Below are 56389 nucleotides of genomic sequence, written 5' to 3' on the forward strand. Positions count from 1 at the left end.
TCGCGAAGATCATTGGAAAGAGGTCGGGTCATCAGATGCTGGCCTCCACTCCAGCCAGCATCTTGAATCACAAAACCGACAAATCGGGAATCCCCTTCGATTCCATCAAGTCGTGAACCGCTCTAGAGTGCCGGCTTGTCACGCCGGAGGTCGCGGGCTCGAGCCCCACTCGCACCATTTCCCTCGACGCCTTCCGATTCCCGCCTGTAGATCAGGCGGACGACGAGGCCGATGTATCCAAGCTGAAGAATAGCCATTGCAAGAACAGCCCAACCGAGGGCCTTCCAGACGGAGCCCGTTGCCATGTCGGCCCAGATCGCAACGATGAACGACGTTGCGAACATGCCCACCAGAAATTGCGGAAAATACATAATGGCCCAGCACCCAATGTTTCGGCGATTCAGGCGGCTTTCAAATCGGCAGCTGAAGAGCCCACCGCTTCATTTTGAGAAGCGGCGGGCCCCAATCGCCCCCCGGCTCGCCAGGAGCGATGGATGCCCCCGGCATTGCTGACAGTGCAATTGCGGTGCCAGACCTATTGACCCATTACGGGCCACCTGTGTCGATGACGCAAGACGGGCTTGCCGAATTACATTACCTGTTGCTAATGTGCCACCTTGGTCGGAAGGGACCAAAGTGGAGAGGTTGTCGGCAGGCATGTTGGCCGCGATGCTGGTAGCGTCGGCAGGGCGATGTTGGTCCGAGGACAGCCATAAGCCGATCTCCGAAGAAGCGTTGAGAACGGTCAGCGCCGAGATGTATTCCGACATTCTGGCCCAGGAATGCCTGCATGGACGACGCTACCCGCAAAGCCGGATCGAGAACGGTTTCAAAAGGCACTTCGAGGAAATGAGGCTGCAGCTGGTCGCGAGTGGATATACCATCGTGCCCAAATCGAACGAGAACAGCGCACTCTGGACACGTTCGCAGATGGCGTTTGACACGAAGCGGCGGCTTGGCCTCCAGCGCCAACTCGGCTGCCTTGGCGCATACTGGCTAGACGACAATCGGGACTGGTGAGGCCGTGCAAGAACTGCGGCCTCAACCCCTTGCCAGCAGCGCCTCGACCTCCTGCAACGTCGGCATGGACGGCGCCGTGCCGGGCCGGGTCACCGAAATGCCGGCGACGGCGCAAGCAAAGCGGACCGCTTGCAACGGTTCCACGCCTTTGGCGAGGGCTGCGGCCAGCCCGCCATTGAAGGCATCGCCTGCACCGGTGGTTTCGACCACCGGGCCGGCACTGACCACGGGAACATGGTCGGAACGGTTCGCCGTATGCAGCAGCGCGCCTTTTTCGCCGAGCGTGATGATGACCGAGCCGACGCCCTTCCCAAGCAGGCTGTCGGCGGCGCGGCGGGCGTCGTCGATGGAGGCAACCTTGATGCCGGTCAGTTCCTCGGCCTCGGTCTCGTTGGGCGTGACATAGTCGCAAAGCGTGTAGATGCGGTCTGGCAGCTTTGCCGCCGGCGCCGGGTTGAGGATGGTGGTCACCCCTGCCCCGCGTGCGATCTCGAGGGCGCGCAGTGCAGCGTCGATCGGCTGTTCGACCTGGGTGACGAAGACGCCGGCGCTGCCAATCAGGCCCGCATTGGCTTCGATGTCGGTGGGCGAGATGAGCATGGCCGCACCTGGGCTGACGATGATGGCGTTGTTGCCGGTGGTCTCCTCGATGAAGATATAGGCGGCACCGGTATAGCTCTGCGGCGTGTCGATGACGGCTGATTTCACGCCGGCATCTTTCCAGGTCGCTTTGGCCATGTCGGCGAAAGCATCGACGCCGAGCCGCGTCAGAAAGGTGATGTCGGCGCCAAGCTTGCCGGCCGCTACAGCCTGGTTCGAGCCTTTGCCGCCCGGCCCCAGCTTGAAGGAATTACCAAGGATTGTCTCGCCCATGCGCGGCTGGCGATCGGCGCGATAGGCGGTGTCGGCGACAAAGACGCCCAATATGACGACAGGCTTGCCGGACGCCATCGGGCTACTCCGCATCCGGCGGCACGACGCCCTTGCGGAAGGCAAAGCAGCCATAGAAGCGACGCTCGCCGGTCTGGATGACGCAATAGGCCTTCTTGGCGCGTTCGTAGAAGGCGTAGCGCTCGACAGAAATCATCGGCCAGGCCTTGCCTTCGGCCGCATCAATCTGTTTCTGCACCTCTTTTTGCACCGGAGGGATCTCGGCTGGCTTGCCGACGATCTCCATGCGCGCGGCAGAGTCGTCCACAAAGGTGTCCAGCGGATAGAGCGACAGCACCGCCTTGACCACGTCGGCGGCCGGCGCATCGATGCGCAGCAGTCTGCCGAGCACGGTCTGGCGCGCCACCGAATCGGCGGGGAAATTGGTGTCGGCGATGATCAGATCGTCGCCGTGGCCCATGGCCCTGAGCGCCTGGAGCACATCGGCGTTCAGCAACGGGTTGATCCCTTTGAGCATGGCAGTCCTCGTCAAGCAGGTTTGGTCAAAAGTCGGTTGGAAAATCAGAGCCGGTTGCCGGTCTCGGCGTCGAAGAGATGGACCTGGTCGAGGCGCGGCTTGAGATTGAGCATGTCGCCCGGCTTGAAGTCGTGGCGCTCGCGAAACAGCGCCACCATCTCGCCGTCACCGAAGCGCAGGAACACCAGCGTTTCGGAGCCGGTCGGCTCCACCACCGAGATCTTCGCCGGCACCCCGTCGGGATGTATTTCGAGATGCTCGGGCCGCACGCCATAGACGACGGCCTGGCCCTCCTTGGCGGCGCTGCCGGCAGCGATCGGGAACAGCGTGCCCGCTATCTCGACCTTGTCGCCCTTCCGCACCACGCCCTTGAGCAGGTTCATCGACGGCGAGCCGATGAAGCCGGCGACAAACAGATTGGCCGGCCGGTCGAACAATTCCAGCGGCGCGCCGACCTGCTCGATGCGGCCATCACGCATGACGACGATCTTGTCAGCCATGGTCATGGCCTCGATCTGGTCGTGGGTGACGTAGATGGTGGTGGTCTTCAGCCGCTGGTGCAGTTCCTTGATCTCGGTGCGCATCTGCACGCGCAACTTGGCGTCTAGATTGGACAGCGGCTCGTCGAACAGGAACACTTGCGGGTTGCGCACGATGGCGCGGCCCATGGCGACGCGCTGGCGCTGGCCGCCGGAGAGCTGGCGCGGATAGCGCTTCAGGTAGGGATTGAGGTCGAGGATGTCGGCGGCGCGCTTGACCCGCTCGGCGACCACGGCCGGGTCGGTGCCGCGCAGCTTCAGCGCGAAGGCCATGTTCTGCTCCACCGTCTTGTGCGGATAGAGCGCATAGTTCTGGAACACCATGGCGATGTCGCGCTTGGCCGGCGGCAGATTGTTGACGATGCGCTCACCGATGGCGATGGTGCCGCCCGAAACTGTTTCCAGCCCCGCCACCATTCTGAGCAGCGTGGACTTGCCGCAGCCCGACGGACCGACCAGAACCACAAACTGGCCATCGGCGATATCGACGCTGACATCGTGCAGGACCTTGACGGTTCCGAACGCCTTGGCCACATTGCTGATCGTGACTTGAGCCATCGTCCCCCCTTTCCTCGCGGTGAAGCTAGCCATTGCCAACGGCAAGGGCAAGTCAGTATCTTATAGATAAAAAGGCATTCGTGTTGACAAGGTAATCGATTACGCGAATAGTGGCGAGTGCCAGTCCGACAGTCGGATTTTTTGCCGAAAATCGGAGCTTCAGGCGACGCAGGGTGGGGTCCCACGTCCCCGTATGATAAAGGAGAACCGCCGACGTTTCGGCGTCCGAGGATTGGCATTTCAATTCACGACTGTGTTCTGGGAGGAATAAATGAGAGTCGGTCTGTACGAAAAACTCGTCCGCGCGGGTGCAACCCGGCGTGACATTCTCAAAGGCGCGGCCTCGATGGCCGCAATCGCCGCAGCATCGGGCGCCGGGCTCGGCGCCTTCACGCGCCCGGCTGCCGCCGCCAGCGAGTTGCGCTCCAAAATCCTGCAGATCCCCGGCGTCGGCAAGGGCCAGCCGACGGATTCCGACTTCCAGAAGGTCGGCGAACTCTGCCTCGAAGCCACCAAGGCCAACGTCAAGGAAGGCGAATTCGCCGGCGTCGAGCTCTCCTTCATGGGCCTCAACAACCAGAACCTGCACAATGTGCTTTTCCGCGGTTTCCTGAAGCCGTGGGAGGCTTATACGGGCGCCAAGATCAACTGGATCGATCTTGCACAGGCGGACTACAATCCGCGCCTGCAACAGGCCATCGCAACGAACACAATCGACTTTGATATCGTCGAGATGGGCGCTCCCTTCGAAGGCGACGTATGCGGCAAGGGCCTGACCTCCGAGATGCCCGACTGGGTCAGGAAGCAGATCGATATGGACGATCTGGTGGCCTATCTGAAGCCGCCGGTCGGCACCTGGAACGGCAAGCAATATCGCGTGACGGTCGACGGAGACGCGCACAACTTCAACTACCGCACCGACGTGTTCTCCGACTCTGATCTTGCAGCGGCCTGGAAAGCCGATACCGGCGACAAGGCGGGCCTGACGGAATGGGGCGTGCCGAAGACCTGGCAGCAGGTGCAGGCAGTGACCAAGTTCCTCAAGGGCAAGCAGATGAAGGGCCAGGACGTGTATGGCTACCTCGACGCGCCCAAGGCCTGGGGCGGTTTCGGCTTCTATTTCCTCGGCAGCCGCGCCAGTGCCTATGCCAAGCACCCTGATGACAAGGCCTGGCTGTTCGACGCCGACACGATGAAGCCGCGCGTCAATAACCCTGCCTGGGTGCGGGCAATCCAGGACGTGATCGACGCGCTGCCTTCCGAACCGCAAGATCAAATCAACGCCGACCCGAACCAGACCTGTTTCTCCCAATTCCTGGGTGGCACTGGTTCGATGCTGGCTTGGTGGGGAGATGCTGGCTCGAATGCGAAGACTAACGACTCCTCGGTCGTCGGGGACGTCACAGGCTTCTCGATCCTGCCAGGCTCTGACGATGTCTATAATTCGAAGACAGGCGCCTGGGACAAGCTCGCCAGCGGCCCGAACTATGCGCCGAACTGCGCCTATCTCGGCTGGGGCGTCTATGTCATGGCCCGCGTCGATAGCGACGAGAAGAAGAAAAAGGCAGCCTGGTCGGCAGCAGCCCATCTCGGCGGCAAGGACCTGTCGCTTTGGTGCGCAGCGTATCCCTCGGGCTTCCAGCCTTACCGCAACAGCCATTTCGATATTCCGGAGTGGGTGGCGGCCGGCTACGACGAGGCGTTCATCACCTCGTATCTCAAGTCGGAAGCCGACAGCTACAACCACCCGAACGCGGCGATCGAGCCGCGCATCCCCGGCATCTTCCAGTACTATTCCGCTGCCGAGGACATTCTGGCCAACACATTCGCCGGCAAGATGAAGGCCCAGGAAGGCGCCGACGCCATTGCCGCGGCCTGGGAGAAGCTGACCGACCAGATCGGCCGCGAAAACCAGGTCAAGCTCTACAAGGCCTCGCTCGGCATGTAGGCTTATCCTATGGTGACAACAGGTTCGGCGGTGCAAGCCGCCGGACCTGACCGGCTCGGGCCGGTCGCAAGTTTAGTTTTTAGACGGACGGGGACGCGTGGCTGACCAGACCACCAATGCATGGCCGGCAAACACCGGTCCAGCCGATCTGATCTCGCCAGGCCGCAAGCGGGCGGGTTTTGCCCTGATGGCCGCCGCCACGCTTGGCCTTCTGGCGGTGATCGCGCTGGAGATCCTCTACAAGAGTGAAGTCACCACGCTTGGTTTCGAGACCTGGCGCCCCATCGTCTACGCCTATGTGTTGTGGGGCGTGGCGCTCGGCGTCGGCCAGGTGCTGACGCGCGGCGAGGACGGCCAGCGCGCGCTGTTCCTGCTCCCGGCGCTGCTGTTCACCATCGCCATGGTGATCTTCCCGACGCTGTTCGGCTTCTACATCGCGCTGACCGACTGGAACCTCTCGTCCTTCTCCGGGCGAAAATTCAACGGTCTCGACAATTTCTGGCAGATGCTGGCCGATCCCTACTACCGCAACGCGCTGTTCAACATGGTGCTCTATGTGCTCGCCGTGCTGGTCGAGTATGTCATTGCCTTCGGCCTGGCACTGCTGCTCAACGCGCAGATCCGGGCGCGCAAATTCTTCCGTGTCGTCTTCCTGTTGCCGCTGATGCTGTCGCCGGTCGCAGTGTCGTGGATGATCGGCAAATCGCTGATGGAGTATCGCTTCGGGCCGGCGGCGACGCTGGCGCGCCATCTCGGCTGGGAAAACCCCGCCTTCTTCTCCAACCCGATCACCGCCCGCATCTCGATCATGGTGCTCGACGCCTGGACCTTCATCCCGTTCATGATGATCATGCTGCTTGCCGGCCTGCAGGCGATGTCGCGCGACGTGCTGGAGGCGGCGCGCGTCGATGGCGCCACGACCTGGCAGACTTTCTGGCAGGTCACCTTCCCGCTGATGCTGCCGGTGTCGGTGACGGCGATGATCCTGCGCATCATCTTCAAGCTGAAGCTTGCCGACATCATCATCACCGTCACCTCGGGTGGGCCCGGTGGCGCCACGGATTCGGTGTCGAGCTTCATCTACCGCGAATATCGCGACCGTTCGAATGTCGGCTACGGCACCATGCTGGCGATGGCCTATCTCGTCATCATCGTCGTGTTCGTGACCTGGCTGTTGAAATTCGCCAACCGCTTCGTGCGCAACGTGAACTGACGGGGGAGCATGAGCGTCCAGACCACCGATTATGTCGCTTCGGAAATCCGCTCGCCGGTGGGCTTCCTGGCCAATCGCGTGTTCATCTATGGCGCGCTGGCGTTCTGGGCCTTCATCTGCCTGTTTCCGATCTACTGGACGATCTCGACCTCGTTCAAGACGGCCGTGGACGTCACCCAGGGCCATCTCATCCCGTTCGTCGACTTCCAGCCGGACTGGAAGGGCTGGCGCTCGCTCGGCCTGTCACCGGATTCGATCTTCCAGACCTCGACGGTGCGCGAGGAATTCTTCAAGCGCTTCATGAATTCGGTCATCACCTCGGTCGGCGCGTCGAGCCTCGCCATCGTCATCGGCAGTCTCGCCGCCTATGGGCTGACCCGGTATCGCTATCAGTTCGCCTGGTTCAAGAACGAGGACATTTCTTTCTTCTTCCTGTCGCAGCTGATCCTGCCGCCGGTGGTGCTCGCCCTGCCCTTCCTGGTGCTCTACCGCGAGGTCGGCCTGCTCGACACCCGCATCGGCCTGATCCTGCTCTACACGCTGATGGTGCTGCCGATCGTCATCTGGATCATGCGCGACCAGTTCAACTCAATCCCCGTCGAGCTGGAGGAAGCAGCCCTGGTCGATGGCCTGTCGATCTGGGGCGCCTTCCTGCGCATCGTCATGCCGATCGCGCTGCCGGGCATGGTCGCCGCCTTCATCCTGGCAATGGTGCTGTGCTGGAACGAGTATTTCTTCGCGGCGCTGCTGACCTCGACCGACGCCAAGACCATTCCGGTGATGGTGGCGAGCCAGACCGGCTCGCAAGGCATCAACTGGTGGTCAATGGCGGCGCTTGCTACGGCGGCAATCGCGCCGCTGGCGGTGATCGGGATTGCTCTGGAGCGGTATTTGATCATGGGCATGACGGCTGGGGCGGTGAAGTAGGGCGCCGTTTCCTTCTCCCCTTGTGGGAGAAGGTGGATCGGCGCGCAGCGCCGAGACGGATGAGGGGTGCTCCAGCGGAGTGAGACGTTGGCGTTCCCTGGAACACCCCTCATCCGACCGAGCTTCGCTCGGCCACCTTCTCCCACAAGGGGAGAAGGGAAGAACCCCCTAACGCCCCAATATCGCCCGTAGGTGATCGAGGATCATCGCAACGCCCCTCTGCCCCAGCTCCGCCGAGGCCTCCTTGGCGCTCGCCGTATACCACCCGGTATTCTCGCCAAAACGGCCGGCATCGACCGCTTCCGGGCACAGCGCCAGCATCAGCGAGGTCTCGCCGATGCCGGCGTGGTCGAACGGGTACTTGCCGTTCATGGCGGCCGACATCAGCGGATGTACCTGCACCCAGTTGAAGAAATTTTCGCCCGCGGCGTGCCCAGCATAATAGTCGGCCATCTCGTTTGAGCCCCACCAGCCCTCGCCGCGCTGCTTTTCAAGGAAGCGGAAGATCGCCTGGCGGCCGGCGGTCTTGAAGGCGAGATCGGTCGGCATCCCGGCGACAAAATTCTCGGTCTGGTGGTGGATGATGGCGTGGATGTTGCGAAAGCCGATGCGCAGCAGGCTGTAGAACAGCTCTTCGCCGAACGGCGCCAGCTGATTGCCGCCGACTTGCACCGAGCCGCTGCCTTCGGGTGCCGCCACCGCATAGCTGGCCGCCCCGTAGTAAAAAGCCGGGAGGATGACGATGTCGGCCTGCTTTTCGTAGAGCTCCAGCGTCTTGATGACAGCCAGCGTGTCCATGCCGACGGCCATGTGTTCGCCGTGATATTCGAGCACGCCGAGCGGCAGCACGACCGGCCAGTTCTCGGCGATTGCCTTGCGGATCTGGTGCGGCAGCATCAATTCGTAGCGCATCGCGCCTACTCCATGTTGGTGTGGCGAGCGCGCATGGCCTCGGACGACTGGCCGGTAAGCCCCTTGAGCTTCAGCACCATCACCTCGAACAGCAGGAACAGCGCGCCTTCGAAGACCGAGCCCATCGGCAATACCGACGTCATTTGCGGCCCCTGGTCACGCGCCATGGTCTGCGCCGGGATAAGCAAGGTGAAGTCGGCAAGCGCGGTCGCACTGCCCGCAGCCTCGGCGGTGAGCAGCAGCACCGTCGCGCCGGCGTGGCGGGCAACCTGCATCAAGGTGAGCACGGTCGTGGTCTCGCCCGGGCCGGAACTGGCCAGGAACACGTCACCCGGGCCAAGGGGTGGCGTGTTCATGTCGCCGACCACCGACACCTCAACCCCGAGGTGATAGAGCCGCATAGCGAAACCCTTGATCTGCAAGGCCTCGCGGCCGCAGCCATAGACGACGATCTTCTGCGCGCGGGCCAGCGTTTCGCAAGCGGTGTCGATGCCGGCTTCGTCGACGCGCGCCAGCACGGCGCCCAGCTCTTGCAGGGCGGTGGCAAACATATCCGAGCCGGTATTCGTCATCAGGGTCTCATCCGCCAGGGGTTTGGCCAGGGAATTCCGGTTGCGCTTTTGCGGGGAAAGGCTTGTTTTTATTCATGCTATCACCGCGAAAATGCGTGTCCAACCACTGCCGCGGCTTTTGCTGTGCCAGCGGCGTGATAGTGTCATGTCAGACAAATCAATCCAGGAAATCTTAAGCGACATGAAGACACGGCATTTCGACCGCATCGGCAATGGCGGCATCGACTTCACCGAGCTTGGCTTCGGCAGTGCGCCGCTTGGCAACCTCTACCGCGCCGTCCCCGACGAGGATGCCAATGCGACGCTGGAGGCGGCCTGGGCGACCGGCTGCCGCTACTACGACACCGCTCCGCTCTATGGCTTAGGTCTGGCCGAAACGCGGCTCAATGCCTTCCTGCGCGGCAGGAAGCGCGATGACTATGTGCTGTCGAGCAAGGTCGGCCGGCTGCTACGCGCCTGCCCGCCGGAGGAACGCACCGGCATCGGCAAATTCTTCGACACGCCGACGCGCCGCGAAGTCTACGACTACAGCTATGACGGTGTCATGCGCTCTTTCGAGGCGTCGCTGGAACGGCTGGGCGTCGACCGCATCGACATCCTTTTCGTCCATGACCTCGACATCTTCACCCACGGCAGCAAGGAAGCGTCAGACCGGCGCATCGAGGAATTCATGGCCTCAGGCTATAACGGACTGCTGGCGCTGCGTGACCAGGGCGTGATCAAGGCGTTCGGCGGCGGCATCAACGAATGGGAGGTCTGCCAGACGCTGGCCGAGCGCGGCGATTTCGACCTGTTCCTGCTGGCCGGCCGCTACACGTTGCTCGAGCAGGAGGCGCTTCAATCCTTCCTGCCGCTCTGTGAGCAGCGCGGCATCAGCATCGTGCTCGGCGGGCCCTACAATTCCGGCATACTCGCGACCGGGCCGAAGCCAGGCGCCTATTACAATTACTCCGAGGCGCCACAGGACGTCATGGATCGCGTCGGGCGCATCGAGGCGGTCTGCAAGCGCCATGGCATCAGGCTGATCGAGGCGGCGCTGCAATTTCCGCTGCTGCACCCGTCCGTGGTGTCGGTCATCCCCGGCGGCCAGCGGCCAGGCGAAGTCGAAAGCAACCGCGCCCTGCTCGACGCCAAGCTGCCGGCCGCCCTTTGGGCCGATCTCAAGCAGGAAGGTCTTATGCGCGCGGATGCGCCGGTGGGCTGACGGCCTGCCAGCTCCCCTTATCGTGAGGGAAAAGAAAAGCCGGGCGAACCCGGCTTTTCAACATTCTCTGAAAAGAAAAAATGGTCTTAGTTGACCGCGTCCTTGAGGCCCTTGCCGGCCGAGAACTTCGGCACGGTACGCGCCGGAATCTTCACTTCCGCGCCAGTCTGCGGGTTGCGGCCAGTCGACGCCGCACGCTTGGAGACGGTGAAATTTCCGAAGCCGACGAGCCGTACATCGCCGCCCTTCTTCAGTTCGCCAGTGATGACGGAGAACACCGCATCGACCGCCGACTGTGCGTCACCCTTCGAAATGCTCGCGGATTCGGCGACAGCGGAAACCAGTTCGTTCTTGTTCATAAAAATTCCCTTCCATGAGAAAAACCGGAAATCTTCGACTCATCCGGCAGGAAACGGACTTTAGAAAGAAGCGCTCCCGCAACCAAGTCGAAAAGCGGGAAAAAAGTTGGAAAAAGCCCGGAAAAGGTGGGTTTTTCACATGAAAAAGCCGGGCGCAAGGCCCGGCTCTCTCTTTGTGCACTGCAACTTTAGCTAAAACTAACGCATGGCCCCGAAAACCGCAGTCGGTTTTCGGAAAGGACCATGCGCCAGTCTAGAGTGCTAGAGCGTCCTTTGCGCGTCCAAGTGGACGCGCGGCGCTCTAGTGTGCAAGCGACTTTCCAGCATCGTCAACGGTATCCGCCGCAGCCGGCGGATTGACCGGCTCGACCCACTCGATCGGCTCCGGCATACGCACCAGCGCATGTCTCAGAACCTCGCCGACGCGTGAGACCGGAATGATCTCCATGCCGTTCTTCACATTGTCCGGAATCTCCGCCAGATCCTTGGCGTTGTCTTCCGGGATCAGCACCTTCTTGATGCCGCCGCGCAATGCGGCGAGCAGCTTCTCCTTGAGGCCGCCGATCGGCAAGATGCGGCCACGAAGCGTTATCTCGCCAGTCATCGCCACATCGGCCCGGACCGGAATACCTGTCATGACAGACACAATGGCTGTCGCCATGGCAGCACCTGCAGATGGTCCATCCTTCGGCGTGGCGCCTTCCGGCAGGTGAACGTGAATGTCACGCTTGTCGAACAGCGGCGGCTCGATGCCGAAATCGATAGCCCGCGAGCGGACATAAGAGGCCGCAGCCGAGATCGATTCCTTCATCACGTCGCGCAGATTGCCGGTCACGGTCATGCGGCCCTTGCCGGGCATCATGACGCCTTCGACCGTCAGCAGCTCGCCGCCGACTTCCGTCCAGGCAAGACCGGTGACGACACCGACCTGATCGTCAGCCTCGACCTGACCGAAGCGGAAGCGCGGAACACCGAGGTAATCGGCGAGGTTCGCCGCCGTGATGCTCACCGTCTTCTTCTTCGTCTTCAGGATCTCGGTCACCGCCTTGCGCCCGAGCTTCATCAGCTCGCGCTCCAGGCTTCTGACGCCCGCTTCACGGGTGTAGGTCTGGATGATGCCGCGGATCGCGTCCTCGCCGACGGAGAATTCCTTCGGCTGCAGCGCGTGGTCGCGGATCACCTTGGGCATCAGGTGACGCTTGGCGATCTCGATCTTCTCGTCCTCGGTGTAGCCGGCGATACGGATGATCTCCATGCGGTCCATCAAGGGCGCAGGGATGTTCAGCGTGTTCGCCGTCGTCACGAACATCACGCTCGACAGGTCGTATTCGACCTCGAGGTAATGGTCCATGAACGTCGAGTTCTGCTCGGGATCGAGCACCTCGAGCAAGGCCGATGACGGATCGCCGCGGAAGTCCTGGCCCATCTTGTCGATCTCGTCGAGCAGGAAGAGCGGGTTGGACTTCTTGGCCTTCTTCATCGACTGGATGACCTTGCCGGGCATCGAGCCGATATAGGTGCGGCGGTGACCACGGATCTCGGCCTCGTCACGCACGCCGCCCAGCGCCATGCGGATGAACTCGCGGCCGGTGGCCTTGGCGATCGACTTGCCGAGCGAGGTCTTGCCGACGCCGGGAGGGCCGACGAGGCAAAGGATCGGCCCCTTCAGCTTCTTCTGACGGCTTTGCACGGCAAGATACTCGACGATGCGGTCCTTGACCTTGTCGAGACCGAAATGATCGGTGTCGAGCACGTTCTGTGCAAACGCCAGGTCCTGCTTGACCTTGGAGTTCTTGCCCCACGGGATCGACAGGATCCAGTCGAGATAGTTGCGCACGACGGTCGATTCAGCCGACATGGGCGACATCGTCCGCAGCTTCTTCAGTTCGGCTTCCGCCTTTTCGCGGGCTTCCTTGGAGAGCTTCGTCTTCTTGATGCGCGCCTCGATCTCGGCGGCCTCGTCGCGGCCGTCCTCGCCTTCGCCGAGCTCCTTCTGGATCGCCTTCATCTGCTCGTTGAGGTAGTATTCGCGCTGCGTCTTCTCCATCTGGCGCTTGACGCGCGAGCGGATGCGCTTCTCCACCTGCAGAACGGAGATTTCGGCTTCCATGAAGCCCATCGCCTTTTCCAGCCGTTCCTTGACGGAAAGCGTGGCCAACATCTCCTGCTTCTCGGGGATCTTGATGGCGAGGTGCGAAGCAACCGTATCGGCGAGCTTGGAATAGTCGTCGATCTGGCTGGCAGCGCCCACCACTTCGGGCGAGATCTTCTTGTTCAGCTTGACGTAGTTTTCGAAGTCAGTGACGACCGAACGGGCGAGCGCCTCGACCTCAACCTCTTCCTCTTCCGGCTCGACCAGCGCGGCAGCGCGGGCTTCGTGGAAGTCCGGACGGTCGGTGAACGAGACGATTTTGGCACGCGAAGCGCCTTCGACCAGCACCTTGACGGTGCCGTCGGGCAGCTTCAGCAATTGCAGCACATTGGCGAGCGTGCCGATGTCGAAGATCGCATCGGGCTCGGGATCGTCATCGGCGGCATTCATCTGGGTGGCAAGCAGGATCTGCTTTTCCTGACCCATAACCTCTTCCAGCGCCTTGATCGACTTTTCACGCCCGACGAAGAGCGGAACGATCATGTGCGGGAACACCACGATGTCGCGCAGTGGGAGGACTGCGAAGACGCCGTCGCTGGGAGCCTTGGATATTTTGGCCATTGTCCAACCTTTCATGTCGCGGCCGCTAATTGAGCCAACCGCGAATCTCATATTAACGACCGTGGGTCGTTCCGCCTACCTCCGTTTGTGACGGGAGTTTTACAGCACAGAATTCGGCACCACGGCCTTCCAGTGTTAGTTGGATGCACGAGGGGCAAAGATCAAGGGTTAACGCCATCGGTTCCTCGGTATCGCGGCCGGTTCGCAGGAACGCGGCTCATCCGCAACAGCAAAAGAGGCGCAACATCAAGGCAGCGTTGCGGCGGCGGCGGAAAATTCCACTTCAACGGGGGCGCTTTGCCGATCAAACACCGGGCCTTGGAAAGAGCGGATTGCTCAAGAGGTTGGCCTCGATCTTGTCCCAGCCCTTGCGTGCGGCCCAGTCGAATGCCGCGAGGCCTTTTTCCGTGCGTTCCTCGGCATCCGTAAAATCCCGGAATACCAGCGCCTTGCCGACCCGGAAATAGGAGAACCACACCCAGGGGCGGCGGCAGAACCATCGTGCCACTTCCCAATGGAACTCGTCGATTGCAGCCTGAACCAACGGCCCCACGACAACCACCTGTTCCCATCTGAAGTAGTCCTGGTAGACACGGCGCTTGTCGTCGTTATCAGGTTCGCGGCCCGCCAGAGCCTGTTTTTGGGCATAGGCGATCGCATGCCGCAATGGTCCAGGCATGCGATCAGCCAGATGCGGATGGTCAGGGTCGAGCCGCAACAAATGCAGCGTCACCCAGGTTTCCATGAACACCACGCGGTTAATGTCGCGAAATTTGTCGACAAACTTGTCGTAGGAGGCGATGCGTTCCGCACGGGGCAAGCTCGAGGTTACGTCGATCACCGCAAGCACCCTCGCCGCGGCATCGGCCAGCTTGAGGTACCAGCGCGCCCACAAGGCGCCATGCGCGGCAATGATGGTAAAGGGGAAGCTGCGGCCGCCGCTTGTGTAGAGCTCGTAGTACGATGCAGCGCGCACAGCCATATCGTCGAGCGACCCGGCCCGCGCTTCAGCCTCGGCCCTTACCCGCGCCACGTCAGACGATATGCCGTCGTCCGCAACCGGTCCGAAGTCAACGTCAACGATTGCCGAGACCATTCGCTACCCCACTGCCCGCCGAGAGCTTAGTGGCGCCGGGATAACATCTCACAAATTTGCTGATTCAAATGCGACCTAACGTTGCAGGCGCCAGCCGTTTCAATCCGCCAAAAACAAACGGCGCCCGCAGGCGCCGTTCAAAATCAAAGGGTTTTGCCGTCAAACAGCTTACGCGCTGACGTTGCCCTTCTTTTCCTTCTGCTCGGAATAGATGTAGAGCGGCCGGGCGCTGCCGGTCACCACTTCTTCCGAAATCACCACTTCACGCACGCCTTCCAGCGCCGGCAGTTCGAACATGGTGTCGAGCAGGATCGCTTCCATGATCGAGCGCAGGCCGCGGGCGCCGGTCTTGCGCTCGATGGCGCGCTTGGCGATCGCCGACAATGCATTCTCGTGGAAGGTCAGGTCGACACTCTCCATTTCGAACAGCCGCTGATACTGCTTGACCAGCGCGTTCTTCGGCTCGGTCAGGATCTGGATCAGCGCCGGCTCGTCGAGGTCTTCCAGCGTCGCCAGAACCGGCAGACGGCCGACAAACTCGGGAATGAGGCCGAACTTCAAGAGATCCTCGGGCTCGACCAGGCGGAAGACATCGCCGGTGCGGCGATCTTCGGGCGAAGCGACGATGGCGCCAAAGCCGATCGAAGTCTTGCGGCCGCGATCCGAGATGATCTTGTCCAGCCCGGCGAAGGCGCCGCCGCAGATGAACAGGATGTTGGCGGTGTCGACCTGCAGGAATTCCTGCTGCGGATGCTTCCTGCCGCCCTGCGGCGGCACGGAGGCGACCGTGCCTTCCATGATCTTCAGAAGCGCCTGCTGCACGCCCTCGCCCGACACGTCGCGGGTGATCGAGGGGTTGTCGGACTTGCGCGAAATCTTGTCGATTTCGTCAATGTAGACGATGCCGCGCTGGGCGCGTTCGACATTGTAGTCGGCCGACTGCAAGAGCTTCAGGATGATGTTTTCGACGTCCTCACCGACATAGCCGGCTTCGGTCAGCGTCGTGGCGTCGGCCATGGTGAAGGGCACATCGATGATGCGGGCCAGCGTCTGGGCCAGCAGCGTCTTGCCGCAGCCGGTCGGGCCGATCAGCAGGATGTTGGACTTCGCCAGTTCGACGTCGTTGTTCTTGCCTGCATGCGCCAGGCGCTTGTAGTGGTTGTGAACGGCCACCGACAGCACGCGCTTGGCGTAGGGCTGGCCGATGACATAGTCGTCGAGAACCTTCAGGATCTCCTGCGGGGTCGGCACGCCCTCGCGCGACTTCACCATCGAGGTCTTGTTCTCCTCGCGGATGATGTCCATGCAGAGCTCGACGCACTCGTCGCAGATGAACACCGTTGGCCCGGCGATCAGCTTGCGCACCTCGTGCTGGCTTTTGCCGCAAAACGAGCAATAAAGCGTGTTCTTGGAATCACCGCTGTTGTTGCCGACTTTGCTCATTTTCCTGTCCTTTCATCGCCGCCCGCCGATGGTCTGGCTGAAAGGGCGCATATTCTATCTATCGCGGGAATTCGCCGCCGCCAGTGTCCCGGCTCCCGCAACGCAATCCGTACGAAACACAAATCAGAAAACGTAGCAATGATTCGCGCCAACCCCGCACAAAGCTAAGCCGTCGAAAATCAACATAGCATTAACGTAGGCAATCCCATCCACCGAGGGAACAGCCAATTGTGGCCGAAATGCCGCAAATCCCAGCAAAAGCGCGTTATCCCGCCATCCAACTGCCATGCAGCCTTATGCGGCGGCGCCTTCGGCCGGTTCGCGCGACGAAATGACCTTGTCGATGAGGCCGAAATCCCTGGCTTCGTCGGCGGTCATGAAATGGTCGCGGTCGAGCGTCCGTTCTATCTCCTCGTAGCTCTTGCCGGTGTGCTTGACATAGACCTCGTTGAGACGGCGCTTCAGCTTGATGATGTCCTGGGCGTGGCGCTCGATGTCGGAGGCCTGGCCCTGGAAGCCGCCCGAAGGCTGGTGCACCATGATGCGGGCGTTCGGCGTGGCAAAGCGCATGTCCTTGTGGCCGGCGGTCAAAAGCAGCGACCCCATTGACGCCGCCTGGCCGATGCACAGCGTCGATACCGCCGGCTTGATGAACTGCATGGTGTCGTAGATCGCCATGCCCGACGTCACCACGCCACCCGGCGAGTTGATGTAGAGGTTGATCTCTTTCTTCGGGTTCTCGGCCTCGAGGAACAAAAGCTGTGCACAAACCAGCGTCGCCATGCCGTCTTCGACCGGGCCGGTGATGAAAATGATGCGCTCCTTCAGGAGGCGCGAGAAAATGTCGTAAGCCCGCTCGCCGCGATTGGTCTGCTCGACCACCATCGGAACGAGGTTCATGTAGGTTTCGACGGGGTTCTTCATGGACTATCCCTTTTTGGAGATGGGGATTCCGGCGCCGGGAACATTAGCAATCGGGCAGAATCGGTTCTGGACGGTTAGGATGTAAATAGGATGCCGGCTCACCCTAGCGCAAGGCCGCCTTCTCCTAGCCATCTGGTTAAGTCGAATCAAGGTTTCCGCGCAAGGGGAAGCCCGAGCGCGGCCAGCCGCGTTTTCGGGTGTAGCAATTCCTTAACCGCATCGCTTAACGAAATGCGGTGAAACCGCTTTCCCCAGGAGAACCATACCCTACAATTCAACGTTGAACCTGCGTTCTCGCGTTCAAACAGGGGGAATGCCATGATCAGGAAAACGGCTTCCTTGGCCATTGCCGGCCTTGCCGGCCTCGGCATGGTGTCCGAGGCGGTCGCCGGCGGCCGCGCCGTCGAATGCTATGAGCCGGTGCACAGGCCAGCGCTCTATGACACCGTGTATGAAGACGTCATGGTCAGCCCCGGCGGGCAGTTGGTCGATTACGACCCGCCGATCTACGGCACGCTCGAGCGCGTCGAGCAGATCGCGCCGCCTCGCGTCACCTATGAGGTCGTGCCGGCCAGAACCCGCACCGTTTACCGCACGGTCCAGGTCGACAATGGCGGCTATGCCTGGGAGTGGCGCGTCATCCATGGCCGCCGGGTGCTGTGCAAGGTCTGGCGCAAGGCCCGCTATGCGCGTGTCGCCGAAACGGTGGTCGTTGAACCGGAGCGCACCCGCCGGGTTGTGCTGCCGGCCGAATATGAAAGCGTCGCCCATGAAGTGCTGGTGCGACCGGAGCGGCGGCACGTCACCGAGATTGCACCGTCATACCAGAGGGTTGCGCGCCGGGTGGTGGTGCAGGAAGGCTCAACCAGCTGGCGCCGCGTGCATATTGCGAGGCACTGCCAGGACTAGAGCTCGGCACGTCGTTGAGGGCCGTGTCGGTTGGCTCAATCCATTGGCCCCTCGGTGGCCAACATACGGTCTGGCATCAGGCTAGGAAGGCGCGCTAATGGTCTGGCATGACCAAATCCTCGCCGCCCTACCTCACCTTTGACCCAGCCGCCTGCCGCTTGCGGCTCGATCCGCACGAGCCAGCATTTTTCCAGAACCCTTACGACGCCTATGCCTTCCTGCATGGCGCCTCGAACGCCTTCTTCTGGGAGGAGTTCGGCTTCTGGTGTTTTGGCGGCTTCGACGACGTCAACCGTCTGCTGCGCGACCGCCGTTTCGGCCGCCAGAACCCGGCTGGCATCCCCGACAGCCGCGGCATCGGCGAAGATCGCACGCATTTGATCGCCTTCGACGGCATCGAGACCAATTCGATGCTGGAGCTGGAGCCGCCGGTGCACACAAGGCTGCGGACACTGGTCAACCGCGCCTTCGTCTCGCGCCAGGTCGAGCGGCTGAGACCGCGCGTCGAAGCGCTGGCCAATGAGCTGATCGACCGGTTCGAACCGGCAGAAGTCGATCTATTGCGCGCCTTCGCCGCGCCCTTGCCGATCACCATCATCGCCGAAATGCTTGGCGTGCCGGTCGAAATGGGGCCGCAACTGCTCGACTGGTCGCACCAGATGGTCGCCATGTACATGCATGGTCGCACGCGCGAAACCGAGGAGATGGCCAATCGCGCCGCGCGCGATTTTTCCGACTTTTTGCGCGGCTATGTCGCCAAGCGGCGCAAGCAGCCGGGCGACGATTTGTTGTCGCTGCTGATTGCGGCGCAGGAGGACGGCCAGAAACTGTCCGAAGACGAACTGGTCTCGTCCGCCATCCTTTTGCTCAATGCCGGCCACGAGGCGACGGTGCACCAGACCGGCAACGCCGTGCGCACGCTGCTGGCGCAAGGTGGCGACCCCGGCCGCTTCTTCACCTCGCCGGAGGCGACCGCGGCCACCGTCGAGGAGTGCCTGCGCTTCGATGCACCGCTGCACATGTTCACCCGCTATGCCTATCAGGAGATCGAGGTAATTCCGGGCGTTGTCGTACAACCGGGCGAGACGATCGGCCTGCTGCTCGGCATGGCCAACCATGACCCCGTCGCCTTTGCCGAACCAGGCGCCTTCCGGCCCGGCCGGCCGGACCAGAAAAATGTCTCGTTTGGCGCCGGTATTCATTTCTGCATCGGTGCGCCGCTGGCGCGGCTTGAATTGCAGGTGTCGCTGAAAACGCTGTTCGAGCGGCAGCCGCAACTCCATCTTGCGGAGCAGCCGCGCTTCCGCGACACTTACCACTTCCATGGGCTGGAAAGGCTCGCCGTCGGTTTCTGACGATTGCGGCCGCGGGGTTGCGAGATGAGACTGTTTTCGATGCGCGCGGTCTGGTTCGCGCTGGTGGTCGCGTGCACGGGCATCGCCGGTGCGCTCGCCGAACAGCAACCGGAAAACATCCCGCAGGAAAACAGCGACGCCATCGCCCGTACCCTGGCAGGACCCCTGCTCCAACGCCAGACAGGCACCGCGGTGGCAGACGACAAGTTCTGGGCCTATGAGGTCGATTTCAATCTCGACGGGTTCTCCGAACTCTACGCATATGTCCCGGATCCAGCCTGCGACGGAGTAAAGTGCGGGATTTTCCTTTTCGTGCTGGAAGGCGACAACTACCGCGAGCTTCTCGGCGACATTCCGGGCGCAAGGCTGACGCACACGGACAGGGTCGGGCTCGGCGCCTTCAAACGCAACGGCTTCATCGACCTGCAGCTCGACGAGAAGCTGTTTGGCTGGACGGGCGATCGCTATGCTGATGTTTCGACCTTCCCTGCCACGTCGCTCGACGGTGCCGCCTTCATTGCTGCCTGCCAGAAAAGCAGATCAAACGAGCAGCCCGAAGAAGGCGAGACCGAAAGGGTCGCCGGAGAATGCCAATGCCAGTTCAACCGCTTTCAGGCGATCGGCTTCACACAGGCCGACCTCGATCAATATGCGGCCTCTCTGGGCGATAAATTCGACTATCCCAGTGGCGACAAGGAAAAGGCCTGGCAGGCCATCGCCACGAACGCAAGCGATACCGCAACCGGCTGCGATATCATCGGCGGCAAAAGCCAATGGCAGCCGGCCTACTTCAACCATGGCGACCAGACGCAAGAGAAACTCGAATTCAACGAGTTCATCAGCGCCTGCCCTACGCAGGATTTCATCCTGACCAACCGCAAGATCGGCTCGCCGGATAGGGCGCTTGGACTCTGCGGCTGCCTGGCACGCGAAATGCCGACGCAAGGGATAACGCAGGCGGGGCTCGACCTGGTGACGCGCTATTACCGCGACGAAATATCGGACAGCGATGCCGAGGCCGAAGATGCGCTGGCGATGCACGATAAGGCATCGGAAGCCTGCCTCAGTTCGTTTCCGTAGTAGTCATATTCACGCGGCGCCATCCCTGGTTCAATCCTCGTCGGGGAGTTCGAGCGTACGTCCGGCGTAGAGAATCCGCAGGATGATCACGGTATCTCCGGTGACTTCAAATGCAATGGTAGCACGACGGCGCCAGCCAACGGTGCGCAAGCCTAGAGCAATCTCGTCATGACGTGTGCCCCGCTCGGGAAATGTCTCGAAGCTCAGGCAATAGTCGACAATACGTCCGACAAAATTCAGCGCCGTATTGACGCCCGCCTTTGGTGCTAATTCGGCCAGCAACTCGGCAATGTCTTGTTGTGCCGCGGCGTGAAACCTTACCCGGTATTTCATGCACCAGTGCGCGGCTTGGCAGTGACTTTTCGAGCGTAGTCCGAAAGGTTTTTGCGCACCTCTTCTGCCGTCAGCAGCCGTTCCGGGTGCGCGCGGGCATCCTCAAGGGTCGGCACCACTTCCTCCAGCAACCAACGCTGCATAGCCGAATCCCGCGCAGCCAGGGTGCGCAGGCCATCACGGATAACTTCGCTTTCGCTGGCATATTTGCCTGAGGAAACCTTATCCTTCACCATCTGCGCGAGGTCGTGCGGCAGGGTGATGGTCAGCGGCTGGGTCGTTCGCATGGTTGCATCCTTCCGGTCCCTAACACTATAACATAGTGTATGACTAAGTCATACACTATGCCGAGATTGGATCGCTGGACCAGAGCGCTTGCACCGCGAAATCAGAGCTTGATCACATACTCCTTGCGAGTCGTTTCAAGCACCTCCCAGCTACCTCTAAAGCCGGGCCTGAGCACAAAACTGTCGCCGGCGCGCACCGTGCGCGCCTCGCCGCCATCCTCGGCCACCACCGAGACGCCGGACAGGATGTGGCAGAACTCCCATTCGTCATAGACGATGCGCCATTTGCCCGGCGTCGCTTCCCAGATCCCGGCATAGAGGCCGCCGTCACGCTCCTCGACATTCCATGTGCGGAATTTTGGATCGCCCGCAATCAGGCGGTCCGGCGCCGGTGCGCCATGTTCGGCGTCGACGCTGTCGGTCGATATGGTCAGGTAATGCGCGGACAAGAATTTCCTCCCTGACAGAGCTGGTTTGCGCCGGCTCAACCCCCACCCCGGCGCTGTGCGCCGACCCTCCCCACAAGGGGGAGGGTAAAAGATCAAACCTTGGCCAGGGCCTGTTCCAGATCGGCGACGATGTCGTTGACATCCTCGATGCCGATCGAAAGCCGGACCGTGTCCGGTCCCGCACCCGCCTTGACCTTCTGCTCGTCGGAAAGCTGGCGGTGCGTGGTCGAGGCCGGGTGGATGACCAGCGACTTGGTGTCGCCGACATTGGCGAGGTGCGAGAACAGTTCGAGCGCCTCGACGAACTTGACACCGGCCTGGTAGCCGCCCTTCAGGCCGAAGGTGAAGACAGCGCCGGCGCCGAGCGGCGAGTACTTCTTCTGCAGCGCGTTGTTCTTGTCGCTGGGCAGGCCGGGATAATTCACCCAGGCGACCTTGGGATGATTGGATAGCCAGCCGGCGACGGTGACCGCATTGTCGCAGTGGCGCTGCATCCTGAGTGGCAAGGTTTCCAGGCCGGTGAGGATCAGGAAGGCGTTGAAGGGCGAAATCGCCGGGCCGATGTCGCGCAGCCCAAGCACGCGCGCGCCGATGGCAAAGGCGAAGTTGCCGAAGGTTTCGTGCAGGACGATGCCGCCATATTCGGGGCGCGGTTCCGACAGCATCGGATATTTGCCCGATTTCGACCAGTCGAAGGTGCCGCCGTCGACAATGGCGCCGCCGATCGAATTGCCGTGGCCGCCGATGAACTTGGTCAGCGAATGGACGACGATGTCGGCGCCGTGCTCAATCGGCCGCACCAGATAGGGCGAGGCCAGCGTGTTGTCGACGATCAGCGGCAGGCCATGCTTGCGGGCGATGTCGCCGATCTTCTCGATGTCGACAAATTCGCCGCCCGGATTGGCCAGGCTCTCGATGAAGATCGCCTTTGTCTTGTCGTCGATCTGGCTCTCGAAGGTCGAGATGTCGTTGGTATCGGCCCAGCGTACCTGCCAGTCGAAATTCTTGAAAGCGTGGCCGAACTGGTTGATCGAGCCGCCGTAAAGCCTTGTCGCGGCGACGAAATTGTCGCCGGGTCGCATGAGATTGTGGAACACCAGAACCTGCGCGGCATGGCCGGAGGCGACGGCGAGTGCGGCCGTGCCGCCTTCAAGCGCCGCGATCCGCTCCTCCAGCACCGCCTGGGTCGGGTTCATGATGCGGGTGTAGATGTTGCCGAACGCCTTCAGCCCGAACAGCGAGGCGGCATGATCGGCATCGTCGAAGACGAAGGAGGTTGTCTGATAGATCGGCGTGGCGCGCGCACCCGTCGCCGGGTCTGGCTTGGCGCCGGCATGGACGGCGAGCGTGCTGAAACCGGGCGTACGGGTCATCGAAACCTCCCTTTCTGAAAACTTCTGAAATCGCCGGGCATTGTTGGCGAAGCCCGGGCGCGAAAGCAAAGAAGAAAATACCTTTCGGCGGACGATCTACGATCAACGCGCTAGGAAATCCATTTCTTCCCGGAATAATCTTGCGCCTACGGCGCTTCGGCGACATGCGTCATTTCTGGCGCACGCCGAAGCTCTGGAATCCCGAGCGCATCAGCGGCTTTTTCGACGATAGAACCCCTGAATTGACGCCGGTCCAGCCGATCTCGCCGGACAGCTTGCCGTATTCGATCTTGGGGCAGCGGTTCATCACCACCTTGATGCCGGCCGCCTCGGCGCGCGCGGCGGCCTCTTCATTGCGCACGCCAAGCTGCATCCAGACGACCTTCGGCAAGGGATCGAGCTTCAGCACCGCATCGACAATGCCGGGCACCGCTGCCGAGGCGCGAAAGATGTCGACCATGTCGACCGGCTCCGGCAGATCGGCAAGGCTGGCATACGTCATGCGGCCGAGGATTTCCTTGCCGGCCTGCCCAGGATTGATCGGGAACACCAAAAAGCCCTTGGCCAGCAGATATTTCAGCACGAAAAAGCTTGGCCTGACGTCATTGGCCGACGCGCCGACCATGGCGATGGTCTTCACCGAATTGAGGATGCCGCCGATATAGGCATTGTCGTAGGCGTCGTGGTTCATGCGGCAATTGCCTTCCTGCGGTAGTGATAGCGGTAGAGTTCCTGGGTAAACCCAAGCGAGGCGTAGAGCGCGCGGCCCGGCGCGTTGTCCGCAACGACCTGCAGGCAGGCCGCTGTGGCGCCGGCACGCCGCGCCCAGCCGATCAGGCTGCCGACCGTCTTGCGACCGAGGCCCTGCTGCCGAAACCGGCTGTCGGTCTCGACCGACTCCACCACAAGCAGCCCATCGCGGATGACGCCATAGGCCAAGGCGGCAATTTCGCTGTCGCGCTCGCAGGACACGAACGCCTTGTCGCCGACGATCAGCCCAGGCATTTCGCGAAAAACGCGGCGATCCGTGTCGTCATAAGCGCCCATGCGGAATCGCGCCGCGAACCAGTCCTCATCAGGCGTAGGCGAAACGGTGACGTGCTCGTCGCTGACATCAGCCAGCTCGTCGATCGCGCCGTAGAGATGAATGGTTCCGCCTTCGAGGTCGTAGCCTTGGCGGTCGAGGAGCGCGTCCATCTCGGCGGCGATGTCGGCAACCCGAAACAGCGGCGTCTGGCCATGGCCGGCATAGAATGCCTCGGCCGCCTCAAGCACCTTGTCAGGCGCACAGCGTCGGCCGCGCAAGGGATTGACCGAGTTGCTGCGGCGGATCCGGCCGCCGGAGCGCCTGAGCAGCCAGCCGTCGACTTCTGTCTCGACGGCTGCGGGCCAGGCTTCGCGGCAAGCCTGTTCGCTCCGCCAGTTCAGATCGTCGACGTCGTTCATCTGCACATCACTCTTCGTCTTCCCGCAGCGCCTCTTCCATAAACGCCTGCGGGTCGGTGCAGAAGTCGCGCATCATGCGAAAATGATCGGTGTCGCTGAAATCTGTGGGGTCGAGGCCGAAGCGGCTGATGCGAAACAGCCGCGCGCCGGGACAAGCCATCAGCAGCGGCGAGTGCGTGGCCATGATCACTTGCGCGGTGCCCGACTGGTCCATGCGCCGCAGCATCTTGAGCAATTCGATCTGGCGCGACGGCGACAGCGCGCTTTCGGGCTCGTCGAGGATATAGATGCCTTGCCGGCGACAGCGCTCCTCGAAAAAGCGGATGAACCCCTCGCCGTGCGACCACGACAAAAAGTCCGGCGGCGTCCCGCCGGACTCCCTTGCCGCCTCGTCGAGGTAACGGGCAACGGAATAGAAGGATTCAGCGCGGAAGAACCAACCGGCGGTAACCTTCGGCAGCCAGTGGCAACGAAAACTATTGGCCAGCCCGGCACCGCTGTTGTCGATGGCACGAGAATGGTCGACCGGCCGATAGCCCTTGCCGCCGCCGGCCTCATCGTAGCCGGCCAGAGCGCCGATGGCTTCCAGCAGCGTGGATTTTCCGGTGCCGTTTTCACCGACAATGATGGTGATCGGCGTGGTGAATTCGAGCTCGAATTCGCGGCCGCGAAACAGCGGCAGGTTCCAGGGGTATTTTTCCCAATCCTCGACCCGAGTCGGTTCGAGCAGGATGCGCTTGAGATAAGGCGCCTTCAGCCGCGTCAGTTGCTTGCGATAGGCCATTCGGACCGATCAGCCCGGCAGCGAGATGGTGCCGTCTTCCGCGATCGGAAAGGCCGGATTGTGCGCGACTTCCCAGACATGGCCATCGGCATCGGCGAAATAACCGTACCACCCGCCCCAGAAGGCGCGCCCTGCCGGCTTGACGATCCTGCCGCCGGCTTTTTCCGCCATGGCGAGCACCTCGTCGACTTCGGCGTCGGAGCGGGTGTTGTAGGCGAGGTAGACCGCCGACGGCGCCTTGGCGAAGGTGACGCCTGAATCTTCTTCGGCGCTTTCGCGCGGAAACAGACCGAGAATGACGCCGCCCATTTGGAAGAAAGCGACGCCGTCGGTGATGCCGGCATGACGCTTCAGACCCATTGCCTCGTAGAAGCGCACGGCGCGCTCGAGATCGTCGGTGGCGATGGTGATGATCGAGATGCGGGGTTCCATGGGTCGAAAAACCTATTCCTCCGACCATTCCGGCTTGCGCTTGCCGATAAAGGCGCCGATGCCTTCTTCCGCATCGCGCGCCAGCATGTTCTCGACCATGATGCGGCCGGTATAGGCGTAGGCGTCGGCCAGCCCCATCTCGGCCTGCGCGTAAAAGGCTTCCTTGCCGGTCTTGATCACCAAAGATGATTTGGAAGCAATGGTTTGCGCGTATTTGGTGACTATCTGATTCAAATATTCGCGCGGCACGACGCGGTTGACCAGGCCGAACTCCTTGGCCGTTGCCGCATCGATGGTCTCGCCGGTCAGAAGCATCTCCATGGCGTGCTTGCGCGACACGTTGCGCGACAGCGCCACCATCGGCGTCGAGCAGAACAGGCCGATATTGACGCCCGGCGTGCAGAAAGTGGCCTCATGCGAGGCAATGGCGAGGTCGCAGCTGGCGACCAGCTGCAGCCCGGCGGCGGTGGCAAGACCATCGACTTCGGCGATCACCGGGAGTGGATGGCGTACAATCTGCTGCATCAGGGCCGTGCAGGCCGAAAATGTCTGCTCGAAGAACGCCTTGCCCTTATCCGCGTCGGCACGCCGTGCGGTCAGTTCCTTGAGGTCATGGCCGGCACAGAAAACCTTTCCGGCCGCTGCCAGGACGATGACACGAACGGATTTATTCGCCTTGGCGTCCTCGAGTTCGGCACTCAGCGCCGCCATGACGGCAAGCGACAAGGCATTGGCGGGCGGGTTGGCGAGCGTCAGGCGCAGCACGCCCTTGTCCAGCCGGGCGATGACCGGCCCATCTATGGCAGCAGGTTTGATGGCAAGGATTTCGGCCATGATAGGTCTCCGCGATTCCGCTGGGCTCCGCCAGACTATCTAATATCGGATCGGGTTTCATCAACACCCATCGCTTGCGCCAGAAAGGTGAAGGTGTTGCCAGAAACGCGCCATTGCGTTCATACAGGCCCGGCATAGAACGAGAGACCGACATGCCCGCCCAGGACAATCTCAAGCCGGTACTGACGGCGACCGAAGTCAATGCGCTGATGGCCAGCGTCTACCCGCAGCTCAACGACGAATTCACTTCATACGAGGCGCTTGACGTATTCCCTGGCGGCTGCACGGTGCGGCTCAACGCCAACGAACGGCATTTGCGTCCCGGCGGCACGGTATCGGGGCCGTCATTGTTCACGCTGGCCGACATTGGCGGCTATGCCTGCGTGCTCAGCCATGCCGGGCCGGACGCGCTCTCGGTCACCACCAACCTCAACATCAATTTCATGCGCAAGGCCGAGGCCGGGCCGATCGACGGCCATTGCCGCATTCTGAAGCTGGGCAAGAGCCTGATGGTGTTCGATATCGACATCGTCGCCGGACCGGAGGGACACACGGTAGCCCATGCCACAGGCACCTATTCGATCCCGCCGAAACGAGCGGACAATGTGGTAAAATAATACCTTTTTACTAAGCCATTGTTTTTTCTATACTTTGTGCGCTAACGCGCTTTTCCTGCGCCTTGACGCGTAAAGTCCCCTCGCCTATAAGCCCTCCCGAAGCAGCGGCCCGCAAAGGCCGCCGTTTTGTTATTGGCGGCGGGCAAGCGCTTTTCGCCAATCCAAGCAACAAGAAACGCCTTCTCCATCATTTGGGGTAGGTCCAAACCGAAAGCAGAAATCCATGGCAACCTTTTCGCAGAAGCCTGCGGATGTGGTGAAGAAGTGGGTGCTGATCGACGCCGAGGGTCTCGTCGTCGGCCGTCTCGCCACTGTCATCGCCAATCATCTTCGCGGCAAACACAAGCCCACCTTCACCCCTCATGTCGACGACGGCGATAACGTCATCGTCATCAACGCCGACAAGGTGGTGTTCACCGGCAAGAAGTTCACCGACAAGGTCTATTACTGGCACACCGGTCACCCCGGCGGCATCAAGGAGCGCACCGCGCGCCAGTTGCTCGAGGGCCGTTTCCCCGAGCGTGTCGTCGAGAAGGCCGTCGAACGCATGATCCCGCGCGGGCCCCTCGGCCGTCGCCAGATGAAGAACCTCCGCGTCTATGCAGGCACGGAACATCCGCATGTCGCCCAGCAGCCCGTCACCCTCGACGTCGGCGCGCTGAACGCCAAGAACAAGAAGGTTGCATAAGATGGCTGAGCTTTCCTCGCTCGCAGAATTGGGCGCCGCTACCGGCAACACCAACACCCAGCCGGCAGCACCCGTCCATGTCCAGAAGCTCGACAAGTCGGGCCGCGCCTATGCCACCGGCAAGCGCAAGAACGCCATTGCGCGCGTCTGGGTGAAGCCGGGTTCCGGCAAGATCGTCGTCAACGACAAGGAATTCGCGACCTATTTCGCGCGTCCGGTCCTGCAGATGATCCTCAACCAGCCGATCATCGCTTCCAACCGCGCCGGCCAGTACGACATCGTCGCCACCGTCATCGGCGGCGGCCTGTCCGGCCAGGCCGGTGCCGTTCGTCACGGCATCTCCAAGGCGCTGACCTATTACGAGCCGGCACTGCGCGCCGTGCTCAAGAAGGGCGGCTTCCTGACCCGCGACAGCCGCGTCGTCGAGCGCAAGAAGTACGGCAAGGCGAAGGCTCGCCGCTCGTTCCAGTTTTCCAAGCGCTAAGAAGCGCTTGGGGCCAAGTTCTCGAAGCGCTAAGCGCTACGACATTCAAGACATCGAAAAGGCCGCCTCCGGGCGGCCTTTTTGTTTTTGCGTCTCGGCAGTCACCCCACCCGCGCCTTCGGCGCGACCTCCCCATCGAGGGGAGGTAGGAGGTCGCGGCAGTTTCGCCGCCCGAACAATCCACAATGGTCCAGCTGATACCAAGCCAATCGCCCGACTGAAGGGCGCGACGCCTACCTCCCCTCGATGGGGAGGTAGGCGCGCAGCACCGGGTGGGGTGATGGCGCCGACCTCGGTTCAAGTCTCAGAACTTGCCGGCCTTGATGAAATCGATAAACGCCCGCAGCGGCGCCGGCACCAGGCGCCGTCCCGGATAATAGAGGAACGGCCCGGGAAAGCTCTGCCACCAAGGTTCGAGCACCGGCTCAAGGGCGCCGCTCTCGAAGTGAGGGCGAAGCCAGCCCTCGAAGAGAGCGATGATGCCGCTGCCGGCAATCGCCGCATGGACGGCAAGGTCGCTCGCGCCGCCAATCCGCACAATCAGTGGCCCCGTCGTGTCGATCCGCACCACCTCGCCATCGCGCTCAAACTCCCATGGCAGCATTGCACCGCTGGCAAAGCGGCCGCGCAGGCAGGAGTGGCCAAGCAGGTCGCTAGGATGTTGCGGCCGCCCATGAAGATCCAGATAGGCAGGGCTGGCGGCAGTGGCGAAATGCTGCACGCGTGGTCCAATCGGCACCGCTATCATGTCCTGTTCCAGCCGCTCGTCGTAGCGGATGCCTGCGTCACACCCGGCCGCCAGCACGTCGACAAAATTCTCGTCGGCGATCACCTCCAGCCGGATACCGGGGTAGGCCGCGAGAAAACCCGGGACGATGTCGGGCAGGATCAGCCGCGCGGCGCTGACCGGCACGTTGAGGCGCAGCGAGCCTGCCGGCCGGTCGCGAAAGCCATTGACCACGTCGAGAGCCGCCTCCACCTCCGACAGCGCCGGGCCAAGCCGTCCGAGCAGGCTGAGGCCTGCTTCGGTCGGAACAACGCTGCGTGTCGTGCGGTTGAACAGCCTGACGCCGAGCTGCGTCTCCAGGCGGCGCACCGCCTCGCTCAAACCCGACGCGCTGCCGCCACTGGCGCGAGCCCCTTCGCGAAAACCGCCGGCACGCGCCACCGCCACGAAGGCGTTCAGATCGCCAAGGTCCATCATTGTTCGCCATTCCGCACAAGCTGTGCGGATTGTACCTTATTATCCCGAGGTTGAGCAGCGTCTATCTTCGCCTCCTCAAAGGAGATCGCCATGTCCACTGTCCAAAAGTCAGGCACATTCACCCTCGGTAGCCACACCGTGAAACGGCTCGGCTATGGCGCCATGCAGCTTGCCGGCCCCCATGTTTTCGGCCCGCCGAAGGACCATGACGCGGCCATAGCGGTGCTGCGCGAAGCGGTGGCGTCGGGGGTCAATCACATCGACACCAGCGACTACTATGGCCCGCATGTCACCAACCAGCTGATCCGCGAAGCGCTGGCCCCCTATCCGCAAGACCTCGTCATCGTCACCAAGATCGGCGCACGGCGCGGCAGCGATGGCTCATGGCTGCCTGCCTATTCGGCCAAGGAATTGGAGCAAGCCGTGCACGATAATCTGAGGAATCTCGGACTTGAGGTGCTGGATGTCGTCAATTTGCGCATCATGTTCGGGATGGGCCCGACCGAGGGCTCGATCGAAGCGCAGCTGACGGCACTCGCCGAGCTGCAACGCAAAGGGCTGGTGCGCCATATCGGGCTGAGCAACGTCACAAGCGCGCAGGTCAAGGAAGGCCGTGGGATCGCCGAGATCGTCTGCGTCCAGAACCATTACAATCTGGCGCACCGGGATGACGACGGATTGATCGACGAGTTGGCGCGCGACGCCATCGCCTACACGCCGTTCTTCCCGCTGGGCGGCTTCAGCCCACTGCAGTCGTCGACCTTGTCGGATGTGGCGGCGAGGCTTGGCACCACGCCGTTGCAGGTTGCGCTCGCCTGGCTGCTCAAGCGCTCGCCGAACATCCTGCTGATCCCGGGGACATCGTCGGTCGGGCATCTGAGGGAGAACCTGGCGGCGGCGGAGCTGGAGCTGTCGGCTGATGTGCTGAACGAATTGGATGGGGTGGCGAAGGCGGCGTGAGATTAGCTAATCTCCCCCCTCGTGGGGGAGATGGCCGGCAGGCCAGAGGGGGGCGCGAAGGATCGCTAACCTCAAAGAACTTGCGATCAACGATGACCTGAAATGTAAGTCGATTGACCTAAACAGTTGACAGGCCGGCGGGACAGCGCCCCCCTCTGCCCTGCCGGGCATCTCCCCCAGTTGGGGGGAGATTGGCAGCGTCAGCCGCCTCGCTCTAATTAATACTCGCCGTGCTTGCCGTATTCGCCGGCTCGGCCGGCTTTGCCTCATCCGCATAAGGCACGCGAAATCCATTTGCCGCCAGCCAGCCAATCGCCGCTTTCGGTTCGTCGGTCTGGATGATGGTGGCGCCGCGTTCGGCCCAAAAGCCGTAGGTCTCGGCCGGCAGGCTGGCCTGCACGGCAAGCTCGTCGCCGCGGCCGCCGGAGAGGAAGCCGCCCGGCTTGTTGACGATGGCGTAGGTGTCCGCCCAGATGTGCCAGCCGCCCCGCACCGACATCGCCCGCATGCGCGTGCTGAATAGCGGACCGCCACTCTCGGTCAGCGTCTCAGCCCCTGCCCGCCAGTTGATCAGTTCGATCACGCCGGGCGCAAACGCCTTGCCGACCTGTTCGGCAAAGGCGGCGTCATGCACCGCGTCATCGGCGATGATCGGCATGAACTGGAAGCCGCCGCCGATGGCGTCCAGCGTCGCCTTGACGGTATCGATCCGCTGCTGGTTCCAGAGGTTTTCCTTGACGATCACCTGCTCGGCCATGCCGAGATCGCGGGCGATGGCGATCATGCCGGGCAGCGCCTGGACATCGAGCTTGTTGTCGAGATTGATCAGGATGCGATCCCTGGTCGCCAGCAGCATTTCGCGCAGCGTGGAAACCGCCTCATTGGTGACGGTACCGGTGCCTTCGACCACCAGCCTGCAGCGCTTGAGTTCGGCCAGCGTGTAGTTGACCACCTCGCCCTTGCAAGTCGTGGTGCGGTCGAGCCAGCTGTCGTGCATGACGACGAATTCGCCGTCCTTCGAGCGCCGGATGTCGACCTCGACGATTTCCGCGCCTATGGCGATCGCGCCCTCGACAGCGGCAAGCGAATTCTCGGCATAGAGCGTCTTGCCGGCCTGCATGCTGCCGGCGCGGTGCGCGGCGACCATGACATGGTCGCGCCATTGGTTGGCATGTTCGAAGCGGTCGAGAATCTGCCGGGCGCGGGTTTCGCTCGCCGAGGCCTGGCCGATGAAGGCGCCAAGTGCTGCGCAAAGCAGAAGGCATATGGTCCGCATCGAGAATCGCTCCTTGCAGGATCGACCCGGGGATAGGCGACGTCAGTGACAGGCCGGTGAACGAAGCCGGCTAGTGGATTGTCGCGCCGCTGCAACAAAGTCGTGCTGAAACCATGCCGGCAGCGCGCCGGAGCGGAATTGAGAAGGCAGCCCGTAGAACGCTACGGCGTTTCGCCAAGCTGTGACTGGCATCTTGCGTGCCGGTTCTGTAGTTGTGGCAGCCCGATGAACAAAGAGGACCCGTAATGGCGAACCAGACCATCGACAACGCCTTCACCGCCCGCTCCAAGACGGGGCCATCCTTCGAGCCTACCTATGCCGGCGCGCTGTCGTTCATGCGGCGCAAATACACCAAGGATGTAAAGGGCGCGGACGCCGTCGTGTGGGGCATTCCCTTTGATGCCGCCGTCACCAACCGGCCGGGCGCGCGCTTTGGGCCGCAGGCGATCCGCCGCGCCTCGGCGATCCTCGACAACGACCCGCAATATCCGTTCTCGCGCGACCTGTTCGAGCATCTGGCCGTTGTCGACTGTGGCGATTGCCTGCTCGATTCGGGCAACCACCAGAAGACGCCCGGCACGATCGAGCGCGAGGCGGCGAAGATCCTGAAATCGGGCGCCTTCCTGTTGTCGCTCGGCGGCGACCATTTCGTCACCTGGCCACTGCTCAAGGCGCATGCCGCCATCCACGGGCCGCTGGCGCTGGTGCAGTTCGACGCCCACCAGGACACCTGGCCGGACGACGGCAAGCGCATTGACCACGGCTCCTTCGTCGGCCGCGCCGTCAATGAAGGCATCATTGATCCCGACCGGTCGATCCAGATCGGCATCCGCACTCATGCGCCCGATACGTTCGGCATCAAGATCCTCTACGGTCACGAGATCGAGGAGATGCGGGCGTCCGATATCGCCTATGCCATCGTCGACCGCACCGGCGGCAGGAAGACCTACCTCACCTTCGACATCGACTGCCTCGACCCGGCCTTCGCGCCCGGCACCGGCACGCCGGTCGCCGGCGGCCCGTCCTCGGCAAAAATCCTGTCGACGCTGCGCCAGCTCGGCCAGGTCGATATTGTCGGCGCCGACGTCGTCGAGGTTGCGCCGGCCTATGATCACGCCGATATAACGGCGATCGCCGGTTCGATGGTAGCCATGCACTATCTCGGCCTTGTGGCCGAACGAAAGGCGCGAGCGGAAGAGCTGAACAACGGCAACCATGGCGCGGCGAACCACGGCCAAGGCATATAGGTTTGAGTTAGCAGGGAATTGACGGGCACATGAAACCGAAAATCTTCATCGACGGCGAACACGGCACCACCGGCCTGCAGATCAGGGCGCTGCTGGCCGAGCGTGGTGACCTCGAGATCATCTCGATCCCGACCGAGCGCCGCAAGGAAACGGCGGCGCGCGCCGACTTCCTCAATGCCGCCGATGTCGCAATCCTGTGCCTGCCGGATGCGGCCGCCAAGGAAAGCGTGTCGCTGATTGCCAACGACACCACCAGGGTGATCGACGCCTCGACGGCGCACCGGGTCGCCGAAGGTTGGGAATATGGCTTTGCCGAACTGGACAAGGGGCAGGCGAAAACCATCGCCAACGCGAAGCGCGTCGCCAATCCCGGCTGCTGGCCGCAAGGGCCGATCGCGACGCTGCGGCCGCTGGTGGCGGCCGGCCTGCTGCCGCCGGATTTCCCGATCACGGTCAACGGCATTTCGGGCTATTCGGGCGGCGGCCGGCCGATGATCGAGGAGTATGTCGCCCAGGGCGAGGATGCCTCGGAATTCCTGCCCTATGGGCTGACCCTGCAGCACAAGCATGTGCCGGAGCTGCGCACCTATGCGAAGCTGTCGCATGATCCGATCATGCAGCCGGCGGTCGGTAATTTCGCGCAAGGCATGATTACGGTGGTGCCGCTGCAGCTCGGCGGCCTCGATTATGTGCCGGCCGGTGCTGACCTGCACGCCGCGATCGCCGACCATTTTGCGGCCATCCAAGGCGGCGTGGTCGAGGTGGCGCCCTACGCGCATATGGAGCGGATGCCGGAGATCAATCCGGAGGTCTATAACGGCACCAACCGCATGAAGGTCTACGTCTTTGCCAATGACGACAGGGCGCAGGCGCTGCTGATTGCCGTCTATGACAATCTCGGCAAGGGCGCCTCGGGTGCGGCCGTGCAGAACATGGACCTGATGCTCGGCCTTTAATTCGGTTGGAGCATGATGTTGCCCGGAAACCGCTTAACACTTTTCGGCATCATGCTCTGAATGGACGCGCCGGCATTTCCAAAGCGCTGGAAGGTCAGCGCGCCCGAACTCATTGACGAGACTTTTTCGAGCCGCATCTGGAAGGTGCAGCGCGAAGATGGTTCGTCGGCCATCGATCCGGAAAGTGCAGGCTCAGCTTCTGACTGATATCTCGTGCGGCAGCGGATAGGCGCCCTTGGTGCCGCGCCAGTGGGCGGCGGCAAATCCCAGCAGGACTAGCGCGAAAGCCTGGTGCGTCAGCGCCATGTGCAGCGGCACCTGCATCAACAGCGTGCCGATGCCGATCGAGGCCTGGAGCAGAACAAGCAGAAACAGCAGCGTCGCACGACGCGCATGCGTGGTGCCGGGCAGGCGCCAGCGGGTCGCGACCATGTGCCAGAGCGCGGCGGCGAATACCGTGTAGGCGCCGAGCCGGTGGACAAACTGCACCGTCTTCGGGTTCTCGAAGAAATTGCGCCAGGCCGGTTCGAGCAGCAGCAGGTCGCTGGGGATGACCTTGCCGTCCATCAACGGCCAGGTGTTGTAGCTGAGGCCGGCATCAAGCCCGGCGACCAGCCCGCCGAGGTAGATCTGGACCAGCGCCAGGAGCACGATGAAACCGGCGAGTCTTTGCGTCGACCGGTCGGCGGCGGGCTCGGAATGCGGCGCCAGCCCGCGAGCGACCACCATGGTTGCGGTGAAGATGAGTGCAGCCAGTGTCAGATGTGTCGCCAGCCGGTACTGGCTGACGGAGACTCGGTCGACCAGACCGGAAGCCACCATCCACCAGCCGATGGCGCCTTGCAGGCCGCCGAGCAGCAGAATGCCGAGCAACTTTGGCCCAAGGCCGCGCTCGATGCGGCGCGTCGCCCACAAGACCAGCAGCGGCAAGCCGAAGACCAAGCCGACACTGCGCGCCAGGATACGGTGGGCCCATTCCCACCAGAAGATCGACTTGAAGGCGTCGAGGCTCATGCCCTTGTTGAGCTCGGCATATTGCGGGATTTTTTGGTAGAGTTGGAATTCCTCTTGCCACTCGGCGTCGTTGAGCGGCGGAATCACACCGTGGATCGGCTTCCATTCGGTGATCGACAGGCCAGAATTGGTGAGCCTGGTGGCGCCGCCTACCAGCACCAGCGCAAACAGCACAAGAAGCACGACATAGAGCCAGCCGCGCACCAGCGCCCGGTTGTACAGGGCGCGGTCGCGATCGATGTAGGGCGCGGCAGCTGATATCGCAGCCATGGATCTGTCCCGGCAGGTTGACGTGGCGAAGTGGTGAACCATCGCAACCCGGCTGACAAGACCGGACGGCGCGGCACGCCGTCGCGCCGCAAGTCACAGGTTGCACAGGCGCCCGCTTGGGCCTAAGCGAAGGCGATCAACGAGAACGCCTCATGCCCATCCGCCTGAAAAAGCTGATCGGAACCTTCCTGCTGGTGGCGCTGGTCATCATTTATGCGCTGGTCGCGTCGATCATAGCGGTGGCGCAGCTGTCGCAATCCGGCCCGCTGGTGCATTTCCTGTTCTTCCTGTTCAGCGGCCTGTTCTGGGTGCTGCCGGCGATGGGCATCATCAAATGGCTGATCCTGGAGCCGCGGCCGAAGGGCTGAAGCGCTAGATCGTGACCACCATCTTGCCGGCATTGGCCAGCGGCGTCGTCACCCCTGACAGCATGGTGCGGATGTGGGCGACGCTCTGGTAGCGGCCATTGACCGAGATACGCGGCAGCGCGTGCAGGAAGCCGGCATGCTCGGCATGCAACACACCATGTCGGGTCGTCACCGCCGAGGCGTAGCCGGCGTCGCGGGCAAAGCCCACTTCGCGGCAGCCGACAGCGCTGGCATAGCCATAGGGGTAAGCGAGATGGCGCGGCTCTTCGCCGAGCTGCGCCTGCAGCTGGCGCCTGACGTCGCCGATCTCATGGCGCGCGTCGGCTTCGTCGAGCCGCTTCAGATTGCGATGGTTGACCGTATGGGCGCCGATCGTCACCAGCCTGTGCCCGGCCATGGCGCGTATATCGTCCCAGGTCATCAGCGTGCTTGAGCGCAAGCCATCGAGTTCGATGCCGTTCGAGCGCGCGAGATCGCGCAGTACGGCGCGCTGATCCTCCTCGCGCACCTCGAGCGTCAGGTAGGCGTGCAGGCGCGCATTGGCCTGGAGTTTCTTGCCGTGGGTCGAGCAGTCAATCGTCAATGGCCCCTTCGGTGTCGCCAGCGTCAGCCGGTCGCGCGCGTTGACGATGTCCTCGACGACGTCCCACCACAAATCCGCACTGCCGTCGATCAGACCCGGCGCGACGTATATGGTGATCGGCGCGTCGTGCTTTTCCAGCACCGGCAGCGCCTCCGTCATGTTGTCGCGATAGGCGTCGTCAGCGGTGATGCTGGCGAACTGGCCGTCCTTGCCGCCGGCCTTGATGCGTTCGATCGCCTCGTCGAGCGTGACGAAGGCGTACCCCCTCGCCTTCATATCGGCGACGAGAGCGTCGAGGAATCGCGGAGCGATGTTGAGGTGGCGGTTGACGCCGTCGGGCTTCTCCGGCGTGGCGGTGACCCGATGCAACATGAGGATGGCGCCGATGCCGCCGACAAAGGGCTTGGCCAGCGGTGCGAGGCCGGTAAAGCGGGCGATGTTAAGCGCCAGTTTCCGAACTACCTCCCCGCCGTCGATCATTCATTCACCTTTTGCGCCTAGGCTCGATCCAAGCACGGAACGCGCCGACGCGAACTCCCTGATCGCGACGAATACGCCTTAAGGATTGAGGTATGGTTGACGCCACCGCGTCATTTGACGGCAATCGACTCGCCGCAAGCAAGGCGTCCGCGCGCGCACCGGCTGCCGACCAGACCAGCCAGTCGGTGTCGATCGCCGACGCTGCCGCACTCGCTTCTTATGGCGAATTCTGCGGTTCGGCGCTGTTTGCGCCGGCGCAGAGCGCTGAATGGGTCCGCGCCTGGACGGCGCAGGCCAATCCCGATGCCGTCATCGCCACGCTGAAAATCGAGGACAGGCCGGTCTTTGCACTGGCACTAGAAATCACGCGAACTGGTCCATTCCGCGTTGCCCGCTTCATGGGTGGACGCCACGCCAACGGCAATTTCGCCACCGCCGATCCAGCATGGCTGGCAAAGACCGATGCCGGGGCGATCCGCAGGCTGGTGACGGCGATCGGCAAGGCGCGTCCCGATATCGACCTTGTAGCGCTGGAAAGGCTGCTGCCCGACCTTGATGGCGTTGCCAATCCGCTCGCGACATTCTCCAATTTTGCGAGCCCCAATCTGTCGCTTGCTGTCGATCTGGCCGGAGGTTTTGATGCCTTGCTCGCCCGCGCGAGCGGCAAGCGCAAGCGCAAAAAGCACCGTTCGCAGACGCGCAAGTTCGAGGCTGTCGGCAGTCATCGCCGCATCGAAGCACGGACCCCCGAAGACGTGAACAGGCTGCTTGACGCCTTCTTCGAGATGAAGGAATTCCGCTTCCGCAAAATGGGCATCGCCAATGTCTTTGGTGAGCCGGAGGTGCGCGCGTTCTTCCGCGCCCTGTTCGCCGGCGCGCTCACCGAAGAAAAGCCGTCCTTCGTGCTGCATGGGCTTGAGGTCGCCGGCAAGCTGCGCGCCATCACCGGCTCGAGCCGCTCGGGCAAACGGTTGATTTGCGAATTCGGAGCCATTGCCGAGGACGATCTCGGCCACACCAGCCCCGGCGATTTCCTGTTCTTCGACAACATCCAGGAAGCCTGCGAGACAGGTTTTGAAGTCTATGATTTCTCGGTCGGCGACGAGCCCTACAAGCGGCTCTGGTGCGATATCGAGAGCCAGCATTTCGAGGTGCTGGTGCCCCTGACGCTGAAGGGACACGCCCTTGCGTCGGCGCTTCGGCAAGGCGCGCGGGCGAAAGCCTTCATCAAGAATAACCCGACGGTCTGGAAGCTGACCAAGATGCTGCGCCGCAAGGCTGCGGGACAGGCAGCGCCCGCGGCTACGGAAGACGAAAACTAGCCGTCAAAACTTCAGAGCCTCGCGGAGCGCTGGACCGGCCCTGACTCGCAGGTCGAGATCAGCCTCGATGTGGTCGATATGGTGCAGCATCAGCCGGCTTGCCAAGCCGGAGTCGCCGCTCTCCACCGCGCCGACAATTTCCGTGTGCTCGCTGTGCCCGCAGGCCGACACGCCAGACCGTCCGTAAAGGGCGATGACCAGCGACGAACGCGCCACCAGTTCCTCCATGAAGCGCTGGAGAATGGCATTGCCGGCGACGGAGGCGAGCAGCAGGTGGAAATCGCCTGATGCCTTGATTTCTGAGCGCCGAGCGGTCGGTCCGCGCTCGGCGATGAAGCGGCCCTCCTCGTCGAGTTGCGCCCGGAACGCTGCGATATCGGTGGCTGTGACCCGCCCGCAAGCAGCGATCGCGATGCCCGGCTCGATCAGCCGGCGGGAGGCGAACACCTGGCGGGCTTCCTCGGGCGACGGGTTGGCAACGAAGGCGCCGCGGTTTCGCTCGATACGCACCAACCCCTCGAAGGACAGCATCTGCAGCGCCGCGCGCGCGACGGTGCGCGACACGTCAAACAGCGTGCCGACCTCGCCTTCCGAAAGCTTGGTGCCTGGCGCCAGCCGACGGTCGACGATGGCGTCGCGCAGATTGTCGCGGATCGCCTGGGCGCGATCCTGATTGGCGCTATCGGCTGCGGAATAGATCTGATCGGCAATGTTCATGGCGATGATGTTCCCGGCCTCTTCTAGCGCGACTCGTCCGCGCCGCACGAGAGGCAAAGTGGACACGAAGGCAAAAATAATTGCATACGATTCTTGTGCAGATCGCGCACAATCGCCCATAATTTGTGCAATGCACAAGCCAGCCAATCAGATAGGCAACAATCCGGTATCCTGATTTTTCAGACAATTCAATTGCTTGGCCGCTCGCCCCCGAACTGGCACGCATGATGCTTTGATTAATGCGACCAAACGAGGAACCTGGATGTCCAAAGCCGCCGAGATCGACATCGTGTCCGTTTCGAAAGTTTACGGAATGACGACCGCCGTCGAGGCCATCAGCCTGAAGATACCGGCAGGCACCTATTGCTGCCTGCTGGGTCCCTCCGGCTGCGGCAAGACCTCGACGCTGCGCATGATCGCCGGGCATGAAAGCATTTCATCGGGCGATGTCCGCCTCGGCAACACCGTCGTCACCGACCTGCCGCCGGCAAAGCGTGGCACGGCGATGATGTTCCAGTCCTATGCACTGTTCCCGCATCTCGACCTTGTCGACAATGTAGCCTTCAGCCTGAAGATGAAGGGCGTCGACAAGGAGCAGCGCCGCGCCAAGGCACTCGACATGCTCAAGCTGATGCAGATGGAGGCCTATGCGACGCGCCGGCCTGCGCAGCTTTCCGGCGGCCAGCAGCAGCGCGTGGCGCTGGCCCGCGCGCTGATCACCGATCCCGAGGCGCTGCTGCTCGATGAGCCGCTGTCGGCGCTCGACCCGTTCCTGAAGATACGCATGCGCGCCGAACTGAAGAAATTGCAGACCTCGCTCGGCATAACCTTTGTCCACGTCACCCACAGCCAGGAGGAGGCCATGGCCTTGGCGGACCTGATCGTGGTGATGAATGACGGCCGCATCGAACAGGCCGCCCCCCCGCGCGAGGTGTTCGAGCGGCCGGCCACCGCCTTCGTCGCGCGCTTCATGGGCGACCACAATGTCATATCCGGCCGGGTCACCTGCGAGCGCGACGGCATGGTCGTATTCGACGTCAATGGCGGCGGCTCGCTCGCTGCCTGCGGACGAGGCCAGGAAGCGGGAGCCTCGATCGACATCGCGATCCGCACCGACCATGTGCGCATCGGCGAGCCACCCTCGCCCGGCCTCGGCTTCACCGGCATCGTCTCCAACATCGAATATCGCGGCGCCACGGTGAAGCTGTCGATCACCGGCGCCGGTATCGACGATTTCACCGTCATCATCGACGACTCCGACTTCTTCGCCCGACCCGTCGCTCTTGGCGACGCCGTACCGCTCGCGTGGGATTCCGAGGACGCCATCGTCCTCGGGCGCATTCATTCATGAATTCAACGAAGCAAAACAAAACAGGGGAATAAGCATGACAAACACTATAGAAACCAAGACTGGCATTTCGCGCCGCTCGCTGCTCAAGACGGGTGCCGCCGCCGTCGGCCTCGCCGCAGGTTCGGGCGTCATCCCAGGCTTCCCGACCATCTGGGCGCAGTCCAACATCACGCTGCGCCAGTTCGGCACCGGCGTGTCGAACCTGAATGCCATTGCCGACAAGTGCAAGGCCGACCTCGGCATCACGCTGGAAATGACGGCGACCGATTCCGATGCCGCAGCCCAGCGCGCCGTGACCCAGCCCGACAGCTACGACATCGCCGACATCGAATACTGGATCTGCAAGAAGGTGTTCCCGAGCGGCGTGCTTCAGCCGATGGATGTCAGCAAGTTGAAATACTACGACGAGCTGGTGCCGCTGTTCAAAACCGGCAAGCTGACTGCGGATAGCGTCATCGCCCAGGGCACCGCGCCGCACACCGTCGGCTATGTCGAGGCGCAGGACTCAAAGACCTTCGCCAAGGCGCCGACCAACTGGTTCACCATGGTGCCCACCATCTACAACGCCGATACATTGGGCATCCGGCCCGACCTCGTCGGCCGCGACATCACCACCTGGGCCGACATCATGGACCCGGCCTTCAAGGGCAAGACAGCTATCCTCAACATTCCGTCCATCGGCATCATGGATGCGGCCATGATCATGGAGGCCACCGGCAACATCAAATATGCCGACAAGGGCAACATGACCAAGGAAGAAATCGACAAGACGATCGACTTCCTGATCAAGGCCAAGCAGGCCGGCCAGTTTCGTGCGTTCTGGAAGTCGTTCGACGAGAGCGTCAACCTCATGGCATCGGGCGAAGTGGTCATCCAGTCGATGTGGTCACCGGCCGTCGCTGCCGTGCGCTCCAAGGGCATCGCCTGCCGCTTCCAGCCGCTCAAGGAAGGCTACCGCTCATGGGGCGGCGGCCTTGGCCTTGCCGCCCATCTCAAGGGCGCCGAGCTCGACGCGGCCTACGAATACATCAACTGGTATACGTCAGGCTGGGTTGGCGGCTATCTGAATCGCCAAGGCTACTACTCGGCCAATATGGTCTCGGCCAAGAAGTTCATGTCCGAGGACGAATGGGGCTACTGGATCGAGGGCAAGCCCGCCAAGGGCGAGATCAAGGCACCGGATGGCACCGTCATGGAAAAGGCCGGCGCCGTGCGCGACGGCGGCTCGTTCGAAGAACGCATGGGCAAGGTCGCCTGCTGGAACTCGGTCATGGACGAGGACCGCTACATGGTTAAGCGCTGGAATGAGTTTATCGCGGCGTAAGGGAACAGCCAGCGCCCCTCCTCTACCCCTTCTCCCGTTTCTGGGAGAAGGGGCCCCGCTCAGGCCGCATCGCCAACCCGAGAGCATTGATGACAGTCGCGCTTGAACGCCCCGCCATCGCCGCCGCTAATCCCAGCAAGCGCCGCCGCTTCTCGCACGGTGCCGTCACGCCCTATTTGCAGTCAGCGCCGCTGGCGCTCATCCTCGGTGCGTTCCTGCTTCTACCCATCATCATGATCGTCGTCGTTTCCTTCTGGGACTACGACTTCGCCGCCATGTATCCGGATTTGCTGACCACCAACTATTCCGACGTGCTTGGCTCCTGGGTGACGTGGAAGACCTATCTCAACACCATCAAATTCGCTGCCATCGTCTGGGCGCTGACCTTGTTCATCGGCTTCTGGGTAGCCTATTTCCTGGCCTTCCACATCCGCACTACGGCCATGCAGATGGTGCTGTTCCTGGTCTGCACCGTGCCGTTCCTGACTTCCAACATCATCCGCATGATCTCGTGGATCCCGGTTCTTGGCCGCAACGGGCTGATCAACTCGACGCTGGTGCATATGGGGCTGGTGCCGAAGCCGATCGAATGGCTGCTCTATTCGGAATTCGCCGTGGTGCTGGCCATGGTGCATCTCTACACGCTGTTCATGGTGACGCCGATCTTCAACACGTTGATGCGCATCGATCGCTCGCTGGTCGAGGCCGCGCGCGATGCCGGCGCGTCCGGCTGGCAGGTGCTATGGAACGTCATCATCCCCCTGGCCAAGCCCGGCATGGCGATCGGCACCATCTTCGTCGTCACGCTGGTGATGGCCGATTTCTCCACCGTGCAGGTGATGTCGGGCGGCCAGAGCGCGTCGGTCGCATTGATGATGAAGAACCAGATGTCGCTGCTGCAGTATCCCGCAGCCGCCGCCAATGCCGTGGTGTTGCTGGTGTTGGTGCTGTTGATGGTCGCCGGCATCCTGCGCATCGTCGACATCCGCAAGGAGCTTTGAGGTGAGCCACGAAAAACGCACCTTCGAATTCTATGTGCTTGCGGCCTTCTTCACTCTGTTCGTCCTGTTCCTCTATGGCCCGCTGTCGGCGATCCTGATCCTTTCTTTCCAAGGCGAGACCGGCGGCCTCACCTTCCCGCTCAATGGCGTGTCGCTGCACTGGTTCGCCAACCTGTTCGAGCGCCAGGCGGTCGGCGATTTCGGCGGCAGCTTCAAGCGCTCGCTCGTGCTCGGCCTGATGGTGATGATCGTCACCGTCGTCGTGTCGCTGCTGGCAGGGCTCGCTTTCCGGCAAAAATTTCGTGGCGCCACCGCGTTGTTCTACCTGGCGGTCGCCAGCCTCGTCGTACCCTCGATCATCATATCGTTGGGCATCGGCGTGGTCTTCCAGCAGGTCGGCTTCCGCCCGGCCTGGTACACGTCAGCCTTCGGCGCGCACCTGACCTGGACCTTGCCCTTCGGCGTGCTCATCATGTTCGCCGTCTTCAACCGCTTCTCGCCCGCCTATGAGGAAGCCGCGCGTGACCTGGGCGCCAACTCCTGGCAGACCTTCGCGCATGTCGTGCTGCCGATGATCGCGCCGAGCCTGATTGGCGTCGGCCTGTTCGGCTTCACGCTGTCCTATGACGAGTTCGCCCGCACGCTGATGACGTCGGGCACCTTCAACACGCTGCCGCTCGAGATCTACGGCATGACCACCAATGTCACGACGCCGGTGCTCTACGCACTGGGCACGGTGACCACCGTGTTCTCCTTCCTGGTGATCCTGGCCACACTGGGCGCCATCCTCTATGTCGGCCGCAGGCGGGCCAGGGTTTGATTGTGCAGATACTGGTGGTGAACCCCAACACGACGGCGAGCATGACTGATACGATCGCGGCAGCGGCGCGCGGCGTCGCCGGCGCCTTGACCGAGGTGATCGCGGTCACCTCCTCGATGGGTCCGGCCTCGATCGAGGGCTATTATGACGAGGCATTGGCCGTGCCCGGCCTTTTGATGGAGATCGCTGCCGGCGAACGGGCCGGGGCGCAGGCCGCCATCATCGCCTGCTTCGACGATACGGGCCTGGATGCGGCACGCGCCATGGCCTCCATTCCGGTCATCGGCATCTGTGAGGCCGCACTCAGTGTCGCCTCGTACATTGCCCAGCGCTTCACAGTCGTAACGACCACCGAACGCTCGCGTGTCCCTGTCGAGGGGCTGGTGCAGCGCTACGGCATGGCCGGTCGCGCCCGCGTACGCGCCGCCGACATTGCGGTCCTTGCACTTGAAGATCCGGCGTCGGGCGCCGTCGAGAAACTGCGCGGCGAGATTGCCCGTGCGATTGAGGAGGACCGCGCGGAGGCCATCGTCCTCGGCTGCGCCGGCATGGCCGACCTCGCCCACCAATTGCAGGAGGAGTTCGACCTGCCGGTCATCGACGGCGTCGGCGCGGCGGTCAAGCAGGCCGAGGCGCTGATCGCCTTGGGGCTGTCGACCTCGAAGCGCGGTGCCTATGCCAGCCCGCTGGCCAAGTCCTACCGCGGCGTGCTGAAATCCTTCTCGCCCGGGACTATCGCCGCGGAGTGAGCCATGAAGCCGACCATCCGTGCGCTGTCACTGCAAGAACTGGCCGTTCTAATCGACTGGGCGGCCGCCGAAGGCTGGAACCCTGGCCTTGACGATGCCACCGCGTTTCAGCCAACCGACCCTGAAGGCTTCATCGGCGCCTTTGTCGGCAACGAGTTGGTCGCAGCCATATCGGCTGTCGCCTATGGCAGCAATTTCGGTTTCATCGGTCTCTACATCTGCCGACCAGATGTGCGCGGCCAAGGCCATGGCAAAGCGGTCTGGAGCGTCGGCATGGCCAGGCTGGCCGGCCGAACGGTCGGCCTCGACGGCGTCGCGGCGCAGTTGGCTAACTACCGGCGTAAGGGATTCAGGCCAGCTTACGAAACCATCCGCTTCAGCGGCCGTACCGCGGCCCCGCCCGTCCGAAGCGAAGGGGTGCGCATGATAACCACGCAACTCGTGCCCGACATCATCGCCTATGACGCCCGCTGTTTCCCCGCACCTCGGCGAGCCTTCCTGCACCGTTGGGCACAGCCACCGCATTGCGGGTTCGCCGCGATCAGTCCACGCGGTACTATAGGTTACGCCGTGGCTCGTCCCTGCCGTTCGGGTTACAAGATCGGCCCGCTGTTTGCCGACGACACCGAGACCGCGATGCAACTCTTGGGCGGTCTGGCTGGTGCATGCGAAGGCGGCGACCTGCATATCGACGTTCCAGCCGACAATATCGATTTCACTACGGCGCTTGCAGCGATTGGTTTCAGGCCGACCTTCACCACCACCCGCATGTACAAAGGCCCGCCTCCGAAGATCGACTCGCGCCGAATATTTGGCGTGACGACCCTGGAGTTAGGGTAGATTCCGGCGCAGCCTGACAGGCTTGGCCAGGCGCTTGCGCTTCTTCACACCGCGCAGCTGACAGCTTTGGTTTTTGGGAGCCGGCGCGCAATGGACGATCGACTCTGCAAGAAACTGGTGGGCGCCGCCTAAGTAGAATTGTCTGATGTCTCAGGCGGCGCTACGTCGTCCCGGCACGGGGTTTCCCGGCGTCTCATGGCCTACCGGCGTCACCAGCGTGAGGTCGGGATAGCCGCTTTCGATCAGCTTGACGGCGGCCTGCGCCACCTCATCGTCCGCTTGCAGCATGGAGAGAAAAACCTCGGTGCTGTCGCCGACCAGTCGGCTGATACCGTGCGCGTCGGCCGGTCCGCATTCGACAATGACCAGATCATAGGCGGTGGTCAGCGACTGCATGATGATCGGCAGCCGGTCGGCGGCGCGCATGGCGCGGACCGGGTCGGCGGTGCCGACGGGAACGACATGGCAGTCCGAATAGAGGTCGGCGTGGATGACGTCGCTGAACTGCGCTTCCGAAGCCAGCAGATTGGTGATGCCGGGGAAAAGCCCGCTGTCCAGCATCGGCCGCGAGGCCGCACCCGATGCGGTCAGGTCGAGCAGCAGCACGCGCAGGCCGGCGTCGGAGACTTCGCGCGCCACCAGCACCGCCGAGGCGGCTGCCTCATCGCCCTCAGGCGACACGAAGATGGCACGCGCCGCGCCGCTGGCGATCAGCTTTTCCGCGGCCTTCTCGACATCGATCTCACCAAGGCTGGAGCGCATCGGTTCGGCGTCCACAACCGCTGCTTCTTCCAGCGCTGCGGGAGCCGGCTCGGGCTCAGGCTTGGGCTCCAGCTCGGACTCCATGTCCGCGCGCCGATCTTCCACTTCCTCGGTCGCAGCCGCCGCCGATTCCGGCTCAACGGCGGGCGCCGACATGGCCGGCATCGCAACCTGTTCGATGCGCTCCAAGCGAGCGCCGGGGGCCGGACGCATGGCGCGGCCCGAAAACAGCTCCTGCAAGAGCGTAATGATCGACATCAGCAACAGCGAGCCGACGAAAGCAGCGCCAACGATCGGGACAAGTTTGGGGAAATAGGGCTCCGACGGCACGCGCGCCGCGGAAAACACACTGGCATCGACCGGCAGATAGTTCTTGCGCGAGGACACTTCGCGAAAACTTGTCATATAGGATTCAAGCTGCTGGCGCCGGACGTTCGCCTCACGCTGCAGCGCATCCAGCTGGACCTGCTCCTCGCCGGCGCGCGACGACGCCGCCTTCAGCTTGTTGACGTCCGAGATGAGCTGGTTTTCGCGCGCCTGGGCGGTCTGCGCCTGCGTCAGCAACCCGCGCATGACCTTTTGCGCCTCGATGCGGATCTGGCCGTCGAGATCGGCCAACTGCGACCTCAGCGCCCGCAGGCGCGGGTGGTTGTCGAGCAAGGTGGTGGAAAGATCGGCGATGTTGGTCCTGAGCTCGATCTGACGCTCACGCAACCGCTGGATCAGATCGGAAGACAGCACTTCGGGTACAGCGTCCAGCGAGCCGCCGTTCTGCAGGGCCTGGCGGACCCTTTCGGCCGTCGCCTCGGCCGAGGCGCGGTTGGCGCGCACACGCGACAGTTCGGTCGACAATTCGGACAATTGCTGTGTCGCCAGCACCGAATTGTTGCCGCCCATCAACAGGTCCGACTGGGCGGAACGGAAGGCCGCGACCTTGGCCTCGGCATCCCTCACCTGCTTCTGCAACTCGTCGATCTCCGGCCCCAGGAAGGCGGTCGCGGCGGCGTTGGACTTGGTCTTTGCATCCGCCTGGTAGGCCAGGTAGGCCTTGGCGATGGCATTCGGGATTTTGGCGGCAAGCTCGGGATCTTCCGAGGAAAATTCGACGGCGATGGCGCGCGTCTTTTCCACGCCATAGACATTGAGCTTGTCGCGCATCTTCTGCAGCACGCGCTCATCGAGCGGGATCTCTCCCGGATCGCTTTTCAGGCCAGCAGTGACCAGAAGCCAGCTCACCGGCGACATGTCGAGCGCATCGTTGAACTCGGGCTTGTCGCCCAGATTCAGATCTTCAGCCACCTTATTGAGAATGTCGGACGAGGAAATGACCTGAACCTCGGTTGCTACACCTTCCGCATCGAGCACAGGTTTGTCGTCTTCATTGGTGCCGGCAGGCCGCGTATAGGACGATTCGTTCAGCTGGATTTTCAGTTGCGTCGTCGCCTTGTAGTGCGGCGTAGCAAGCCATGCGAAGGCGAAGGCGAGACCGGTAACGATGAGCGTGACCACAAGGATGCGCAGCCAGTTCCTCGCCAGACTGGCGAAGAGCTGTCTCAGGTCGATATCGACATCTGCGGCCGCGGACTGAACGGACATGCATTCCTGCTCCGGAACATGAGTCTAGTAAGTACCGTAAACAACTATGGTAACTCAGGTGTTAAGATGGCGGTAAGCAGCCGTTAGGGTTTGCTGATAGGCGGTAAACAAAGCCAGCAAAACTATACGGCTTTTTGTCGATTGCCGCCAAATCGGCCGCATCCCTTTACCGGCCATTAACCCTAACAGGATGATAACAAACTCAGATCCTTAAGGTTTGCCGCCGCGCCATGGCGGCCACAGCGACGAAGGTGTGTGTCCGATCATGAAAAGCGCTGCTGGTCTGTTCCGCGCTCTGCTGGCCGTGTCGATGCTCGCCGGCTGCTCCAGCTACCGGCCGACGCCGGCGGCCTTCCACGAAGTGCTCGACCAGCCCTACCGGCTCGGCGCCGGCGACCGTGTCCGCGTCACCGTGTTCGAGCAGGACGGGCTGACCAACACCTACAGCGTCGACCAGTCCGGCTACATGTCCTTTCCGCTGGTCGGCGCGGTGCCGGCACGCGGCCACACGGCCCAGCAGCTGGAAAAAGAGCTCGCCGACAAATTGCGCCAGGGCTACCTGCGCGACCCCGACGTGTCGGTCGAGATCGACCGCTACCGGCCGATCTTCGTCATGGGCGAAGTGGGCGCGGCCGGCCAGTATTCCTATGTGCCGGGGCTTACCGTACAGAAGGCGATTGCGATTGCCGGCGGTTTCTCGCCGCGCGCCAACCAGGAAAGCGTCGACATCACCCGCGACATCAACGGCAAGGTGATGACCGGACGGGTGGTCACCTCCGATCCACTGCTGCCCGGCGATACCGTCTACGTTCGCGAACGCCTGTTCTGACATCAACGTGGCGGACCAGCTCAGGATCGTCCACTGCTTTCGCTCACCCGTCGGCGGGATCTTCCGGCATGTGCGCGATCTGACGGAGGCGCAGCTCGCCGCCGGGCACGTCGTCGGCATCGTCTGTGATTCGACCACAGGCGGCGAATACGAGGAACGCCTGTTCGATCAGATGAAGGACAGCCTGGCGCTGGGTATCCATCGCACACCAATGCAGCGCCATGTCGGACCGGGCGACCTCGCCTCGGCCTGGCGCACCTATCGAATCATCAAGGAATTGCGGCCGGACGTGTTGCATGGGCACGGCGCCAAAGGTGGCGCCTATGCCCGTCTGTTCGGCTCATTGTTGCGGGTATCAAGGTCTCGCGTAGCCCGCCTTTATTCGCCGCATGGTGGCTCCCTCCACTATGACGAAACGACGACCACCGGAAAGCTGTTCTTCGCGCTGGAGCGCCTCATGGCGCGCTTCACCGACTGCCTGCTGTTCGTCTCAGACTATGAGCGGCGGACCTACCGCAGGAAGGTCGGCGAGCCGCCGATCCCGAACACGCTGGTATATAACGGCCTGCGCGCCGCCGAGTTCGAGCCGGTGGTCACACAGCCCGACGCAGCCGACCTGCTCTACATCGGCATGATGCGTGACCTCAAAGGCCCGGACATCTTCATCGAAGCGCTGGCGCTGGCCGGCACGCGGCTCGAGCGTCGCTTGACCGCAGTCATGGTCGGCGACGGCGACGACCTGCCACGCTACCACACGCAGGTGAAACGGCTGGGGCTGGAAAAACAGGTTCGCTTCCTGCCGCCAATGCCAGCCAGGGACGCCTTTGCACTGGCCGATCTCGTGGTCGTGCCGTCGCGCGCGGAAGCCATGCCCTATATCGTGCTGGAGACGCTGGCCGCCGGCAGGCCGATGATCGCCACCGCCGTCGGCGGCATACCCGAAATCTTCGGTGAGGGCTCCCCTGCCCTGATCCGTCCCGATCCGCGCCAACTCGGCGACAAGATGGGCGAGGCGCTACGCGACCTCGACGCCTACCGGGGCGCCATGCCCGATATCGTGAGCCTCAAGGCGCGATTCGGCGCCGATGTGATGGCCGCCGACATCGAAAAGGCCTATTTCGCCGCGCTCAGCAAATAGACGACCTCCCAAAACCACAAGTTGTCTCAAGGTTTTTTTAGCTCTCTTCTGCTATGGTCATGGCGGAAGCTTGTGGGAAACCCGATGAACGAGACCGACCCCACGCGCCGCTTCTCGGCCGATGCGGTGCGCAAATTCGACGGTCCTGCCGAGAGCCCCACGCCCGGCGGCATGAACAGTGTTGCCCGCCAGGTCGCGTCGCAATACCGCCGCGATACGATGTCGCCGGTCATGGTCAGCGGCGTGCTGCGCATCGTCGAATTCGGTTTGCTGTTCGTGTCGGGGCTCGCGCTCTACTTCCATTTTGTCGGCTTCTTCAATTACCTCGCCTGGCAATATCCGCTGACCATCGCCGCGGCCTCTTTCCTGGCCGTGGTGCTGCTCGACGTCAGCGATTGCTACCAAATCTCCGCCTTGATGCGGCCGATCTCCAACCTCGGCCGGGTGCTGATGGTCTGGGCCGGCACCTTCGCCTTGATGGCGCTGACAGCCTTCATCATGAAGATGTCGGAGGACTATTCACGCCTGCTGTTCGGCACCTGGTTCGTTGTCGGCCTGCTGCTGCTGTTCGGCCTCCGCCTGGTGATGTCGAAGCTGATCCGACGCTGGGCGCGCGATGGACGCATGGAACGCCGCGCCGTTATCGTCGGCGGCGGCAAGGCGGCCGAGATGCTGATCCGCTCGGTCGAAAAGCAGCCCTACAACGACATCCGCATCTGCGGCATCTTCGATGACCGCGGCGACAAGCGCTCGCCGCCGATCGTGGCCGGCTATCCCAAGCTCGGCACCATTTCGGAGCTGATGGAATTCGCCCGCATCGCGCGCATCGACATGCTGATCGTGTCGCTGCCGCTGACTGCCGAAACGCGGGTGCTGCAGCTGTTGAAAAAACTCTGGGTGCTGCCGGTCGACATCCGACTCTCGGCGCATTCGAACGCGCTGCAGTTTCGCCCGCGCGCCTATTCCTACATCGGCTCGGTGCCGATGCTCGACATCTTCGACAGGCCGATCAACGACTGGGACTCGGTCGCCAAGCGCGCTTTCGACATCGTCTTTTCGCTGATCGGCATCATCCTGTTTTCACCGGTGATGCTGGTGACCGCCATTGCCATCAAGCTCGACAGCAAGGGGCCGGTGCTGTTCAAGCAGAAGCGGCATGGCTTCAACAACGAGATCGTCGAAGTCTATAAATTCCGCTCCATGTACACCGACCGCTCTGACCCGAGCGCCAAGCAGACGGTGACCAAGAACGATCCGCGCGTCACCCGGGTCGGCCGCTTCATCCGCAAGAGCTCGATCGACGAACTGCCGCAGTTCTTCAACTCGCTGCTCGGCTCGCTGTCGCTGGTCGGTCCGCGCCCGCATGCGATCGCCGCGCAATCGCACAATTTGCTCTACAACGAGGTGGTCGACGGCTATTTCGCCCGCCACAAGGTCAAGCCCGGCGTCACCGGCTGGGCACAGATCAATGGCTGGCGCGGCGAGATGGACACCAATGAAAAGATCCGCATGCGCACGGAGTACGATCTCTACTACATCGAGAACTGGTCGATGCTGTTCGACTTGCGCATCCTGTTCCTGACGCCGCTGCGGCTGCTCAACACGGAAAACGCCTATTGAGCGCGATTTCCCATGATTTGCCGCGGGCCGCGGTCAACACGTTGCCGTCCTCAGCGGTCAACACGTTGCCGCCTTCGGCGGTCAACGCCAAGCTGATCGCACTGATATCCTCGGGCGCGGTGTTTTTTGGCGTCTTCCTTTCGGGCTTCGTCATCGATGAGCCGGCGCCTTACGATCTCTTCATGGTCGGGTTGATCGGGGTGTGGGCGCTGTTTGGCCTGCGCATATCGCGCGCGGCCGTGCCGCTGCTGGTGCTGCTGATCACGATGAACATCGGCGGCATGATTGCGATGACGCAGATGGCCGATCTCGCCAACACGCCGCTCTATCTCGCCGTCTCGCTGTTCCTCGCCTTCACCGCAGTGTTCTTCTCCTCGGTGACGGCGGTGCAACCCAGCCTCTACCGGCTGATCTTCATCGCGTACGTCTGCTCCGCGGTGGCGACGGCACTGCTCGGCATTGCCGGCTATTTCCATGCTTTCCCCGGCGCCGACATCTTCACCAGATACGACCGTGCCCAGGGCGCCTTCCAGGATCCGAACGTGTTCGGGCCGTTTCTGGTGCTGCCCGGCATCTATCTGCTCTATCTGCTTCTGACCGGGTCGATCTCGCGCATGCCGCTTCTGACGGTGCCGCTGTTAATCATCACCGCCGGCATCTTCTTCTCATTCTCGCGCGGCGCCTGGGGCATGTTCGCCGTCTCGGCGATCCTGCTCACCGGGACACTGTTCCTGCAGAGCAACAGCGGCAAGTTCCGGCTGCGCGTCGTTATCATGACCATTGCGGCTGTCACACTGCTGGTGGTCGCGATGATCGTCATCCTGCAACTGCCCGGCGTCAGCGAGATGTTCTCCAGCCGTGCCCAGCTGGAGCAAAGCTACGACACGGCGCGGCTTGGCCGTTTCGCCCGCTACACGATCGGCTTCCAGATGGCGCTCGAACATCCGCTCGGCATCGGACCCCTGGTGTTCGGCACCATTTTTGGCGAAGATACACATGACATCTGGCTAAAGACGCTGATGGACTATGGCTGGCTCGGCTTCGTCTCGTTCCTGTCGCTGACGCTGTGGACGATCGCCGCCGGCTTCCGCATCCTTTTGCGCGACCGGCCGTGGCAACCCTATTTGCTCTGCGCCTACGTCGCCTTCATCGGCAATATCGGGCTCGGCACCTTCATCGACATCGACCACTGGCGCCACGTCTACCTGCTGCTCGGCCTGATCTGGGGGGCAATCGCGCTGGAATACAGGCATCAGCGGGGGTTGAGGGCGGTGGCGGCTTGTTCCCAGAACAGCCTTGTCGATCACCGCTCCATAACCTAAACGTTCCACGTTCTTGAGGACATATTACGAGTGGTGGCGCTTTGCGACTTTCAAAAAAATTTGTTGGGGCGTTTCGCAGCAACGAAATTGTCTATAGCGCCATAAGGACACGTGATTGGCTTAAATACCGGTATTTTCGGCAGAAGGGCGCCGCCACAGGCCGTAGCTTTGCTGAAGGGTTGGGCAAAGCGGACGAAAGCAGCTTTTGTTTCGTTGTCTCATTCAACACTCCGTGGGTGATCGACGCTCTCACAAAGGGCTGGCAGAAATATTCCAACGGCATGATCCTTGTCGTCGTCGACAATTCGACATCCCCGGCGGCACGGCAGTCCATCGAAAAAATTTGCAAAATTCGAGGCGTTCCCTATTTCGGCTTGCCGGGCAATCCGGAGCGCAAAGGGGGCCGGTCGCATGGCATCTCGATGAACTGGATTTACTACAACATCGTGCGTCACCTGAAGCCAAAGGCCTTTGGCTTCCTCGATCATGACTGCTTGCCGATCGCGCCACTGGACTTCGCTGAACGCCTAGGACGCAAGACTGGCTACGGGTTGAGGCTCGTCTCTGCCTCCAACTACAAATTCAAGAAGGCTGCCGACGACAAGGGTTGGTTCCTTTGGGCAGGGCTTTGCTTTTTCAGATATCGCGATGTCGAGCACCTGCCTCTCGATTTCAGGGGGAGAGGGCAGATTGGTCTCGACACCGGCGGCGGCAACTGGAACCCGATCTATTCGCGACTTCCGTCTGAGGATTTCGAATTTGCGACGGAGAGCAGCCTCCCCCTTCATCTTGGCGAAGTCGATGCGAAATACCAGATCCTCGACAAGGCGCTGCTCCATGTCGGCGGCGCTTCCTATAAGGGACCATCAAGCGAAATCGACTACCGCCGGTTGTTCTCGGACCATGTCTGGACGACCTATCTGGACGGGACGCAGAACCGAATTGTCATGATCTGACCGGTGAGCTCTTGCGTGGGCAACCGGCGTCGACCCGAACGGAGTGCAATTCCAACCCGAAGGCTTTCGATCCCTAACCATCGGGTCTGGACTTAACCCCAGTCCAAATTGATGTTTCGAATGCCTTCCCGCGAAATCCGCTGGCGCAACTGGCCGATCCTGTCGGCCAAGCCCGGCGAAAACCGTTCATGTGTTTCGACTAGGACCTGTCCGATAGAACGATGAATACCAGCATTGAGGATGGCTTCGATGCACTCCGCTTCAGCCCCTTCTATGTCCATCTTGACGACAGCGATCGGTTCATGAAGTCCCTGCAGAAACTGGACTACATCCACCACCTCGATCTCAAAGATGCTCCCGTTCACGTGCAGCGGTGTCTCGATAAGGGATGAACCTTCGGTTCGGCCGATATTGTCAATGCCAGACGGCTGGTAAAATCGAGCCGTTCGCGCTGATCCTCCGACCGCCTTAGGGATGATTGTCACTCTATCGTCTTGGCCAAACCTTTTCGTCAAAACCTTCCGAGCGGTGGGATCGGGCTCAAAAGCAATAACCTTCATTCCATAGTTGAGGGCATGCCGCGTGACATCGCCGACATTCGCTCCGAAGTCGATAAACAGACCCCCGGCCGGAGCAGTCTTCATTACCCGGTGGAAGTCGTATTCGGCTTGGCGGTTCGGCTTAGGGGGCATGTGCCACTTGCGATACAAGTGCCAGCGCACCGTGAACTCGAAATAGCTTTCCTTCAACATAGCCAGCCTTGTCAAATTTGGTGGCGCTTCACAGCGCAAAATCTGCCAAGTAATCTCTGCGTGCCCCTAAGTCTAGTCACACTTGATGCCATCATTGGGGATAATGTGTTCCTTGGCGCTGTCGCAGTGTACAGTCTCAGCCAAAGCCCCCAAGCACTTCTGGGAAACTGACGGCCATCTCGCCGGCAATCGCTTGCGCGGCGTACATCTCATGCATCTTTCGGCCATCGTAGCGCGCGCGGCTCCTGGCGATGCCCTTGTTCAGGAGGGAACCGGCAATGGGGTCAAGCCTGCGGGTCAGCCGCTTCACAACACCTCGTTCGAATGGGATGCGCTGCCGGAAAGGCGCTGCCCATGGCGTATCCTTTGCCAGTTCCCGCCAGACCGCCAGCGCATCGAGCTCCACGCCCGCCTGGGTTCCCCATGGCTTGCCGCCAGCAAAATGCCGGGCATACGCCTGGGAAAATCGATACTCCTTTGTGAGGTTGGACATCAGATTCCAGTTGGGATGCATCGTCTGCCACTTTCCCTCGAAGACTATGTTCAGCGCATTCTGATCGTTCAACTGCCCTGCGACGGCCACCTCTCTGGCGCGGTGCAAGAGACCCTGTTCACGCACCAGCGGCATGTTGAAGACGATGATGCCGGCGTTGAAATAAGGAGCCCCCGCCTGCATCGACAATTTGTTCCGGTAGCCCGGGCGGAAATACATATAATCGTCGTGAGCGGCCAACAACGGAGCATGAAGTGTCTGGCCCACTAGGTCGCCGATATCTCGATTGAACAGAACATCGCAATCGACATGGGCGATGCGGTCGTAGTCCGCGAATTGAGGCAGTTGGTCGGCGAAAAGCCGGACAAAAGTGCCGACATTGCTTGGCCGGAAAGTATGGCCGGCCTGCGCAAACAACGCCGATACGTCCATTATGCGAAGGCGGTTCTTCAGCAGGCGGTCAGCAACACGCATATCGGCATCACGTGCGCCGACATGGAGGATGAAGCCTGGCGTTGCTTCTCCCGAAACGTCCAGAATTCTGCGCGCCGCCAAGCATGCATACGGGAAATAGTTGGCGTCAGCCGCTAGAAAAAAACAGGAACTTGCCACGCGCAACCCTTCTGATCGGTATTGGGCGAGCCATACCGTCTTGGCGTTGCGCCGACAAGGCCGAACGCCTGGCGACTTTTCCGGTCCAACGCGCCGTTTTAGCGCTTGCACCATAACCCTTGAAAATATATGGCTTTGCGCGGTCCGGAGTGTAGCGCAGCCCGGTAGCGCACTTGACTGGGGGTCAAGGGGTCGTCGGTTCGAATCCGGCCACTCCGACCAATTAAAACAAGGACTTACCCCCAGTGGGTCCTTGGCAATTTCCCTCTCATCACCGCCCTAGGTATCGTCAAGGGTAACGCCGGCCCATTAAGGCCCAGCCGGAAACAGGCTTGCAAACGAGCTTCTGTATCCGCAGAAGCTACTATGCTGAGGAACAACGGCAAAATTCCCAGCAGATTCGATCCTGAGAGTTATGTCGCCCTGGCACGGCTGGATCACACCACCCGACAAGGCCGTTTGCCGCAATATCGCGGCCAATTCGGGACTTATGCCGGGCATCGCAAATAGCTTGCTAGCGTTTGCACCACATGCGGGCATGAGGTTTGTGCAGAATGGCGAGATGCCTTGTTTAGAAAGCCACTCGATGACGTCCTGAGACGGATGTGAATGTCCATTTGCTGAGGTGACACCGTAGCGGTCACCCCCTATTGTAAAGAGGTTCTCAAGTACCTCAGGTGCCGAATCGTGTTGTGAGCCGTGGTGCGGGAGGTTGACAACACTTGCCATGATACGCCGACCAACATTTCGTTCGAACCGATTACGGCGACTGCGCCAATTGTTCAGCGTTCCGTCGCCTCCGAGAACTACGTCAACCCCTGCATAGCTGAATCGAATTGCCAAACTAATATCGTTGTCATCCAAGTTGCCGAACATATTTGGGTCATCTCTCTCGATGCGACCAATGTATTCTCCCTTTGACACCTTCAACGGCAACACTGTCTGAATGCTGACTTGCGAAAATCCAGACGGCCCGATCGTATTTTCTTCACCCGCACACTCAGTCCAGAAATTCTCTTGTGTCGATGCCCACTTTATTATCTGAAGAAATTCAAAAGCCGCTGTACGCTCTGACATCCCGTCTGTTCTCGAAGCGATTTTGACTAGGTGTGCGGCTAGCTTTGCTCGCCTTCGCGTGTTTGCAACAAGGTCACCCATCGGACAAGAATAGAACTGGCCGACTTTTCCGGTGAAGTGCTTACCTATGGCGTACAGGCCCGAATAGTGATCTCTGTGAGGATGAGTCAGACATAAGAATGACAGCTCTGTCGCGCCCAAGGTGCGGAGGACCTCAAGCGCCCGAGGCTCGCTGTCAGCTTCTGCATTACTGTCGACTACCCCAAAATGCTTTTTCGAACCATCGTCGAATTCGACGATCGTGGAACTGCCGTGTCCCACATTCAAAAACCGGAAAGTTAAGGACAACCGCTCTCAACCCACATTTCGAGCGATTCCATCCCGTCCAGGCGCGGCTGCTGGTCGATGTCGCGCGGACTAATCTGAGGTATCCTGTAACCCCCGTCAGAACCAAGAGAGATCCAAACCGGCTGACCAAAGACTCGAAGGTCCTCGTCGATCAAGGTGATCGGAAATTTGACGAGCAAGTTCCCTGAAGGAAGGTAGCAGTCAAGAATAATAAATTCTGTTCCGACCTGGGAAATAACGGCCTTCGCTCTGTTGGACGTTTCAGCGTGCATGCTGGCTTGGGGCGTTGTCGAGCGCTGACGACGACCGACTTGAGTAACCTCGCCTGAAGACGTCATTGTCTCAGTGAGATGACCAGTCTGAAAGGCCTCGACAGGCGTAGTTTGCATGGAACGCTTCAGATCGGTATTCCGATGGTTGCGCCCTTGGCTAAACAAGACACCGTCGATAGCCACATCCGCCTCAGTCGACTTTCTGGCTGATTGCACCACCGCT

Annotated in this window: 57 protein-coding genes, 1 tRNA gene and 1 pseudogene (1 of these 59 cut by a window edge); 29 read left to right on the top strand and 30 right to left on the bottom strand. The window is 61.8% G+C overall.

What is annotated here, in order from left to right; genetic code table 11:
* Positions 1–657: 657 nt before the first annotated feature.
* Positions 658–1020: a hypothetical protein gene (locus tag H0241_RS25800; RefSeq protein ID WP_181060663.1), complete on the top strand. Its 363-nt coding sequence runs from the start codon at positions 658–660 to the stop codon at positions 1018–1020.
* 21 nt (positions 1021–1041) lie between these two features.
* On the opposite strand, the gene rbsK is transcribed toward H0241_RS25800, so the two are convergent.
* The 3 genes from rbsK to H0241_RS25815 are packed head-to-tail and all read right to left on the bottom strand — an operon-like array spanning position 1042 to position 3525.
* A complete protein-coding gene (gene rbsK, locus H0241_RS25805) occupies positions 1042–1971 on the bottom strand; it encodes a ribokinase (RefSeq protein ID WP_181060664.1) in 930 nt (309 codons plus the stop codon).
* A gap of 4 nt (positions 1972–1975) precedes the next feature.
* Complete coding sequence (locus H0241_RS25810) at positions 1976–2428, bottom strand: RbsD/FucU family protein (protein ID WP_181060665.1); 453 nt, start codon at positions 2426–2428, stop codon at positions 1976–1978.
* A gap of 44 nt (positions 2429–2472) precedes the next feature.
* Positions 2473–3525 (bottom strand): ABC transporter ATP-binding protein, encoded by a 1053-nt coding sequence (locus H0241_RS25815; protein WP_181060666.1) that lies wholly within the window; start codon positions 3523–3525, stop codon positions 2473–2475.
* Positions 3526–3796: 271 nt separating this feature from the next.
* Here H0241_RS25815 and H0241_RS25820 point away from each other — a divergent pair, with 271 nt between their 5' ends.
* The 3 genes from H0241_RS25820 to H0241_RS25830 all read left to right on the top strand — a co-directional run bounded on the left by H0241_RS25820 (position 3797) and on the right by H0241_RS25830 (position 7613).
* Positions 3797–5473 (top strand): ABC transporter substrate-binding protein, encoded by a 1677-nt coding sequence (locus tag H0241_RS25820; protein ID WP_181060667.1) that lies wholly within the window; start codon positions 3797–3799, stop codon positions 5471–5473.
* Positions 5474–5570: 97 nt separating this feature from the next.
* Complete coding sequence (locus tag H0241_RS25825; RefSeq protein WP_181060668.1) at positions 5571–6686, top strand: carbohydrate ABC transporter permease; 1116 nt, start codon at positions 5571–5573, stop codon at positions 6684–6686.
* A 9-nt stretch (positions 6687–6695) separates the two neighbouring features.
* The gene (locus tag H0241_RS25830) at positions 6696–7613 is read left to right on the top strand and encodes a carbohydrate ABC transporter permease (RefSeq protein WP_181060669.1); all 918 of its coding nucleotides are present in this window, start codon (positions 6696–6698) and stop codon (positions 7611–7613) included.
* Between the two features lie 168 nt (positions 7614–7781).
* Here the strand turns inward: H0241_RS25830 and H0241_RS25835 are convergent, their stop codons facing one another.
* Together H0241_RS25835 and H0241_RS25840 are read right to left on the bottom strand one after the other, a co-directional pair.
* Positions 7782–8525: a creatininase family protein gene (locus H0241_RS25835; protein WP_181060670.1), complete on the bottom strand. Its 744-nt coding sequence runs from the start codon at positions 8523–8525 to the stop codon at positions 7782–7784.
* 5 nt (positions 8526–8530) lie between these two features.
* Entirely contained in the window at positions 8531–9097 is a 567-nt protein-coding gene (locus tag H0241_RS25840) for an SIS domain-containing protein (protein ID WP_181060671.1), read from the bottom strand.
* A 181-nt stretch (positions 9098–9278) separates the two neighbouring features.
* On the opposite strand from H0241_RS25840, the gene H0241_RS25845 reads away from it, so the two are divergent.
* Entirely contained in the window at positions 9279–10301 is a 1023-nt protein-coding gene (locus H0241_RS25845; protein ID WP_181060804.1) for an aldo/keto reductase, read from the top strand.
* Positions 10302–10387: 86 nt separating this feature from the next.
* Here H0241_RS25845 and H0241_RS25850 read toward each other — a convergent pair whose 3' ends face one another.
* From H0241_RS25850 to clpP, 5 genes are all read right to left on the bottom strand, one after another.
* Positions 10388–10660 carry an HU family DNA-binding protein gene (locus tag H0241_RS25850; protein WP_112392385.1) on the bottom strand — a complete coding sequence of 91 codons (273 nt, stop codon included), beginning with the start codon at positions 10658–10660 and terminating at the stop codon, positions 10388–10390.
* A 301-nt stretch (positions 10661–10961) separates the two neighbouring features.
* Positions 10962–13373 carry an endopeptidase La gene (lon, locus tag H0241_RS25855; RefSeq protein WP_181060672.1) on the bottom strand — a complete coding sequence of 804 codons (2412 nt, stop codon included), beginning with the start codon at positions 13371–13373 and terminating at the stop codon, positions 10962–10964.
* Between the two features lie 304 nt (positions 13374–13677).
* Positions 13678–14469, bottom strand: coding sequence for a hypothetical protein (locus H0241_RS25860; RefSeq protein WP_181060673.1), 792 nt, complete (start codon positions 14467–14469; stop codon positions 13678–13680).
* Positions 14470–14637: 168 nt separating this feature from the next.
* The gene (gene clpX, locus H0241_RS25865) at positions 14638–15912 is read right to left on the bottom strand and encodes an ATP-dependent Clp protease ATP-binding subunit ClpX (RefSeq protein WP_023682305.1); all 1275 of its coding nucleotides are present in this window, start codon (positions 15910–15912) and stop codon (positions 14638–14640) included.
* A gap of 294 nt (positions 15913–16206) precedes the next feature.
* Positions 16207–16836: an ATP-dependent Clp endopeptidase proteolytic subunit ClpP gene (clpP, locus tag H0241_RS25870; RefSeq protein WP_181060674.1), complete on the bottom strand. Its 630-nt coding sequence runs from the start codon at positions 16834–16836 to the stop codon at positions 16207–16209.
* Between the two features lie 318 nt (positions 16837–17154).
* Between clpP and H0241_RS25875 the strand changes: the two genes are divergently transcribed.
* The 3 genes from H0241_RS25875 to H0241_RS25885 all read left to right on the top strand — a co-directional run bounded on the left by H0241_RS25875 (position 17155) and on the right by H0241_RS25885 (position 20180).
* Complete coding sequence (locus H0241_RS25875) at positions 17155–17745, top strand: hypothetical protein (protein WP_181060675.1); 591 nt, start codon at positions 17155–17157, stop codon at positions 17743–17745.
* Between the two features lie 107 nt (positions 17746–17852).
* Entirely contained in the window at positions 17853–19100 is a 1248-nt protein-coding gene (locus tag H0241_RS25880) for a cytochrome P450 (protein WP_181060676.1), read from the top strand.
* 24 nt (positions 19101–19124) lie between these two features.
* Positions 19125–20180, top strand: a complete 1056-nt coding sequence (locus H0241_RS25885; protein WP_181060677.1) for a hypothetical protein — start codon at positions 19125–19127, stop codon at positions 20178–20180.
* 30 nt (positions 20181–20210) lie between these two features.
* On the opposite strand, the gene H0241_RS25890 is transcribed toward H0241_RS25885, so the two are convergent.
* The 9 genes from H0241_RS25890 to H0241_RS25930 form a co-directional block, all read right to left on the bottom strand.
* Positions 20211–20513, bottom strand: a complete 303-nt coding sequence (locus H0241_RS25890; protein WP_181060678.1) for a type II toxin-antitoxin system RelE/ParE family toxin — start codon at positions 20511–20513, stop codon at positions 20211–20213.
* Positions 20510–20800 carry a ribbon-helix-helix domain-containing protein gene (locus H0241_RS25895; RefSeq protein ID WP_181060679.1) on the bottom strand — a complete coding sequence of 97 codons (291 nt, stop codon included), beginning with the start codon at positions 20798–20800 and terminating at the stop codon, positions 20510–20512. The genes H0241_RS25890 and H0241_RS25895 overlap by 4 nt, the downstream gene beginning before the upstream one ends.
* Before the next feature lie 101 nt (positions 20801–20901).
* Positions 20902–21249: a cupin domain-containing protein gene (locus H0241_RS25900; RefSeq protein WP_181060680.1), complete on the bottom strand. Its 348-nt coding sequence runs from the start codon at positions 21247–21249 to the stop codon at positions 20902–20904.
* A gap of 92 nt (positions 21250–21341) precedes the next feature.
* Positions 21342–22622, bottom strand: a complete 1281-nt coding sequence (locus H0241_RS25905) for an O-acetylhomoserine aminocarboxypropyltransferase (RefSeq protein WP_181060681.1) — start codon at positions 22620–22622, stop codon at positions 21342–21344.
* Between the two features lie 169 nt (positions 22623–22791).
* The gene (locus H0241_RS25910; RefSeq protein WP_181060682.1) at positions 22792–23313 is read right to left on the bottom strand and encodes a CoA-binding protein; all 522 of its coding nucleotides are present in this window, start codon (positions 23311–23313) and stop codon (positions 22792–22794) included.
* The gene (locus H0241_RS25915) at positions 23310–24068 is read right to left on the bottom strand and encodes a GNAT family N-acetyltransferase (RefSeq protein ID WP_210285079.1); all 759 of its coding nucleotides are present in this window, start codon (positions 24066–24068) and stop codon (positions 23310–23312) included. The genes H0241_RS25910 and H0241_RS25915 overlap by 4 nt, the downstream gene beginning before the upstream one ends.
* A gap of 7 nt (positions 24069–24075) precedes the next feature.
* The gene (locus H0241_RS25920; protein ID WP_181060684.1) at positions 24076–24852 is read right to left on the bottom strand and encodes an AAA family ATPase; all 777 of its coding nucleotides are present in this window, start codon (positions 24850–24852) and stop codon (positions 24076–24078) included.
* 9 nt (positions 24853–24861) lie between these two features.
* Positions 24862–25284 (bottom strand): VOC family protein, encoded by a 423-nt coding sequence (locus H0241_RS25925; RefSeq protein ID WP_181060685.1) that lies wholly within the window; start codon positions 25282–25284, stop codon positions 24862–24864.
* Between the two features lie 12 nt (positions 25285–25296).
* Complete coding sequence (locus H0241_RS25930; RefSeq protein WP_181060686.1) at positions 25297–26118, bottom strand: enoyl-CoA hydratase; 822 nt, start codon at positions 26116–26118, stop codon at positions 25297–25299.
* A 152-nt stretch (positions 26119–26270) separates the two neighbouring features.
* Here H0241_RS25930 and H0241_RS25935 point away from each other — a divergent pair, with 152 nt between their 5' ends.
* The 3 genes from H0241_RS25935 (at position 26271) to rpsI (ending at position 27907) form a co-directional block, all read left to right on the top strand.
* Entirely contained in the window at positions 26271–26735 is a 465-nt protein-coding gene (locus H0241_RS25935) for a PaaI family thioesterase (RefSeq protein WP_181060687.1), read from the top strand.
* A gap of 223 nt (positions 26736–26958) precedes the next feature.
* Positions 26959–27423 carry a 50S ribosomal protein L13 gene (gene rplM / locus H0241_RS25940; RefSeq protein WP_023669409.1) on the top strand — a complete coding sequence of 155 codons (465 nt, stop codon included), beginning with the start codon at positions 26959–26961 and terminating at the stop codon, positions 27421–27423.
* Position 27424: 1 nt separating this feature from the next.
* Positions 27425–27907, top strand: a complete 483-nt coding sequence (rpsI, locus tag H0241_RS25945; protein WP_023669408.1) for a 30S ribosomal protein S9 — start codon at positions 27425–27427, stop codon at positions 27905–27907.
* A 304-nt stretch (positions 27908–28211) separates the two neighbouring features.
* On the opposite strand, the gene H0241_RS25950 is transcribed toward rpsI, so the two are convergent.
* Positions 28212–29111, bottom strand: coding sequence for a LysR family transcriptional regulator (locus H0241_RS25950; protein WP_181060688.1), 900 nt, complete (start codon positions 29109–29111; stop codon positions 28212–28214).
* Positions 29112–29201: 90 nt separating this feature from the next.
* Between H0241_RS25950 and H0241_RS25955 the strand changes: the two genes are divergently transcribed.
* The gene (locus tag H0241_RS25955; protein WP_181060689.1) at positions 29202–30071 is read left to right on the top strand and encodes an aldo/keto reductase family oxidoreductase; all 870 of its coding nucleotides are present in this window, start codon (positions 29202–29204) and stop codon (positions 30069–30071) included.
* A 214-nt stretch (positions 30072–30285) separates the two neighbouring features.
* Here the strand turns inward: H0241_RS25955 and H0241_RS25960 are convergent, their stop codons facing one another.
* On the bottom strand, positions 30286–31347 hold the full coding sequence (locus tag H0241_RS25960) for a glycerophosphodiester phosphodiesterase family protein (RefSeq protein WP_181060690.1): 1062 nt from the start codon (positions 31345–31347) through the stop codon (positions 30286–30288).
* Between the two features lie 245 nt (positions 31348–31592).
* On the opposite strand from H0241_RS25960, the gene speB reads away from it, so the two are divergent.
* The 3 genes and pseudogenes from speB to H0241_RS25975 form a co-directional block, all read left to right on the top strand.
* A complete protein-coding gene (gene speB, locus H0241_RS25965) occupies positions 31593–32594 on the top strand; it encodes an agmatinase (RefSeq protein ID WP_142868030.1) in 1002 nt (333 codons plus the stop codon).
* A 29-nt stretch (positions 32595–32623) separates the two neighbouring features.
* Positions 32624–33550 (top strand): N-acetyl-gamma-glutamyl-phosphate reductase, encoded by a 927-nt coding sequence (argC, locus tag H0241_RS25970; RefSeq protein ID WP_181060691.1) that lies wholly within the window; start codon positions 32624–32626, stop codon positions 33548–33550.
* A gap of 60 nt (positions 33551–33610) precedes the next feature.
* Positions 33611–33724: pseudogene (locus H0241_RS25975) on the top strand (3'-kinase); the annotation flags it as partial.
* 18 nt (positions 33725–33742) lie between these two features.
* On the opposite strand, the gene H0241_RS25980 reads toward H0241_RS25975, so the two are convergent.
* A complete protein-coding gene (locus tag H0241_RS25980; RefSeq protein ID WP_181060692.1) occupies positions 33743–34834 on the bottom strand; it encodes a COX15/CtaA family protein in 1092 nt (363 codons plus the stop codon).
* A gap of 152 nt (positions 34835–34986) precedes the next feature.
* Between H0241_RS25980 and H0241_RS25985 the strand changes: the two genes are divergently transcribed.
* On the top strand, positions 34987–35202 hold the full coding sequence (locus H0241_RS25985; RefSeq protein WP_181060693.1) for a DUF2842 domain-containing protein: 216 nt from the start codon (positions 34987–34989) through the stop codon (positions 35200–35202).
* 4 nt (positions 35203–35206) lie between these two features.
* Here the strand turns inward: H0241_RS25985 and H0241_RS25990 are convergent, their stop codons facing one another.
* On the bottom strand, positions 35207–36265 hold the full coding sequence (locus H0241_RS25990; protein ID WP_181060694.1) for a polysaccharide deacetylase family protein: 1059 nt from the start codon (positions 36263–36265) through the stop codon (positions 35207–35209).
* A 92-nt stretch (positions 36266–36357) separates the two neighbouring features.
* Between H0241_RS25990 and H0241_RS25995 the strand changes: the two genes are divergently transcribed.
* Positions 36358–37587 carry a GNAT family N-acetyltransferase gene (locus tag H0241_RS25995; RefSeq protein ID WP_181060695.1) on the top strand — a complete coding sequence of 410 codons (1230 nt, stop codon included), beginning with the start codon at positions 36358–36360 and terminating at the stop codon, positions 37585–37587.
* A gap of 3 nt (positions 37588–37590) precedes the next feature.
* Here H0241_RS25995 and H0241_RS26000 read toward each other — a convergent pair whose 3' ends face one another.
* Positions 37591–38304, bottom strand: a complete 714-nt coding sequence (locus H0241_RS26000; protein ID WP_181060696.1) for a GntR family transcriptional regulator — start codon at positions 38302–38304, stop codon at positions 37591–37593.
* 262 nt (positions 38305–38566) lie between these two features.
* Between H0241_RS26000 and H0241_RS26005 the strand changes: the two genes are divergently transcribed.
* From H0241_RS26005 to H0241_RS26030, 6 genes are all read left to right on the top strand, one after another.
* Complete coding sequence (locus H0241_RS26005; RefSeq protein WP_181060697.1) at positions 38567–39655, top strand: ABC transporter ATP-binding protein; 1089 nt, start codon at positions 38567–38569, stop codon at positions 39653–39655.
* Between the two features lie 34 nt (positions 39656–39689).
* Positions 39690–40979: an ABC transporter substrate-binding protein gene (locus H0241_RS26010; protein ID WP_181060698.1), complete on the top strand. Its 1290-nt coding sequence runs from the start codon at positions 39690–39692 to the stop codon at positions 40977–40979.
* A gap of 89 nt (positions 40980–41068) precedes the next feature.
* Positions 41069–41980: an ABC transporter permease gene (locus H0241_RS26015; protein ID WP_181060699.1), complete on the top strand. Its 912-nt coding sequence runs from the start codon at positions 41069–41071 to the stop codon at positions 41978–41980.
* A 1-nt stretch (position 41981) separates the two neighbouring features.
* Complete coding sequence (locus H0241_RS26020; RefSeq protein ID WP_027049577.1) at positions 41982–42800, top strand: ABC transporter permease; 819 nt, start codon at positions 41982–41984, stop codon at positions 42798–42800.
* A gap of 2 nt (positions 42801–42802) precedes the next feature.
* Positions 42803–43549, top strand: coding sequence for an aspartate/glutamate racemase family protein (locus H0241_RS26025; protein ID WP_181060805.1), 747 nt, complete (start codon positions 42803–42805; stop codon positions 43547–43549).
* A gap of 3 nt (positions 43550–43552) precedes the next feature.
* Complete coding sequence (locus H0241_RS26030; protein ID WP_181060700.1) at positions 43553–44389, top strand: GNAT family N-acetyltransferase; 837 nt, start codon at positions 43553–43555, stop codon at positions 44387–44389.
* Between the two features lie 150 nt (positions 44390–44539).
* Here the strand turns inward: H0241_RS26030 and H0241_RS26035 are convergent, their stop codons facing one another.
* Positions 44540–46747: a GumC family protein gene (locus H0241_RS26035; RefSeq protein WP_181060701.1), complete on the bottom strand. Its 2208-nt coding sequence runs from the start codon at positions 46745–46747 to the stop codon at positions 44540–44542.
* A gap of 265 nt (positions 46748–47012) precedes the next feature.
* Between H0241_RS26035 and H0241_RS26040 the strand changes: the two genes are divergently transcribed.
* The 5 genes from H0241_RS26040 (at position 47013) to H0241_RS26060 (ending at position 52612) form a co-directional block, all read left to right on the top strand.
* On the top strand, positions 47013–47576 hold the full coding sequence (locus H0241_RS26040) for a polysaccharide biosynthesis/export family protein (protein WP_181060702.1): 564 nt from the start codon (positions 47013–47015) through the stop codon (positions 47574–47576).
* A gap of 7 nt (positions 47577–47583) precedes the next feature.
* Entirely contained in the window at positions 47584–48714 is a 1131-nt protein-coding gene (locus H0241_RS26045) for a glycosyltransferase (protein WP_181060703.1), read from the top strand.
* Between the two features lie 84 nt (positions 48715–48798).
* The gene (locus tag H0241_RS26050; RefSeq protein ID WP_181060704.1) at positions 48799–50334 is read left to right on the top strand and encodes an undecaprenyl-phosphate glucose phosphotransferase; all 1536 of its coding nucleotides are present in this window, start codon (positions 48799–48801) and stop codon (positions 50332–50334) included.
* Positions 50331–51656 carry an O-antigen ligase family protein gene (locus H0241_RS26055; RefSeq protein WP_407941776.1) on the top strand — a complete coding sequence of 442 codons (1326 nt, stop codon included), beginning with the start codon at positions 50331–50333 and terminating at the stop codon, positions 51654–51656. Before H0241_RS26050 ends, H0241_RS26055 begins: the two co-directional genes overlap by 4 nt.
* Before the next feature lie 41 nt (positions 51657–51697).
* The gene (locus tag H0241_RS26060; RefSeq protein WP_181060705.1) at positions 51698–52612 is read left to right on the top strand and encodes a hypothetical protein; all 915 of its coding nucleotides are present in this window, start codon (positions 51698–51700) and stop codon (positions 52610–52612) included.
* Between the two features lie 92 nt (positions 52613–52704).
* Here H0241_RS26060 and H0241_RS26065 read toward each other — a convergent pair whose 3' ends face one another.
* Positions 52705–53364, bottom strand: a complete 660-nt coding sequence (locus H0241_RS26065; protein WP_181060706.1) for an FkbM family methyltransferase — start codon at positions 53362–53364, stop codon at positions 52705–52707.
* A 136-nt stretch (positions 53365–53500) separates the two neighbouring features.
* On the bottom strand, positions 53501–54469 hold the full coding sequence (locus H0241_RS26070; RefSeq protein WP_181060707.1) for a glycosyltransferase family 8 protein: 969 nt from the start codon (positions 54467–54469) through the stop codon (positions 53501–53503).
* A 145-nt stretch (positions 54470–54614) separates the two neighbouring features.
* On the opposite strand from H0241_RS26070, the gene H0241_RS26075 reads away from it, so the two are divergent.
* Positions 54615–54691: transfer RNA gene (locus H0241_RS26075), tRNA-Pro, on the top strand.
* Positions 54692–54778: 87 nt separating this feature from the next.
* On the opposite strand, the gene H0241_RS26080 is transcribed toward H0241_RS26075, so the two are convergent.
* The 3 genes from H0241_RS26080 to H0241_RS26090 form a co-directional block, all read right to left on the bottom strand.
* A complete protein-coding gene (locus H0241_RS26080; RefSeq protein ID WP_181060708.1) occupies positions 54779–55546 on the bottom strand; it encodes a ComEC/Rec2 family competence protein in 768 nt (255 codons plus the stop codon).
* A 338-nt stretch (positions 55547–55884) separates the two neighbouring features.
* Positions 55885–56385: a hypothetical protein gene (locus tag H0241_RS26085; RefSeq protein ID WP_181060709.1), complete on the bottom strand. Its 501-nt coding sequence runs from the start codon at positions 56383–56385 to the stop codon at positions 55885–55887.
* 2 nt (positions 56386–56387) lie between these two features.
* A protein-coding gene (locus H0241_RS26090; RefSeq protein ID WP_181060710.1) for a hypothetical protein crosses the window boundary here: on the bottom strand, positions 56388–56389 show a 2-nt sliver of it. It continues 748 nt past the right edge of the window; a 2-nt sliver of its 750-nt coding sequence is all that appears in the window; the start codon falls outside the window, past its right edge — the gene reads right to left on this strand; the stop codon is cut by the window's right edge — 2 of its three bases fall inside, at positions 56388–56389.

The sequence above is a fragment of the Mesorhizobium neociceri genome, assembly GCF_013520985.1.
Classification (GTDB): Bacteria; Pseudomonadota; Alphaproteobacteria; order Rhizobiales; family Rhizobiaceae; genus Mesorhizobium; species Mesorhizobium neociceri.

Bases quoted from the DNA above. Each gene is read 5' to 3' on its own strand.
- H0241_RS25920 (WP_181060684.1), bottom strand. From the start codon at position 24,852: ATGGCCTATCGCAAGCAACTGACGCGGCTGAAGGCGCCTTATCTCAAG.
- clpX (WP_023682305.1), bottom strand. From the start codon at position 15,912: ATGAGCAAAGTCGGCAACAACAGCGGTGATTCCAAGAACACGCTTTAT.
- rplM (WP_023669409.1), top strand. From the start codon at position 26,959: ATGGCAACCTTTTCGCAGAAGCCTGCGGATGTGGTGAAGAAGTGGGTG.
- H0241_RS26035 (WP_181060701.1), bottom strand. From the start codon at position 46,747: ATGTCCGTTCAGTCCGCGGCCGCAGATGTCGATATCGACCTGAGACAG.
- H0241_RS25930 (WP_181060686.1), bottom strand. From the start codon at position 26,118: ATGGCCGAAATCCTTGCCATCAAACCTGCTGCCATAGATGGGCCGGTC.
- H0241_RS25895 (WP_181060679.1), bottom strand. From the start codon at position 20,800: ATGCGAACGACCCAGCCGCTGACCATCACCCTGCCGCACGACCTCGCG.
- H0241_RS25840 (WP_181060671.1), bottom strand. From the start codon at position 9,097: ATGACGAATACCGGCTCGGATATGTTTGCCACCGCCCTGCAAGAGCTG.
- speB (WP_142868030.1), top strand. From the start codon at position 31,593: ATGGCGAACCAGACCATCGACAACGCCTTCACCGCCCGCTCCAAGACG.
- H0241_RS26040 (WP_181060702.1), top strand. From the start codon at position 47,013: ATGAAAAGCGCTGCTGGTCTGTTCCGCGCTCTGCTGGCCGTGTCGATG.
- H0241_RS25815 (WP_181060666.1), bottom strand. From the start codon at position 3,525: ATGGCTCAAGTCACGATCAGCAATGTGGCCAAGGCGTTCGGAACCGTC.
- H0241_RS26065 (WP_181060706.1), bottom strand. From the start codon at position 53,364: ATGTTGAAGGAAAGCTATTTCGAGTTCACGGTGCGCTGGCACTTGTAT.
- H0241_RS25800 (WP_181060663.1), top strand. From the start codon at position 658: ATGTTGGCCGCGATGCTGGTAGCGTCGGCAGGGCGATGTTGGTCCGAG.
- H0241_RS25985 (WP_181060693.1), top strand. From the start codon at position 34,987: ATGCCCATCCGCCTGAAAAAGCTGATCGGAACCTTCCTGCTGGTGGCG.
- H0241_RS25850 (WP_112392385.1), bottom strand. From the start codon at position 10,660: ATGAACAAGAACGAACTGGTTTCCGCTGTCGCCGAATCCGCGAGCATT.
- H0241_RS26030 (WP_181060700.1), top strand. From the start codon at position 43,553: ATGAAGCCGACCATCCGTGCGCTGTCACTGCAAGAACTGGCCGTTCTA.
- H0241_RS25860 (WP_181060673.1), bottom strand. From the start codon at position 14,469: ATGGTCTCGGCAATCGTTGACGTTGACTTCGGACCGGTTGCGGACGAC.
- H0241_RS25845 (WP_181060804.1), top strand. From the start codon at position 9,279: ATGAAGACACGGCATTTCGACCGCATCGGCAATGGCGGCATCGACTTC.
- H0241_RS25910 (WP_181060682.1), bottom strand. From the start codon at position 23,313: ATGAACCACGACGCCTACGACAATGCCTATATCGGCGGCATCCTCAAT.
- H0241_RS25890 (WP_181060678.1), bottom strand. From the start codon at position 20,513: ATGAAATACCGGGTAAGGTTTCACGCCGCGGCACAACAAGACATTGCC.
- argC (WP_181060691.1), top strand. From the start codon at position 32,624: ATGAAACCGAAAATCTTCATCGACGGCGAACACGGCACCACCGGCCTG.
- H0241_RS25955 (WP_181060689.1), top strand. From the start codon at position 29,202: ATGTCCACTGTCCAAAAGTCAGGCACATTCACCCTCGGTAGCCACACC.
- rbsK (WP_181060664.1), bottom strand. From the start codon at position 1,971: ATGGCGTCCGGCAAGCCTGTCGTCATATTGGGCGTCTTTGTCGCCGAC.
- H0241_RS25810 (WP_181060665.1), bottom strand. From the start codon at position 2,428: ATGCTCAAAGGGATCAACCCGTTGCTGAACGCCGATGTGCTCCAGGCG.
- H0241_RS25960 (WP_181060690.1), bottom strand. From the start codon at position 31,347: ATGCGGACCATATGCCTTCTGCTTTGCGCAGCACTTGGCGCCTTCATC.
- H0241_RS25925 (WP_181060685.1), bottom strand. From the start codon at position 25,284: ATGGAACCCCGCATCTCGATCATCACCATCGCCACCGACGATCTCGAG.
- H0241_RS25835 (WP_181060670.1), bottom strand. From the start codon at position 8,525: ATGCGCTACGAATTGATGCTGCCGCACCAGATCCGCAAGGCAATCGCC.
- H0241_RS26015 (WP_181060699.1), top strand. From the start codon at position 41,069: ATGACAGTCGCGCTTGAACGCCCCGCCATCGCCGCCGCTAATCCCAGC.
- H0241_RS25830 (WP_181060669.1), top strand. From the start codon at position 6,696: ATGAGCGTCCAGACCACCGATTATGTCGCTTCGGAAATCCGCTCGCCG.
- H0241_RS25915 (WP_210285079.1), bottom strand. From the start codon at position 24,068: ATGAACGACGTCGACGATCTGAACTGGCGGAGCGAACAGGCTTGCCGC.
- H0241_RS25880 (WP_181060676.1), top strand. From the start codon at position 17,853: ATGACCAAATCCTCGCCGCCCTACCTCACCTTTGACCCAGCCGCCTGC.
- H0241_RS26000 (WP_181060696.1), bottom strand. From the start codon at position 38,304: ATGAACATTGCCGATCAGATCTATTCCGCAGCCGATAGCGCCAATCAG.
- H0241_RS25950 (WP_181060688.1), bottom strand. From the start codon at position 29,111: ATGATGGACCTTGGCGATCTGAACGCCTTCGTGGCGGTGGCGCGTGCC.
- lon (WP_181060672.1), bottom strand. From the start codon at position 13,373: ATGGCCAAAATATCCAAGGCTCCCAGCGACGGCGTCTTCGCAGTCCTC.
- H0241_RS25905 (WP_181060681.1), bottom strand. From the start codon at position 22,622: ATGACCCGTACGCCCGGTTTCAGCACGCTCGCCGTCCATGCCGGCGCC.
- H0241_RS25995 (WP_181060695.1), top strand. From the start codon at position 36,358: ATGGTTGACGCCACCGCGTCATTTGACGGCAATCGACTCGCCGCAAGC.
- H0241_RS26050 (WP_181060704.1), top strand. From the start codon at position 48,799: ATGAACGAGACCGACCCCACGCGCCGCTTCTCGGCCGATGCGGTGCGC.
- rpsI (WP_023669408.1), top strand. From the start codon at position 27,425: ATGGCTGAGCTTTCCTCGCTCGCAGAATTGGGCGCCGCTACCGGCAAC.
- clpP (WP_181060674.1), bottom strand. From the start codon at position 16,836: ATGAAGAACCCCGTCGAAACCTACATGAACCTCGTTCCGATGGTGGTC.
- H0241_RS26005 (WP_181060697.1), top strand. From the start codon at position 38,567: ATGTCCAAAGCCGCCGAGATCGACATCGTGTCCGTTTCGAAAGTTTAC.
- H0241_RS25980 (WP_181060692.1), bottom strand. From the start codon at position 34,834: ATGGCTGCGATATCAGCTGCCGCGCCCTACATCGATCGCGACCGCGCC.
- H0241_RS25990 (WP_181060694.1), bottom strand. From the start codon at position 36,265: ATGATCGACGGCGGGGAGGTAGTTCGGAAACTGGCGCTTAACATCGCC.
- H0241_RS25935 (WP_181060687.1), top strand. From the start codon at position 26,271: ATGCCCGCCCAGGACAATCTCAAGCCGGTACTGACGGCGACCGAAGTC.
- H0241_RS25875 (WP_181060675.1), top strand. From the start codon at position 17,155: ATGATCAGGAAAACGGCTTCCTTGGCCATTGCCGGCCTTGCCGGCCTC.
- H0241_RS25820 (WP_181060667.1), top strand. From the start codon at position 3,797: ATGAGAGTCGGTCTGTACGAAAAACTCGTCCGCGCGGGTGCAACCCGG.
- H0241_RS26010 (WP_181060698.1), top strand. From the start codon at position 39,690: ATGACAAACACTATAGAAACCAAGACTGGCATTTCGCGCCGCTCGCTG.
- H0241_RS25885 (WP_181060677.1), top strand. From the start codon at position 19,125: ATGAGACTGTTTTCGATGCGCGCGGTCTGGTTCGCGCTGGTGGTCGCG.
- H0241_RS26080 (WP_181060708.1), bottom strand. From the start codon at position 55,546: ATGTCAGAGCGTACAGCGGCTTTTGAATTTCTTCAGATAATAAAGTGG.